This window comes from Nocardia sp. NPDC019395, assembly GCF_040632335.1.
Classification (GTDB): Bacteria; Actinomycetota; Actinomycetes; order Mycobacteriales; family Mycobacteriaceae; genus Nocardia.
In genome coordinates this window covers 115,344-173,014 of the sequence record NZ_JBEYBT010000003.1, presented here as the reverse complement: position 1 = coordinate 173,014, position 57,671 = coordinate 115,344, and the positions used below count along the sequence as shown (strand labels likewise).

Here is a 57,671-nt window from a genome sequence, read left to right as displayed (position 1 = left end):
CACCCGGTTGAAATAACCCGAGAAGCACGCACCCACGAAAACCCCGGCATCGGTACCACGCAGCGACACCGGATCGATCCCCGCGTCCTCCAGGGCCTCCCACGATGCCTCGAGCAACTGCCGCTGCTGCGGGTCCATGGCCGTCGCTTCCCGCGGGCCGATCCCGAAGAATCCCGCGTCGAAATCGGCCGCATCGTCGAGGAATCCGGCGCGGCGGGCGTATACGGTGCCGGGTTTGTCCGGATCATCGTCGAACAGCCGCTCCAGATCCCAGCCACGGTCCGATGGATACGCGCTGGTCGCGTCGCCCCCCGAGGCCACCAGCTCCCACAACTCGTCCGGCGATTTCACCCCGCCGGGGAACCGGCACCCCATGCCCACGATCGCGATCGGCTCATCCGCCGGTGCCCGACGTGCGGCCTTCTTGCCCGGCGCACCCGTCGTCTTCGGCTCGTGCTTCGACAGCACGAGTTTCGCCACCGCGGCGGGAGTCGGATGATCGAACACCAGGGTCGAGGGCAACCGCAACCCCATGACCTCGGCCAACCTGTTGCGGAACTCCACCGCGCCCAGCGAATCGAAACCGATCTCGTCGAACGGTTGATCGGGCCGGATATCGGCTGCCGAATCGTGTCCCAGCACGGCCGCGGCCTGTCCCAGCACCATCTCCAGCACCACATCGCCGCGCTGTGCCTGCGGCACCTGGGCCAACCGCTCACCCAGTGGACCCGCCGCGAAATTCGACTCGGGTCGCCTCGCGGCCGCCGGCTGACGCCGTACGAACCCGCTCAGCACCGCGGGGGTTCCCACGGGATCCGAGACGCGCCGCAACACAGTCGGGTCGAACCGCATCGGGGCCAGCAGCCCATCGTCACTCGCGACCGCGAGGGCGGCATCGAAAAGACGTATGCCGTCGGCATTCTCGAGTTGTCCGAGGCCCCACCGGCCCAACCTCGCCAACGCCGCGCCGTCTGCCTCTGCGGCCATCCCGCTGCCGGAGCTCCACGGTCCCCACGCCAGTGATACGGCGGGCAATCCCGCCGCTCGACGCGCGCGGACCAGACCATCCAGGAATCCGTTCGCCGCAGCGTAATTGGCCTGCCCCGCCGAGCCCAGCACTCCCGCGATCGAGGAGAACACCACGAATGCCGAAAGCTCACGGTCGCGCGTCCACTCGTCCAGATACCACGCACCGTCGATCTTCGGCGCCAGCACCCGATCCACCTGCTCCGCGGTCAGCGACGGGAGGGTGCCGTCGTCGACGACCCCCGCCATATGCACCACGGCGGTTACCCCACCCTGGGCGTTCAAGGCGTCCAACAGGTTTCGCACCGCGTCACGATCGGTGACATCGCAGGCCACGACGCGCGCATCGGCGCCGGACCGCGCCAATTCGGCGACCAACTCCTCCGCGCCCGGCGCCTGCGGGCCGCGCCTCGAGGTCAGCGCGAGCCTGCGCACACCGTGCTCGGCGACCAGGTGCCGGGCGAAGTCCGCGCCCAGACCGCCGGTACCACCGGTGATCAGCACCGTCCCCGCGCCCGACAACGGCGACACGGGGAGGTCTTCCGGAACATCGATGCCGGTTCGGGTCAGCCGCGGAACCAGAATCCCGTTGTCCCGCAGCGCGGCCTGCGACTCCCCCGAAGCCAGCACCGCGGCGATCCGATCGGCGTCCACCGCGTCGGCCGGATCTTCGTCGAGGAGTATGAAGCGGCCCGGATTCTCCGTCTGTGCGGTGCGGACCAAACCCCACACCGCCGCGGCTGCCACATCCACAACCGCATCCTCGCCGGATACAGCGGCGCCACCCGTAGTGACCACCACCAACGAGGAATCCGACAGGCGTTCTTCGGCGAGCCATGCCGCCAGCACTGCCAATGTGCTGTGCACCCTCGCCCGCACCACACCCGGATCGTCGACGGCCTCCCCGGTGCCCGCCGGACGCCAGACGACGACGTCCGGCATATGTTCCGCGGCAGCTATATCGGCAACGGACGGGTGTAATGTCGCGATCCCCGCCACCACCGTGTCCGCGAGGGCGGCCGGCGCCGGCGACGGGCCGATGATCGGAGCCGGGGCCGTGGGCTCCCAGCCCACCCGGTACAGACCAGCGTCCTGCTCCTCGGAGAGACCGCGCCGGAACTCCCCGACGTCATACGGACGCAGCAGCACCGAATCCACCGATACGATCGGCCTGCCCGCCGGATCGACCGCCGCGACCGACACCGTATCCGCGCCGGTCTTCTCCGAAATGATCCGCAGGGCCGTCACGTCCGCGGGCAGCGGCCGGTGCAAACGCGCACCGCCCCAACGGAACAGCAACCAGCCGGTATTCGGATCGGACTCGGTGAAACGGAAGATCGACTGTGCGAGTCCGGCATGCATCACCAGCTCCAACAACGCCGGATGGACTTCGTAACGACCGGATTCCGATACCGTCTCGGTATTCAGCACGGCCTCGGAATAGACGGTGTCACCACGCTGCCACACGGCGTCCACGCCGATGAACGCAGGACCGTATCGCAACCCGGTGTCTTCCGCGATCCGCTCGGCAAGTGTCACCCGGTCGACATCGACGAGTTCGGCATCGGCCGGTGGCCACGCCTGCTCACCGAGCCGGGATATCGAGTCCGAGTCACTATTCCATCGCGGCGCGAGAAAACCGGTGGCATTCCGCACCCATTCGGCTCCGAACCGCCTGCGGTGGAAGAATTCGAACGAACGCCGCCCGGACTCGTCCGCGGCCGCGACCAGGGCCTGCACTTCGATCTCGTCGTCACCGGGCCGGATCGGGGCCTGCACGATGATCTCCTCGACCACTTCGCAGTCGATGCGCGCGCCCGCGGCGAGCAGGAATTCGAGCAGCAACACGCCCGGAACCACCACGACACCGTGGGCCGTGTGATCGCTGATCCACGGATGGGTACGCACCGAGAACCGGCCGCTGAACAACCACTCGTCGGTCCCGGCCACGCCGACCACACCGGTCATGGTCGGATGATCCGCCGCCGACGGCGCATCAGCACTGGGCTGCCACCAGAACCTGCGACGCTGAAATCCGTAGGTCGGCAGAGCGACCCGCCGCACCGCTCGCCCCGTGAACAGCGATGCCCATTCCACCCGCACACCCGCGACGTGGACCTGTGCCAGTGCGGTGACGAATTGCGACACTTCATCGACGGATCGACGCGCTGCCGCCACGATCCGTGACACCGATTCGACCTCGATGTTGTCGGCCACGGTCGCACGCGTCATCGCCGCCAGCACCGCATCCGGGCCCACCTCCACGAATCGCCGCGCACCCGCCGAGACGAGCGTGTCCACTCCCGGAGCGAACCGCACACACCCCCGCACCTGCCGAACCCAATACTCCGGATCGGTCACCGCGTCCCCGGCGAGCTCTCCGGTTTCGTTCGACACGATCGCGATCCGCGGCGATCGGTATGCGATACTCGTTGCCACCAAACGGAAGTCGTCCAGCATCGGCTCCATCAGTGCCGAGTGGAAGGCGTGGGAAACGTCGAGCCGGCTGGTCCTGACGCCGGTACCCGACAACGCGGACTCGATTTCTTCGATCGCCTCCGACTCCCCGGACAACACCGCCGAGGAGGGGGCGTTCACGGCCGCGATCGAGACTCTTCCGTCGTGCTCGGCGATCAGTTCGGCGGCCCGCTCCTCCCCTACGGCGACAGCCAGCATCGCGCCACCCGCGGGCAACGCGCCCATCAACCGGCCGCGCGCGGCGACCAGGGCGCAGGCGTCCTCCAACGACCACACGCCGGCCACATACGCGGCAACCAGTTCACCGACGGAGTGCCCGAGCAGCACATCCGGGGCGATACCGAAGGATTCGAGCAGCCGGAACATCGCCACCTCGAAGGCGAACAACGCCGGCTGGGTGTATTCGGTGCGGGCCAGCACCTCGGCGGAGTCGCCGAACATCAGGTCTTTCAGCCGCCGCCCCGACGAGCGGTCGAACTGTGCGCACACCTCGTCCAACGCCGCCGCGAACACCGGAAAGGCCGCGTACAGGCTCTTGCCCATGCCCGCACGCTGAGCGCCCTGCCCGGTGAACAGGAACGCGGTGGTGCCCGCACCCGTGCGGCCTTCGATCGCGCCCGGTGACCCGGCCGCGATATCGGCCAGCCCGGTGAGCAGTTCGTCGCGGTCACGCCCCACCACCACACCGCGCCGGTCCCACAGCGCCCGGGAGGTCGCGAGGGAATGCGCCACATCCCACACATCCGCATCCGGATCGTCGAGCAACCACTGCCGCAGCCGGATCGCCTGGGTCCGCAGCGCCGCCTCGGATTTGGCCGAGATCATCAGCGCGACGAAATCCGACGCGACGGGCTCGGCCGCGACGACCTGCTCGGATTCGCCTGCCGACTCGGCGGCCTCCGGGTCGGCAGGGGCTTCCTCGAGAATCACGTGTGCGTTGGTGCCGCTGATTCCGAACGACGACACACCCGCACGCCGCACCTGACCACCCGCGGGCCACGACTCGGCCTCGGTCAGCAACCGCATCGTGCCCGTCGACCAATCCACGTGCGGCGTGGGCGCATCCACATGCAACGTCTTCGGCAGCACACCGTGGCGCATCGCCTCGACCATCTTGATCACACCGGCGACACCCGCGGCGGCATTGGTGTGACCGATATTCGACTTGAGCGAACCCAGCCGCAACGGCCCGCGCTCACCCCGCGCACCGTAGACCGACATCAGCGCACCCGCCTCGATCGGATCACCGAGCTTGGTGCCCGTCCCGTGCGCCTCCACCACGTCCACATCCGACGATGCGAGCCCCGCATTCGCCAGCGCCGCCGCGATCACCCGTTCCTGCGCCGGACCGTTCGGCGCGGTCAGTCCCTTGCTCGCACCGTCCTGGTTGATCGCCGTCCCGCGCACCAGGGCGAGCACGTCGTGTCCCAATCGCCGTGCGTCCGAGAGCCGTTCGACGACCAGGATCCCGAGCCCCTCGGACAGGCCGGTCCCGTCCGCGGCCGCCGCGAACGCCTTGCACCGCGCATCCGCCGACAATGCTTGCTGACGCGCGAAGCCGATCAGATGGGACGGGTCCGACATCACGGTCACACCACTCACCAGAGCCAGCGATGTCTCGCCTCGCCGCAGCGCCTGGCAGGCCAGATGCAACGCCACCAGCGACGACGAGCACGCGGTGTCCACGGACAACGTGGGGCCCTTGAATCCGAACTGGTAAGAGACCCGGCCGGACAGCACACAGCTCGACACGCCCAGAACGGCATGCCCTTCGGCCTCCGCCGTCAGCGCCGGGGAGCCGATACGAGGACCGTAGTTCTGGTGGAAGACACCCGCGAAGACGCCGGTATCGCTGCCTCGCAACGACTTCGGGTCGATTCCCGCATCCTCGAGGGCTTCCCAGGAAGCCTCCAGCATCAGGCGTTGTTGCGGATCCATCGACGCGGCCTCGCGCGGGCCGATTCCGAAGAAACCCGCATCGAATTCGGGCGCCGAATGGATGAACCCGCCCTCGCGCGTGTAAATCGTGCCGGGCACACCGGGATCGGGGTCGAAGAGCGTTTCCAGTTCCCACCCGCGGTCGACGGGAAAGCCGCCGACCGCATCGGCCCCGGAGGCCACCAAGTCCCACAACTGCGCTGGCGATTCCACCCCGCCGGGAAAGCGGCAGCTCATCCCGACGATCGCGATCGGCTCGCGCGCGCCCTCTTCCAATTCCTGGATGCGCTTGTTGGCGGTCCGCAGATCCCCGGTGACTTTGCGCAGATACCGGGTGAGCTTTTCCTCGTTGCTCATGAGCGACCGAACTCCTCATCAATCAGATCGAACAGCTCGTCGGGGGAATGCGTGGCGAGGTCGGCGTATTCGTCCTCATCGCCGCGCCACCTCCCGCCGAGGTGGGACCGAAGCTGGTCGCCGATACCGAGCAGCGCGGTGACCGTGGCATCGTCATCTCCCGCCCCGGCCAGGACCCGATCGACCATCGCCGCCAGATGGGCGATGTCGTCGGATGTGGTGCCCGCCGCCGCAGCCGGCGAGACGGCCACCGCCGGGGCCAATCGCTCGTACAGATAACCGGCCAGTTCGGGAGCGGTCGGGTAGTCGAAGACGAGCGTCACCGGAACCTGGAGGCCAGTGGCTTTCGACAGCCGGTTGCGTAGCTCCACACCCGACAGCGAGTCGAGACCGATCTCGTCGAATCCCTTGTCGGGCTCGATATCTCCGGCCGACGAGTAGCCCAGTACGGCCGCCACCTGTTCCAGAACGAAGTCCACGACGGCCTGCTCGCGTTCGGCTTCCGGTACCAGGCCCAGCTCGAACCCGCGCGAGCGCTTGTCGCTCTCCGTATTCCGCTCCGAGTGCCGCACCAGCCCTCGCAATATCGCGGGGACCGGGTCGGGCAGCGCGGTCCGGTCGAACCGCGCTGCGACCAGCGCGGACTCCTGATCCGCCAGTGCCGCGTCGAACAGCGCCAGACCGTCCCGTTCACCCAGCGCGACGATCCCCTCCCGCCGCAACCGGACCAGGTCGGCCTCGCCGAGTGCACCGGTCAGCCCGCTGCGCTGTTGCCACAGACCCCACGCCACCGACGTCGCGGGCAGACCGCTCAGATGCCGGTGGTGTGCCAGCGCGTCGAGGAAGACGTTGGCAGCGGCGTAATTCGCTTGTCCCCGAGTGCCGATCACGCCCGCGACCGAGGAGTAGAGCACGAACTGCGACAGATCCAGATCCCGGGTCGCCTCGTGCAGATTCCATGCCGCGTCGACCTTCGGGCGCAGCGTCGTCGCGAGCTGCTGCGGTGTCATATCGGCGAGCAGACTGTCGGCCAGCGCGCCCGCCGTGTGGACGACGCCGGTGAGCGGGTGCTCCGGTGCGATATTCGCCAGCAGTTTGTCGAGCGCCTCCCGATCGGCCACATCGCAGGCGACCACGTCCACCTGCGCGCCCAGCGCCGTCAATTCCTCCGTCAGGCCGGCGGCACCGTCGGCGGCGGGACCGCGCCTGCTCGCGAGCACCAGCCGCCGCACACCGTGCTCGACGACGAGATGGCGGGCCGCCATCGCGCCCAGAACACCGGTACCGCCGGTGATCAGCACCGTGCCGTCGGGGCGCAGCGGAGTCGGGATGGTGAGCACGTTGCGACCGATATGCTTGCCCTCGCCCACGAAACGGAACGCCTCCGGCGCCTGCCGCAGATCCCATCCGGTGATCGGAGGCGGTGCCAGCACCCCGGCGTCGAACAATACGACCAGGGCGCTCATGATCTCACGCAATCGATCGAGCCCGATCTCGTCGAGATGGAAGTAGCGGTAGTGCACGCCCGGATGCTGCTCGGCGACCTCACCGGGATCGCGCCGATCGGTGGCAACCATCTCGAGGAAGCGGCCACCGCGTGGCAGCAATCTCATCGAGGCGTCGACGAATTCGCCTTCCAGCGAATCGAGCACGATATCGGCACCGCGGCCACCGGTGACCTCGAGGAACTTCCGCTCGAAGTCGAGAGTGCGCGAGTCGCCGATGACCGCATTGTCGAACCCCATGCCGCGCAACACATCCCATTTGGAACGGTCGGCGGTGACCAGCAGCCGCAAGCCGAGATGACGCGCCAGTTGCACGGCGGCCGTGCCGACACCGCCGGTGGCGACATGCAGCAGCAACGTCTCCCCCGGGCGGGCGTCGGCGAGGTCCACGAGGCTGTAGTACGCGGTAATGAACACGACGGGCACGGCGGCCGCCTGCGCGAACGACCATCCCCGCGGGATCGGCGCCAGCCGCCTGCTGTCGGTCACGACGACCGAACCGATGCCCTCGATCATCCCGAAAACCCGGTCGCCGATGACGAATTCGGTGACATCCGGCGCCACCTCCAGCACCACGCCCGCCCCCTCCATGCCGATGGCGGCGTCGGGGTTCGGGTACATGCCCAACGTGATCAGTGCGTCCCGGAAGTTGACGCCCGTGGCGCGAAGGCCGAGGCGAACCTGACCGGGCCCGAGCTCCCGCACGGCGGCGGGGGTTTCGACCAGAGCGAAGTTGTCACCGGTCAAGGAGCCCTTGCCGAGCTGACGCAACGCCCACGCCGGGGCTCGCAGCACGTCACCGCCTACCACCGCGTCGCCGTGGTCGGATGTCAGCCGGGGCACATAGGGCACGCCGTCGCGCAGCGCGACCTGGGGCTCGTCCGCCAATGCCAGGGCCGTGGCAACGGCATCGCGACAGTCGTCCCAGCGGTCCACATCCACCACGGTGATCCGGTCGGGATGTTCGTTCTGTCCGCTGCGCACCAGGCCCCACGCCGCCGCGCCGACCAGGTCCACTGGCTCGCCCGCGGCCGTCGCGACCGCACCTTCGGTGACCACGACGATGCGCTGATCCTGGGCCAGCAGTTCCTTGCCGCGCGCCACTACCGCGGCCAGCCGGGTCTGCACCGCATCGGGCACGTCCGCCGCCGTGGTGCTGCTCACGAGACCATCGAGTCGAATCACGGTCGCGGGCCGGTCGCCGACGGTCACCGTCTCGCCGTCGCCGGTGCTCGCCCAGCGCGTGGCCGCGGCCACGTCGTCGGGATTCGGCGTGGGCAGCGGAACCCAGCGCAGACGGTAGGCACCCTCCGGCGCCGCCGCGCCCACCGCGCCGATCGAGATCGGACGCAGGGTCAGTGCCGCGATCTCGGCGATCGGCGCGTCCTGGGCGTCGGTGAGCGTGAGGGTGATTCGCTGGTCCTGCGGGTCGGTCCCGGCCGGCGCCACTCGGACCCGGGCCGACGCCGCCCCGGGCGCATCCACGGTGACGTTCTCCCACGAATAGGGGACGAGAATCTCGCCGGGCGCGGCGGGCCCGCTCATCCCACCGAGGCCGATCGTGTGCAGTGCCGCGTCCAGCAGTGCCGGATGCATCCCGAACCGGTCCGCCGACTGCGCCTGCTCCGGTAGGGCGACCTCCGCGAAGAGCTCGTCGCCACGGCGCCACAACGCGGTCAGGCCCTGGAACATCGGCCCGTAGTCGTAACCGCGCTCGGCCAGCTCGGCGTAGGCATCGCCGAGCTGCACCGGCAGCGCTCCGACGGGTGGCCAGCTCGCCGCATCGGCCCCGACCAGCTCGGGGGGCGAAAGCGGCGAGGCGACAACGGTTCCCGTGGCATGGCGGACCCACTCCGAACGCGGTGTGCTCGACGATCCCGGATCACCCTGGTCCGATTCGCCGTCGCTCTGCGGGCGCGAATACACCGAAACGGCTCGTGCCCCCGCATCATCGGGTGCGGCCGCCATCACTCGCAGTTCGACGGCGCCATCGACCGGTAGGACAAGCGGCGCGGCCACGACCAGCTCGGCCAGCCGGGGACATCCGGCCATCGTCCCGGCATGCAATGCCAACTCGACGAAGGCCGTACCCGGCAGCAGGGCCGCTCCGTTTATCGCGTGGTCGGCCAGCCACGGGTGATCCGCCAGCGACAGACGGCCGGTCAGCACCACCGCTTCGGAGTCCGGCATCCAGATGGCCGCACCCAGCAGCGGATGCTTCGCCTCGCCCAGCCCCGACTGACGCACATCCCGGGCGGTGCTCGGCTGCAACCAATACCGTTTGTGCTGGAAGGCGTACGTCGGCAGATCCACCCGGGCGACGGGGCGGGGCGTGCCGAGCGACCGTGTCTCGACCGGAGCCAACGCGTCGGCCGCCACATCGACGCCGACACAGTAGGCCTGCGCCAACGCGGTGGTGACCCGCAGCGGATCTCCCTGATCGCGCCTCAGTGTGCTCAGCACGGCCACCCGATCGGCCAGGCCCAGCTCTCCCGCCGTCGCCTCGATTCCCATCGTCAGCACCGGATGCGGGCTCACCTCGATGAAGGCATTCGTCCCCGCGCGCTGCAACGCCGCCACCGACTCCGCGAACCGGACCTGCTCCCGCAACCCCCGGTACCAATACCCGGCATCCAAGGTGGCCGTATCCACGTAATCGCCCGTGACCGTCGAGAAGAACGGCACCGAACCCGCCACCGGCACAATCGACTCCAGTTCCGCCAGCACCCGGTCCCGAACGGCCTCCACCGCCGCGGAATGCGAGGCGTAATCCACCGGAATCCGTTTGGCCCACACACCATCGGCCGCACACCCCGCCAGGAACTCCTCGAGGGCCGCCACTTCACCCGACACCACAATCTGGCCGGGACCGTTGACCGCCGCCACCGACAGCCGGCCCCCGAATTCCTCCAGCCGCTCGGCAACCACCTCGGCGGCCGCGCTCACCGAGGCCATCCCGCCGTGACCCGCGAGGTCTTGTGCCACGACGAGAGAACGCAGCGCGACGACTCGCGCGCCGTCCGACAGCGACAACCCACCCGCGACCACAGCCGCCGCGATCTCACCCTGCGAATGCCCCACCACCACCGACGGCTCCACACCCACCGCACGCCACACCCGCGCCAACGACACCATCACCGCGAACAACACCGGCTGAACAACATCCACCCGATCCAACGACACAGCCCCCGGCCCACCACGCAAAACCTCCGCCAAAGACCACTCCACAAACGGCGCCAACGCCGCCTCACACTCCGCCACCGACTCCGCGAACACCCCGTTCGCGGCCAACAACCCCGCCCCCATCCCCACCCACTGACTCCCCTGCCCCGGAAAAACAAACGCCACCCGACGCGGCACCACACGACCCGACACCACCTCGGCGGATCCGTCGAGCGACGGTGCCTCCGACTCGATCAATCCGGCCAGGCCCGCCGTCAATCCGGCGCGATCGCGCCCCACAACCGCGCCTCGCCACTCCAACTGCGACCGGTGACGCAGCAGCGAATGCGCCACATCCGCCGCGTCCGCGTCCGGGTGCGTGCGCGACCACCGCTCGAGCTGAACAGCCTGCTGCCGCAATGCCTCCGGACTCACCGCCGACAACATCCACGACATGGCGTCCGAATCGCCATGGCCCGAATCGTTCGCGGGAACCGGGGATTCGGCGCGTGATGGGTGCGGCGCCTCCTCCAGGATGGCGTGGGCGTTGGTGCCGCTGACACCGAACGAGGACACGCCCGCGCGACGAGCACGCCCGTTGCGCGGCCACGGCCGCGACTCGGTCAGCAACTCCACCTCGCCGGCCGACCAGTCCACCTTCGGGCTCGGCTCGTCCACGTGCAAGGTTTTCGGCAGCGTCTCGTGCCGCAACGACAGCACCATCTTCATGACACCGCCCACACCCGCCGCGGCCGTGGTGTGCCCGATATTCGACTTCAACGACCCGAGCCACAGCGGCCCACTCGATCGCCCTTGCCCGTAGGTTGCGATCAGGGCCTGCGCCTCGATCGGATCACCCAGCGGCGTTCCCGTCCCGTGTGCCTCCACCGCGTCGATATCGGCCGGATCCAGCCCCGCGTTCGCCAACGCCGTGGTGATCACCCGCTCCTGCGAGGGACCATTCGGTGCCGACAAACCGTTGCTCGCCCCGTCCTGGTTGATCGCGCTGCCCCGGACCACCGCCAGGACGGGGTGGCCCGCGCGTTGCGCGTCCGACAGGCGCTCGAGCACGAGCATGCCGACGCCCTCGGAGAATGCGGTGCCATCCGCCGTGGCCGCGAACGACTTGCAGCGCCCCTCGCGCGATATGCCGCGCTGCCGTGCGAAATCGATGGAGAGATAGGGATCGGCGTAGATGGTCGCCCCGCCGGTCAAGGCCAGCGAGGTCTCTCCCTGCCGCAGTGCCTGACAGGCCAGGTGCAAGGCGACCAGCGACGATGAGCACGCGGTGTCCACGGTGACCGAAGGTCCTTCGATACCGAAGACATACGACAGCCGTCCCGACGTCACACTGCCCTGCGTGCCGGTGAGCCGATGGCCCTCGAACTCGGGGGTGACCCGGTTGAAATAGCCCGAGTAGCACGCGCCCACGAACACCCCGGCATCGGTGCCGCGCAGAGCGACCGGGTCGATACCCGCGTTTTCCAATGCCTCCCACGATGATTCGAGCAAATGCCGCTGCTGCGGGTCCATCGCCGATGCTTCGCGCGGACTGATTCCGAAGAACCCGGCATCGAAATCACCGGCACCGTCGAGGAAGCCGGCGCGACGACTGTAGACGGTGCCCGGCTTGTCGGGGTCCTCGTCGAACAGACGCTCCAGATCCCAGCCGCGATCCGACGGATACTCACTGGTCGCGTCGATTCCCCCGGCGAGCAGGTCCCACAACTCGTCCGGCGACGTCACCCCGCCGGGGAACCGGCAGCCCATCCCCACGATGGCGATCGGCTCGTCGGTCCGGGTCCGGCGCGTCACCTTCTTGACCGGCTCGCTCACGGTCTTCGGCTCCACCTTCGACAGCACCAGCTTCGCCACCGCCCCGGGGGTCGGATAGTCGAACACCAGTGTCGACGGCAGCTGGATACCGGTGGCCTTGTTCAGCCGGTTCCGGAATTCCACCCCGCCCAGGGAATCGAAACCGATCTCGTCGAAGCGCCGGTCGGGCCGGATATCGGCCGCCGAATCATGTCCCAGCACCGCCGCGGCCTGCGCCAGCACCACCTCCGACACCACGTCGGCACGCCGGGCCTCGGGCACCTGGGCCAACCGCTCGGCCAGCGCCCCGGCCGCGGGTTTGCTCGCGGCCTTCGCCGGGCGGGCCGACCGCGGTACGAAACCGCGCAAGACGGCCGGAACCGCATCGAGATCCGACATGCGCCGCAATACGCTCGCGTCGAACCGGATCGCGGCCGGGCGCTCCTGCGAACCGGCGATCGCTTCGTCGAACAACCGCAGCCCCTCGGCATCACCGAGCCGGCCCAGTCCCAGCCGTTCCCACCGTGCCAGCGCGGTGCTGTCCAGTTCCCCGGTCATTCCGCTGCCGGAGTTCCACGGCCCCCATGCCAGCGACACCGCGGCCGATCCTGCCGCGCGGCGCCGCTGCACCACACCGTCCAGGAAACCGTTGGCCGCGGCGTAATTGCCCTGCCCGGCCGAACCCAGCACCCCTGCCATCGACGAGAAGACCACGAACGCCGATATGTCGCGGTCGCGAGTCAGCTCGTCCAGATACCACGCGCCGTCCACCTTCGGCGCCAGCACCCGGTCCACCTGTTCACTCGTCAGCGACTCCACGGTGCCGTCGTCGATAACACCCGCCGTATGCACCACAGCGGTCACACCACCGTCGGAATCCATGGCGTCCAACAGATCCCGCACCGCGTCACGGTCGCTGACATCACACGCGACCACCCGGACATCGGCGCCCGCCCGGCCCAGTTCCGCGGCGAGCTCGCGCGCCCCCGGCGCCTCGGGACCCCGCCGCGAGGACAGCACCAACCTGCGCACGCCGTATTCGGTGACCAGGTGCCGGGCGAACAGCGCACCGAGCCCACCGGTGCCACCGGTGATCAAGACCGCGCCGTCACCGAAAGCCGAAGCCGCGCCGGTGTCGCGCACCTCGCCGGTCTTCGGTGTCCGGGTCAGCCTGGGAACCAGAACTCCCGCACCCCGCACCGCGGCCTGCGGCTCACCCGAGGCCAGCACCGCCGCGATCCGATCGGCGTTCACCGGTTCGGCCGGATCCTCGTCCAGGAGAACGAACCGCCCCGGATTCTCCGACTGCGCACTGCGGACCAACCCCCACGCCGCGGCCGCCGACACATCCGGCACCTCGCCGGGCAGCCCCGCCCCACCGGTGGTGAGTACCACCATCCGGACATCGGACAGTCGCTCCTCGGCAAGCCACGATTTCACCGTCGCCAGCGTGCTGTGCACGGCGGCCCGCACCACTGCCGGATCATCCGCCGCCTGTCCCGGGACGCGCCACACCACGGCTTCCGGAAGCTGTTCCGCCGCAACGAGTTCGGCGACGGAATCGAACGCCGCGCCGATTCTCGGCAACTCCGAATCCGCGAGTACGGCCATCGACGGCGCCGGCGATCCGGCCGGCGCTGCCGTGATGGGCTCCCATTGCACCTGGTAGAGACCTGCCGCGTCGTCGGACAAACCGCGCCGGAATTCCTTGGCATCGTTGCGGCGCATCATGACGGCGTCGACCGACAGGATCGGGTTGCCGTTCATATCGACGGCCGCGACGGCGATGGTGTTCACGCCGGCCTTCACCGCGATGACCCGCAGCGCCGTCACCTTCGTGGGCACCGGCGCGTGAAAACGCGCACCGCCCCACTGGAACAGCAACCACCCGGAGTCCGGGTCGGGGTCCGCGGCACGAAATACCAAGCGGGACAGCCCGGCATGCACGACCAGCTCCATCAAGGCGGGATGCACACCGTGCCCGGACTCCGGTGCCGCGTCGGTGTCGAGCACGACCTCGGAGTAGACCGTGTCGCCACGCTGCCATACCACCGGCACACCGATGAACGCCGGACCGTACTCGAGTCCGGTGTCCTCGGTGATCTGCGCCGGAAGGGTCGATCGATCCACGTCCACGAGTTCGGCGTCGGCCGGCGGCCACTGCTGGTCTCGCAGCTGTGACACCAACGCCGAATCGACGGCCGGCTCCGCCGCGAACACACCGGTCGCATTGCGGACCCATCCCTCGTCGGAGGAATTCCGATAGAAGAATTCGAACGATCGCCGCCCGGACTCGTCGGCGGACTGCACCAGCACCTGGATATCGACCGGGTCCGCACCGGGCCGGATCGGCGCCTGCACCATGACTTCCTCGACCACCTCGCAGCCGATCCCGCGACCGGCGGCGAGCAGGAACTCGAGTAACAGCACGCCCGGCACCACCACTACGCCATAGGCCATGTGGTCGGCGATCCATGGGTGCGTACGCAACGAGAACCGGCCGGTGAACAACCATTCGCCGGTATCGGCGAGCTCGGTCACACCCGTCAGAATCGGATGACCTCCGGAATTGCCGGCGGCCGCGTCGACCGGCTGCAGCCAGTACCGCCGGTGCTGGAAGGCATAGCTGGGCAAGGAAACCCGCTGCGCACCGCGACCGGCCGACAGGGGGCGCAAGTCCACACTCACACCTGCCACATGGGCCTGTGCCAGCGCGGATACGAACTGGGTCGGCTCGTCGGCGGAACGCCGGGCCGCGGCGACGACCGTGGACGCCGCCTCCAGATCCGGGGTCTCGGCCAGGCACTGCCGGGTCATCGCGGACAACACGGCATCGGGCCCGATCTCCACGAACCGTCGCACCCCTGCCGCCACCGCGGTCTCGACACCCGGCGCGAACCGGACACAGCCACGCACCTGGTCGGCCCAATAATCCGGATCGGTCACCTCGGCGCCGGCCAGGACGCCCGACACATTCGACACGATCGGAACGGCCGGCGGGTGGTAGGTCAACCCTGCTGCCACACTGCGGAATTCGTCGAGCATCGGCTCGATCAATGCCGAGTGGAACGCATGACTGACCCGCAGCCGGGAGGTCTTGACTCCATCGCCGGCCAGCTTCTCCTCGATCTCGGCTACCGCCGGGGCCTCACCGGACAGGACCACCGACGACGGACCGTTCACCGCGCCCATCGATACCCGGCCCCGGAACTCGGTCAGCATCCCGGCCGCGCGCTCCTCGGATACCGCCACCGCGAGCATCGCCCCGCCCTCGGGCAGCGCGCCCATCAGCCGCCCGCGTGCCACCACCAGGGTGCACGCATCCGCCAGCGACCACACCCCCGACACACAGGCGGCGACCAACTCACCGATCGAATGGCCGATCAGCACATCCGGTGCCATACCGAAGGACTCCACCAACCGGAACAGCGCCACTTCGAAGGCGAACAGCGCGGGCTGCGTGAACTCCGTGCGGTCCAGCAGTGCCGCGTTCTCCTCATCGAACATCAGGTCTTTCAGCGACCGGCCGAGCAGCGGATCGATCTCGGTGCACACCTGATCCAATGCCGCCGCGAACACCGGAAACGCGCGATACAGCCGCGCGCCCATCCCGGCTCGCTGCGCACCCTGACCGGTGAACAGGAACGCCGTCTTCCCCGGGGTCACCTGCCCCTCGAGGACCGGCGATGCCGCCTCGCCCGAGGCAAGAGCGGCGAGGCCGGCCAGTACCTGTTCCCGGTCGTGGCCGATGACCGCACCACGCCGATCGAAATGTCCGCGGGCCGCGACCGAGGAATACGCGATATCTGCGATATCGACATCGGGCCGGTCGAGTATCCACTGCCGCAACCGATCCGCCTGTGCCCGCAGCGCCTCGTCGGATTTGGCCGACACCAGAACAGGAACCACATCGGTTGCCACCGGGGCGGCGGCTGCCGCCGGCGACGGTACGGCGGCCGGCGCTTCCTCGAGGATCACATGCGCGTTGGTGCCGCTGATCCCGAACGACGACACACCCGCACGCCGCACCCGATCGGTGACGGGCCAGGGCTCGGCCTCGGTCAGCAACCGCACCGACCCCGCCGACCAATCCACATGCGGTGTCGGAGCATCCACATGCAATGTCTTCGGCAGAGTTTCGTGCCGCAGGGCGGCCACCATCTTGATGACACCGCCGATACCGGCCGCGGCGACCGCGTGACCGATATTCGACTTCACCGACCCGATCCGCAACGGCTCCGGCCGGTCCTGGCCATAGGTGGCGATCAATGCCCGCGCCTCGATCGGATCACCCAATGCCGTTCCGGTGCCGTGCGCTTCGACGGCGTCCACATCCGCCGCCCGGAGCCCGGCATCGGCCAGCGCCTGCGCGATCACCCGCTCCTGCGATGGACCGTTCGGCGCGGTCAGGCCATTGCTCGCGCCGTCCTGATTGATCGCGCTGCCGCGCACCACCCCGAGAATGTCGTGCCCCAGCCGCTGTGCGTCCGACAGCCGCTCGACCACGAGCACCCCGACGCCCTCCGACCACGTCACCCCGTCGGCAGCGGCGGCGAACGCCTTGGATCGCCCGTCCGGCGCCAGCCCCCGCTGTCGCGCGAAATCCACGTACAGGCTCGGACTCGCCGACACGCTCACACCGCCCGCCAGCGCCAGCGACGCCTCCCCCTGACGCAGTGCCTGGCAGGCCAGATGCAACGCGACCAGCGACGACGAACACGCGGTATCGACCGTGACCGCCGGGCCCTCCAAGCCGAAAACATAAGAGACACGGCCGGATACCACACTGTGTGATGTCCCGGTCAACCGGAAAGCTTCGTATTCACCGACGACGCCGCGCGAATACCCCGACGAACAGGCGCCGACGTATACGCCGGTATCGGTGCCGCGCAGTGACGCGGGGTCGATGCCCGCATCCTCGAGAGCCTCCCAGGCGACCTCCAGCATCAGCCGCTGCTGCGGATCCATCGCCGCCGCCTCGCGCGGTCCCACGCCGAAGAAACCGGCATCGAAACCGCCCGCGTCATCGAGGAAGCCGCCCTCCCGGGTGTACACGGTTCCGGGCTGATCCGGGTCCGCATCGAACAGCCGTTCCAGGTCCCAGCCTCGATCCGACGGAAACGGCGTGATCACGTCCCGTCCCGCGGCGACGAGCTCCCAGAGATCCTCGGCTGATCCGACACCACCTGGGAATCGACAGCCGATACCGACAATGGCGATCGGCTCATCGGAGACGGCCCGGCGTGACACTCGCGGCAGATCGGGGTCGATCCCTTCCAGATGTGCGCGCACCAGCCGCGCCACCGCCCTCGGTGTCGGGTGGTCGAAGATCAGCGTCGCCGGCAGCGGCACACCGCTGGCCGATGCCAGGGTGCTGCGAAACTGTTGTCCGCTCACCGAATCGAACCCGGCGGCGGTGAACGGCAGATCGGGTGCGACGGCATCGGCCGAATCATGGCCGAGCACCGCGGCGGCTTGTTCGGCCACGACCTCGAGCACGAGAGCGTCGCGGTCACGCTCGGCCGCCGCGAACAACCGCGGCGCCAGCGGGCCCTCCACCACGGCCCGCCTGCTCCGGACCGGGGACTCGGTGGGCTGCGGAGCCGGAAGCGGCTCCACGTCATCCAGCGTCCAGCACTGCCGCCGCTGGAACGCGTACGTCGGCAGTTCCACCCGCTGTGCCGGCGGGGTCAACAGCTCCGGTGCCACATCGATACCCACGCAGTAGGCATGTGCCAAGGCCGCGGCGAACTGCTGCCGGCCGCCGTGGTCGCGCCGCAGCGTGCCGACGACCGCGACCCGATCCGCCATCCCCATCGAATCCGCCGTCAGTTCGATCGCCGCCGACACCACCGGATGCGGGCTCGTCTCCACGAACGCATTCGTCCCCGATTCGAGCAAAGTCTCGATCGCGGCGGCGAAGCGCACCTGCTCACGCAGCCCCCGGTACCAATACCCGGCATCCAGCTCGGCGGTATCCATGAAATCCCCGGTCACTGTCGAGATGAACGGCACCGAACCCGCTACCGGCACAATCGACTCCAGCTCCGCGAGCACCCGATCGCGAACGGCCTCCACCGCCGCGGAATGCGAGGCGTAATCCACCGGAATCCGTTTGGCCCACACACCATCGGCCGCACACCCCGCCAGAAACTCGTCGAGGGCCGCCACTTCACCCGATACCACAACCTGCCCGGGGCCATTGACCGCCGCCACCGACAGCCGGGCCCCGAAACCCGCCAGCCGCTCGGCAACCACCTCCGCCGTCGCACCGATCGACGCCATGCCACCCGAACCCGCCAGCACCTCGGCGACGGCGCGCGACCGCACTGCCACAATGCGCGCGCCATCCGACAGCGACAACCCACCCGCGACCACAGCCGCCGCGATCTCACCCTGCGAATGCCCCACCACCACCGACGGCTCCACACCCACCGCACGCCACACCCGCGCCAACGACACCATCACCGCGAACAACACCGGCTGAACAACATCCACCCGATCCAACGACACAGCCCCAGACCCACCACGCAAAACCTCGGCCAAAGACCAATCCACAAACGGCGCCAACGCCGCCTCACACTCCGCCACCGACTCCGCGAACACCCCACCCCCAGCCAACAACCCCGCACCCATCCCCACCCACTGACTCCCCTGCCCCGGAAAAACAAACGCCACCCGACGCGGCACCACACGCCCCGACACCACGGCAGCGTCGTCAGAGGTCTGCGCCGCCGGATCGGCCAGCGCGGCCAGCGCGGCACTCATCGCGTCGGCGTCGTACCCGATCACCGCGCCCCGCCAGTCCAGCGCCGTACGGGAACGGAGGAGCGAATACGCCATATCGGCGGCAGCATCGGCCGGATGTCCGGCCAGCCACTCTTGCAATCGAACAGCCTGCTGCCGCAGCGCTTCCGGGCTCCGCGCGGACAACATCCAGGTCACCGGGTGGTCGGCGGCGGCCACACGCGCATTACCCGCGACCGGCGCCGGCGCCTCCTCCAGAATCACATGTGCGTTCGTCCCACCCATTCCGAACGACGACACGCCCGCGCGGCGCTGTGTCGCGGACGGCCACTGCTCCGTCACGGTCTGCACCCGCAACCGCAGCGCTTCGAGCGGAATGCGCGGATTGGCGGTGTGAAAGTTCAAGCTGGGCGCCAGTTCCCGATGCCGCAGGCTCAGCACGGTCTTGATCAGGCCCGCGATGCCGGCGGCACCCTCCAGATGCCCGATATTCGTCTTGACCGAACCGACGGCCAGCGGCATGTTCTCGGACCGTCCCGCGCCATAGATCTCGCCGAGGGCCCGCGCTTCCACCGGATCGCCCGCGGGCGTGCCGGTTCCGTGCAGTTCCACATAATCCACCGACGCGGGTTCCACATCGGCGGCCGCCAGCGCGGCCCTGATCACCGCGGTCTGCGCGGACACGCTGGGCGCGCTCAGCACTTGACGCTCGTTGCCGCTGTTGAGAGCACTGCCGCGGATCACCGCGTAGATCCGGTCACCGTCGGCGATCGCGCGGGCCAAAGGCTTGAGTACGACGATCCCGCCGCCTTCGCCGCGAACCGTTCCGTCCGCACGTTCGTCGAAGGTGTAGCACCGTCCCGATGGTGAGTGCGCGCCGAACTGCTCGTAACGCTCACCGCCCAGCGGCGACAGGATGAGATTCAGCCCGCCCGCCAATGCCACATCACACTCGCCGCCGCGCAACGATTCACACGCCAGGTGCACCGCCACCAGCGACGAGGACTGCCCGCTGTCCACGACGATGCTCGGACCGGTGAATCCGTAGTAATTCGAAATCCGGTTGGCGGCGACTCCGCGCCCGATGCCCGATAGCGAATGCCGGCCGGGCTTACCCCGCGCCGCCTCGATTTCGGCGAAATCGGTTCCGGTGCTGCCCAGGAACACACCCGCGCGAGCACCGCCGCGGTCGCGGTAGCCCGCGTCCTCGAGGGCCTCCCAGCTCAGCTCGAGACCGAGCAGCTGCTGCGGATCGATCGCACGTGCCTCATTCGGCGCCACCCCGAAGAAGTCGGCGTCGAATTCCGATGCCGAAGCCAGGAATCCGGCCTTCTCCTCGATTCGGGGACGGTCTGCGGGAGCGGAGCCGATGGCCTCGCGCCCATCGCGCAGCAACCGCCAGAAGCTGTCGAGATCGGAAGCGCCCGGCATCCGGCACGACATTCCGACAATGGCGATCTCATTCGCGTCGACCATGGGTTCCTCTATCTCGCCTTATTCGATTTCAAGCAGGTGTTTTCGCGATCACGCGGCTATCGGTTGCTCACAACGTCGCTCGCAATCGAGTGGAGCCATTGCCGAATCCCCGCTGCCGCGGCCGGCGCCGCGTCTTCGATGAGGGAGAAATGGTCGGCGGCTATGTGGACCGTGTCGCCGCGGTGCTGCCAATCCGGCACCGGCGCAGCGATATCGACGCCCGGTAGTCCGACCGTGGCCCGCAGGTTCAGCGTCGGCGCGGCAATCGAACGCGTACCGCGCTCACCGAAGATCCGCACATAATTGCCCATGGCGACCAGTGCGTGGTCGTCGATATCGATCAGTTCGTGGCCGCGGTCGAGCACCAGGCCGAGCGCGCCCGCGAAAACGGTGCCGATGGGGTCCTCGCCGTCCGGCGAGTAGGTATCGAGCATCGCGACACCGACCGGGCCACGGCCGCGCTCGTCGAGCCGTTCGGCGAGCGCGTGCGCGACCGCGCCGCCGATCGAGTAGCCGACGAGTACGAACGGGTGTTCACCCGTGGCGTTTTCGGTGACAACGGCAAGGTGGTCGAGCAGCGCGTCCCAGGTGGGCGGCATCGGTTCACCGACCCGGGTCCCCGGCAGCCGCAACGCGGACACACCGAATTCGGCGCCGAGTTCGCGCGCCAATCGGCCGAACTGGTGCGGTCCGTTGCCGACCAGGAACGACGGAATGCAGATCAGGTTGGGCCCGGCTCCGGCGCGTGACAGCAGCATGGGCGCCGAGACGCCATTCGCTGGGACCGGCTCATCGAAAGCGACACCGAGCCTGGCGCTTTCGATCAACAGCGGCATCACCGCGGTCGCGTCCCCGCGCCGATGGGCCGCCATCACCAGTTCCGTCAACCTGCCACGTACTCCCGTCGCGGCGGGCGGCGTCTCGTGCTCAGCCTCGACAACCCCCATCCGCGACCGCAGCAGTTGCGCGATCGCGGCGGCGGTCGGATGCTCGAACACCAGCGTCGACGGCAGAGACAGACCGGTGACGGCAGCGAGCCTGTTGCGGAACTCGACGCCGCCCAGCGAGTCGAATCCGAGTTCGGCGAACGGCACATCCGCGGCCACTGCCGCGGCCGACTTGTGTCCGAGGACGACAGCGGCCAGCGAGCGTATCTCCTCGAGGATGACCTCGTAGTGATCGTCCTGCGGCAGCATCTCCAAACGCCGCGCCAGCGAGCCGCGTTCACTGCCCGGCTGCGCCGCCGCGGGCGCGCGCACGATCTCGCGCAGCACCGGCGGCAGCACACCGGAGCGAGCGAGCGATGCGAGTGCGTCCATATCCAGCGACGCCGTCATCAGCAGCGAGTGGCCGGTGGCCAGCGCCTTGTCGAACATCGCCAATCCGGGCTCGGGGGTGATGGGCATCAACCCGAGTCGGGTGCGGATACGGCGAGCTATGTCCTCGGTATCCTCCTGATCGAGCACGCCTGCCATGCCCAGCGTCCACAGCCCCCATGCCAGTGAATGCGCGGGCAGGCCGGCTTCCCGGCGACGATGCGCGAGTGCGTCGAGGAAACGGTTCGCGGCCGCGTAGTTGCCCTGACCCTGACCTCCGAGTAGCGGGGCGGAGGAGGAGAACAGCACGAACGCCGACAGGTCGTGATCCCGGGTGAGTTCGTGCAGATGCAGCGCCGCGTCGGCTTTCGGCCGCATGACGCGGTCGACCTGCTCGGTGGTCAGCGTTTCGACGGTGCCGTCGTCGAGTACGCCGGCCGTGTGGATCACGGCGGTCAGCGGGTGTTGCGCCGGGATGGTCCGCAGCAGATCTCGCAGTGCGTCTCGGTCGGCGACGTCGCAGGCGGCCACCCGTACCTGCGCGCCCGCGGCCTCGAGATCGCCGACCAGATCCGCGGTCCCCGGGGCATCCGGCCCCCGCCGGGAAACCAGCAGCAGTCTCCGAACGCCATATGCCGTGACCAGATGTCGCGCCGTCAGCGCACCGAGACCTCCGGTGCCGCCAGTGATCATCACCGTTCCGCCGCCGAACGAGACCGGTGCCGTATCCGGCGCGGCAGCCCGCACCAGCCTGGGTACCAGGAGCGCGTCACCCCGCACTGCCACCTGCGGCTCACCGAGATGCACAGCTCGCACGACCGTCCCAGATGTCACCATCGTGGCGGCGTCGTGGTCGATCTGCACGATCCGGCCGGGATGTTCCGACTGGGCACACCCGATCAGGCCGGATACCGCCGCCGCCGCGGGATCACACGATTCGCCCGGTATTTCCGCGGCGTTGTGGGTCACGACGACCAGGGTGGATTTCTCGGATCGTTCGTCGGCGATCCAATCCCGGACCATCGTCAGTGCCGCGTCGACTCGCCGACGGGCTACCTGGGCGGCATCGCCCGCCGCCGGGACGTCGTCACAGCGCCAGACGACGATATCGGGTACGGACCGCACTGCGAGCAGCGCGCCCAGATCCGTATGCGCCTCGGCGCCCGGCATCGTCGTGGATCCCAATACCGTCACAGCAGAACTGTTCACGGCAACCGGCGTGGGTGCCGGCGTCCAGCGGAGGGTGTAGAGCGGATGTGCGGCAGCGCGATCACGGTGCAGGGTGCGGGCATCGACCGGGCGCGCGACGAGGGCATCGACGGCCACTACGGGCAGACCGTGCGTGTCGGCGGCATCTACTCGGATGGTGTTGCCGGTGCGGGCGACACGCACCCGCAGGGCCGTGGCGCCATCGCGGTGGACGCGCACCCCGGCGAACGAGAACGGCAACGGCACCCGGCCGTCGCCGGTATCGGCGAGACGGTCGATCGCGGTGTGGAATGCGGCGTCCAGCAAGGCCGGATGTACCCGGAACCGCCGCGCGTCCGTGTTCTCGGGCAACGACAGCTCCGCGAACACCTCCGCACCACTCATCCACGCGGCGCGCACCCCCCGGAATGCCGGGCCGTACCCGAAACCCATGTTCGCCAAGCGCTCGTACAACCGCGCCGAGTCCACCGGTTCGGCTCCGGCGGGCGGCCACACCCACCCATCCCACACCGCATCCGCCGCGCCGAGCGCGGGCGCCAGCACCCCTGCCGCGTGCGAGACCCACTCCGCGTCGTCGGACTGCTCACCGGAAACCCGGGAGTGCACGGCGAACCGGCGCCTGCCCGCGCCATCGGCGGGCTCCACACCGAGCTGAATATCGACCGCGGTGTCGTCCGTCAGCAGCAGCGGCGCTTCCAGCAGCAGTTCCTCCACGAACTCGACGCCGAGCCGGGCGCCCGCGGTCAGCGCCAGTTCCACGAATCCGGTCCCGGGCAGCAACACCGAGCCGAAGACCGCGTGATCGGCGAGCCACGGGTGGGTCCGTAGCGACAGCCGTCCGGTGAACAGCCATTCGTCCCGGCCTGCCACGGAGACGACGCCGGTCAGGATCGGATGATCCGACGACACCACGGAGGCGTCGGTGGCGAGCGGCTCCAACCAGTACCACTCACGCTGAAATGCGTACGTGGGCAACGACACCCGATGCAGCGGACGGTTCGCGAAGATCGGCCGCCAATCCACCTCGGCGCCGCTGACGTGCAGCTGCCCCAGCATCGTCACACACTGCGTCACTTCGTCGACCGAACGCCGCGCCCCGGCGGCAACCATCGAGCCCGCCTCGACCTCCGGATATTCGGCCAGACACTGGCGAGTCATGGATGCCAGCACCGCATCGGGGCCCACCTCCACGAAGCGCCGCACGCCGCCCGCGACGAGGGCATCGACGCCGGGCGCGAATCGCACACAACCGCGGACCTGCGCCACCCAGTACTCCGGATCGGTCACCTCGGCGCCGACGATACCGCCGGAGATGTTCGACACCATCGGAACGGTCGGCAGTCGATACGTAAGCCCCGCTGCCACCGAACGGAATTCGTCGAGCATCGGCTCCATCAGCGCCGAATGGAAAGCGTGACCGACCCGCAATCGTGATGTCCGCACACCCGCGTCGGACAGCTCGCGCTCCGCCGCTTCGACGAGGTCGGCAGCGCCGGACAGCACGACCGACGAAGGTCCGTTCACAGCCGCGACCGATAACCGATCACCGTGTACCGCGACGAGTTCGAGTGCCTCCTTCTCGGTCAGGGCGGCCGCGAGCATCGCGCCGCCCGCCGGCAGCGCCCCCATCAAGCGGCCCCGCGCCGCCACCAGCGCACACGCGTCCGCCAGCGACCACACCCCCGCGAGGTAGGCGGCCGTCAGCTCGCCGATCGAATGTCCGGCCAGCACATCCGCGGTCACGCCGAACGCCGCCGTCAACCGGAACAACGCCACCTCGAACGCGAACAGCGCGGGCTGCGTCCACTCCGTGCGATCCAGTGCGACATCGGCCGCGCCTATCCCCGGCGGCCGTATCGCAGCGCTGCCGGAGAACATCACCTCCCGCAACGACCCGCCCAGATGAGGATCGAACTGGGCGCAGACCTCGTCCAGCGCCGTCGCGAAATCCGGGAAGGCCGCATAGAGCTCCGCCCCCATCCCCACCCGCTGAGCTCCCTGCCCTGTGAACAGGAACGCCGTACCACCCGAGACGGACACGGCGGCCGCCGAGGACCCTGACGCCAGATCCGCCAATTCCGACGCCAGCTGTGCACGATCGCGCCCCACCACCACGGCGCGCCGATCCCATTGCGTCCTGTGCTCGACCAGCGACGACGCCACACTCCACAGGTCCGCATCCGGATTGTCGAGCAGCCACTGCCGCAACCGGCCGGCCTGGGCGCGCAGCGCCGCATCGGACTTCGCAGATACCAGTAACGGCAGCACATCCGTCGCGGCGGCGGGGCCCGCGGTGGTCTCCTCGGGCGGCGACGGGACGGACGCGGGCGCTTCCTCCAGAATCAAATGAGCGTTGGTGCCACTGATCCCGAACGAGGACACCCCGGCCCGCCGCACCCGCTCACCCGCGAGCCAGGGCTCCTCCTCGGTCAGCAATCGCACCGACCCCGCCGACCAATCCACATGCGGCGACGGCTCATCCACGTGCAGCGTTCTCGGCAGCATCCCGTGCCGCAACGCCTGCACCACCTTGATCACCCCACCCACACCCGCGGCCGCTTGCGAATGCCCGATATTCGACTTCAGCGATCCGAGCCGCAACGGTGTGCCGCGACGCTGCCCGTATGCGGAGATCAACGCCTGTGACTCGATCGGATCGCCCAGAGGTGTCCCGGTGCCGTGCGCCTCCACCACATCCACATCCGCCGGCTCGAGTCCGGCGGCCGCCAGCGCCGACGCGATGACCCGCTCCTGTGACGGACCGTTCGGCGCGGTCAAACCATTGCTCGCACCATCCTGATTCACCGCCGAGCCGCGAACGACGGCCAGAATTTCGTGCCCCGAGCGCCGCGCGTCCGACAACCGCTCCAGCACCAGCACGCCGACCCCCTCGGACCAGCCCACCCCGTCCGCGCCGGCCGAGAACGACTTGCACCGCCCGTCACGCGACAAACCCCGTTGCCGCGAGAACTCCACGAACAGCGACGGTGTCGACATCACGGTCACACCGCCGGCCAGGACCAGTGACGTCTCCCGGCGTCGCAGTGCCTGGGCGGCCAGATGAATCGCCACCAGCGAGGACGAGCACGCCGTGTCGACCGTCAGCGCCGCGCCTTCCAGTCCCAGCGTGTACGCCACCCGCCCCGACACCACGCTGCTCACCGATCCGGTGCCCGCGTGTCCCTCCGCGGCCGGGCCGGCGGCCTTGGCCGTGTGCTCGTAGTCGGTGTACATCACTCCGGCGATCACGCCGGTGTCGCTGCCCCGCAGCGAGGTGGGGTCGATACCGGCGCCTTCCAGGGCTTCCCACGAGGCCTCCAGAAACAACCGCTGCTGCGGATCCATCGCCGCCGCCTCACGGGGACCGATACCGAAGAACCCCGCATCGAAATCACCGGCGCCGGAGAGAAAACCGCCCTCGCGCGTATACACCTTTCCGAACCGGTCCGGATCGGGATCGAACAACCCCGCCACATCCCAGCCCCGGTCGGCCGGGAATTCGCCGATCGCGTCCGAGCCGGAGGCGACCAGATCCCACAGTTGCTCCGGCGACTCCACACCGCCCGGATACCGGCAGCTCATGCCCACGATCGCGATGGGCTCGACGCTCTGCTCCCGCAGCCGGGCGAGCTCCTCGCGACTCGACATGAGCTCCACGGTGACCTTTTTGAGGTACTCCAACATCCGTTCGGACGAGTCACCAGTGTTCGTGTCCACGTTCACATCCAGGGGTAGATCGAGGTTGCCGATGACGCCGGAACGATTCCGGCGTCGTCGGCCAGGGGATACCGCCGCCGTCCTCGAGCTTCGAGTGGCGCGGTGGTGATTCGGCGGATCGGCGGCAGACGGCCGGTCCGGCTAGATCCGGCGGTCGTGGTCGCCCTCGGCAACAACGAGCGAAGCGGAGCAACGGGAGCGCACGCGGTCCGCACGCAGTATCGGTCTGCGTCCGAGCGCCCGGACAACGGTGCCCGGCTCTTCCATGACGTGCGAACGTTCACCGAGGCCGATCGACACGGACTGGACTTTTGCTGCTTCCCCGGCACACAGTCCCGGCATCCCTATGTCCCTCATCGACATACCTCTCACGCTTCCGACGCCAGTCGACTCACAGCGATGTCGCCGACTGCCATCGTTCATACCCTTTTGGCATCGCCGCTCCGGCCGATCAATCGGCCGTCAATTCGAAGCGCCATTCAGCAGAAATCAGCCACGCACCGCGATACGAGCCGAGTATCAGGCGTTCCCAACATTGGGAATATAGGCTCCTGCTTCCATACCTGCCGGTTCCCGACCGACACCCCGACAACCGCCTGTAACACGGGCACGAACCGATCAGCAAGTCCGCTGACGAGCGGCTTCCCGGTTCGCGTCGGACACCCCCGCCGCAGGAACAGCGGATGTCGAAACGCCCGGATGCGGCCCCGCCGGACGCTGGGCCCATGCGTTCCGATACCGCCCGCATGGCGGCCGGAACACTTTTTCCGGCGGCTGCGGAAATATGCTCAGAATATACAAAGATCAGGAATTCTCGTCACTTCCGGTACACATACGATCGAGGACGAAAACAGCTGAGCGCGACGGACATTACCGATGTCGAGTCACGCCCGGAAAAGGTTTCACAATGACGACACTCACATCCCAGGATACTTCCTGGGAGCTCCGCGATCTCCGGGGCCGACTTCCTGCGTATGGTCCTGTGGATACTGCAGTTCTGGCGATCGAACTCCGTCCGGCGCCCCGGTCCCGAGCGCAACGGACAGCCGATCAGAACTTGATGCGCTGCAGCAGGGCCGGAATCTTCGATGCCGACATGAGGGCCTTGAACTGCCAGCTGTCGTCGCGCGGGAGGATCCCGCCGCGCTGGGTGACGTCGAAGGCGTCGTAGAGGGTTTCGCCTTCCTCCATCAGACCGTCGGCGTTGAAGTGGTAACGGTCGACCGCCGGGCACTGGATGAAACGGCCGGTCCCGTACAGCACGGGCGCGCTGTCGTCGTAGGGGTAGAGACGCAGCGGCCCGTCCCAGTGGCCGCTGCCGATGTAGCGGATGACGATCCGGACCTTTTCGTCGGGCATGACGTCGAGATAGACCTGGTCGGGCAGCGGATCGTAGCGCCAGTCCGGGATCGCGTCGAAGAAGGCGAAGTTGTATTTCACGAATTCGTCGATGCCGACGATGGTGCGGCCGAAGGTGGTGACGTCGGTATAGCGGACATCCGGCGCGTACAGCTCGTCGTTGATGCTCATATCGCGCGCCAGGAAACTCCACCAGTACTTCTTCGCCCACTCCATCAGCCAGGACAGGTCGAGGCCGAGTTTGCCGTAGTACTCCAGCTTCCGGTCGAACTGTACGAACCACTCCTCGGTGGTGGCCTGCAGTTCCGGCTCCGGGATCACGCGGATCGGCACGGCGCGATTCCCGTCCAGGAACTCGGGGGCGGGCCGGGCGAGACGGGGCCGGCGGAGAGCTTGCTGGAACTTTTCCTCACTGAACACGGCATCGCCCTTTCGGCGAGCGCGGACTCGGCCGCACCCGATCTTCAACGTGAATCGTATGATTCATGTTGAATCACCTGATGTCAATGAAGGGACCGGCCGGTGCGAGGATGAATCGATGAGCGCACCCAAGCTGTGGCGCGGCCGGACGCTGGACGACAGATCCGCGGAGCGCCGCGAACAACTCGTGGACGTCGGGTTCGACCTGCTCGGCACCGACGGGGCGGTCGCCGTCACCATGCGGGCCGTGACCCGCCTCGCGAATCTCAGCCCCCGCTACTTCTACGAGAGTTTCGGGGACCGCCACGCGCTGATCATCGCCGTCTACGACCGCCTCGAAACCGAACTCCTGACCCGGCTGAGCGCGGCCGCGCCCGATCCCGACCCCAACATCACCATCCGTTCGGCACTGGAGATCTGCGCCGCCTACTTCGAGGAGGACCCCCGCCGCGCCCGGGTCCTGCTCCGCGAACCCCTCACCGACGACGCGCTGCGCCGGCACAGCGCCGGCCGCCTGCCGATTTTCCTCCGCACGGTCGTCCCGGCCCTCGGTGACCAGATCGCGGCACTGCTACCCGACAGCGAGGAAACCCTCGCGATCACCGGCACAGCTCTCAGCGGCGCGCTGGTCGCGCTCTACCTGGACTGGATCGACGGACAACTCCGGGTACCTCGGAACCGGCTCGTCGACGCGGGTACCGAAATCGTGCTGTCACTCACGCGAACCCGTACCTGACCGCTCTCCCAACAGCAACGACCGCCGAATGGATTTCCCGCCGGAGCCCCCTTCGTCCGAACCTGATTCCCGCCGCTGTATCCGAACCACTTGGCATTCACCCGGTATGCGCCCCAACGGAAAACACCGACTGGGCAACTCGGAACCCGACATCGTCGAGCCGTAACGTCGGATGGCTACGCCGGCGCACCGACGCCCGACAGCTCCAGTGTTCGTCGAACCAGCCGCCGCCGCGCAGTACCCGGTAGTCACCGTAAACAGCGGGATCGTAGATATCCCAGCACCACTCCCAGACATTGCCGAGCATGTCGTACAGTCCCCACCCATTGGGCCGCTTCCCGCCGACGGTGTGCACGCGATTCGCCGAATTTCCCCGATACCAGGCGATCTCGTCGAGGTCTCCGTAACGTGGCCCCTCCGTTCCGGCGCGGCAGGCAAACTCCCACTCGGCCTCGGTGGGCAGGCGGTATCCGCCGGCGGCCGCGATCGTCTCCGTTGTTTCGCCCGCCCAGCGGTATACCGGTGTCAGGCCCGCCCACTCGGACAAGCGGTTACAGAACCGCACCGCGTCGTCCCACGACACGCTGTCCATCGGTAACGCTGCCCCGGGTTCTCCCCCACCATCGGTTCCGGCAATGGCCGCGTACTGCTCTCGGGTCACCGGCGTCTCCGCGATCCGGTATGCCGCCAACTCGACCGACCAGGTGCTTTCCGTCCGGCGATCCGACAACTCGACGCGCCCGGGCCGGACGTCGACCAGCTGAATCCCGATATTCACCCGCTGTGTCTACCAGCATCGGCAGCTCGGCTGATATGTGGCCGGGCATTCGGCGTCAGTAGGCAGCGGTAAATCGTATGCCGCGGTGAGCGGGTCTTTCGGCTTCGTCGAGCAGGACCACCGCGAGGTCTTCGTATGACAGTGCCGATACCCCCAGCCGATCGGTTACCAGCGTGTCCCGGCCCAGGCGATAGCGTCCGGTACGGACGCCGGCGTGCAGTTGTGCGGGTGGGCTGAGGTAGGTCCAGTCGCGATGTGCGGCGGCACGGCACACCTCGAGCTGGTCCGCGCAGGCGCGGGCGATATGCAACAGGGATTCGGGGAATCCCGGCTCGTCCATCACCGTCACCCCGCCGGCGCCGGGCACGGTCAGTGTCGCCGCGCCGCCCACGAGCAATAGCCGGGTCCCGGTGCGCGCTGTCCCGGTCATCAGATTCGCGGTGGTGGTGATCAGCTCGCCCTCGCGTCCGGCGGCCGGCCGGGTCGCGCTGATCACTAGATCCTGTCCGCCGGTGAGGTCTACGACATCCTCGAGGTCGGCCGCATCACCGATCCGGACCTCCGCGTCACCGGGGATCTCGCCTGCCCGGGCGGGGCTACGGAGAACCGCGGTGACGTGGTGGCCGCGGTCCAGGGCTTCGGTGACCGTCCGGCTACCGACCTGCCCGGATGCTCCGAAAATGGTGATACGCATGGGTTTTCTCTCTCCGGAATCGATTGCGTTTCGCATACTGTTGAGGGCGGAAGGCCCGCGGCCGGTACTCACGGCCGGCGGCGTGACGAGCGGGCGGATAGGGCGAGTGCGCGTTCCACGGCCCACAGCAGCAGGGTGGCCGAAGCCAGCGCACCCCCGGCCACGCTGACACCGAGCCATCCGTTCCATGCCCACGCGAGTGCCGTGAGCGCCGATCCGGCCGCGCTACCGAGGAAGAACGCTGTCATGAACGCCGAGTTCAGCCGGTTGCGGAGTTCGGGGGCGAGCGCGTAGAGCAGGTTCTGGTTGCTGTTGAGCAGCGACTGCTGAGCCACGGTCAGGGCGATCGCTCCGGCGATCAGGGCGAACAGCGAGGTTCCCCCGGCGCCGAGCGCGACCCAGGCCACCACCAGCAGCGCCGCGCCCACTCCGGCGACCCGGTGCGCATATCCGCGGTCGGCCAGGCGTCCGGCAATCGGTGTCGCGACAGTCCCGACTATCCCCACCAGCCCGAACAGCCCGATCGTCGCCTCCGACCACTGGTAATGGGAGCCGACCAGCAGGAAGGTCACTCCGGTCCAGAACATGTTGAAGGAGGCCATGGACAATGCGCCCAGAGCCGCCCGCGCACGTAACACCGGTTGCGTGCGGAAGAGTCCGGCAGTCGATCGGAGCAATGCACGATAGGGCATCCCCACCGGCGTATGCAGGGTGGGTAGTGCCCGCCACAGCGCGACGGCGACCACGGCCAGTACGGCCGCTCCGAACCAGTACACGGTGCGCCAGCCACCGAATTCACTCAACTGACCCGCGACGGCCCGGGCCAGCAGGCCACCGATCAGCACACCGCTCATCACCGTGCCGACCACCCGTCCCCGGCGCTCCGGACTACTCAGCGCGACGGCGAAAATCACCAGCACCTGTGCCGCGACCGACGTGAAAGCGGCCAGCGCGGTCGCGCCGAGGAGAACGGCGCCGCTGCCGGCGGTACCGGCGATCAGCAGGAAGACGGCGGTGGCACCGAACATTGTCACCGCGAGCCGCCGCCGCTCGAACAGATCGGCCAAGGGCAGCAACAGCATCAGTCCCAGCGCGTAACCCGCTTGAGCGGCGGTGACGATGAATGCCGCGGTACCGGTGCTCAGGCCCAGGTCGTGGCGGATCAGGTCCAGCAGCGGTTGAGCGAAGTAATTACCCGCCACGATCAAGCCGGTCGAAACGGACATCAGCAGCAGGAGCCCGCGCGGCATCCCCGGGCCGTATTCGGAGGTTCTCTCGCGGTGGAGCGGCCGGGCCGCTGTCGTCACTGTCATGCATTCAACCCTGAGCCGCCGGGATCAATGAGTCCAACACATGTTTGTCAGCTTAACGATCGTGATTCACGATAGATGGATGGAACTGCAGCAGATGCGGTACGTCATCGCCGTGGCGGAGACGAAGAACTTCACCCGCGCCGCCCAGCGATGCCTCGTGGTGCAGTCCGCACTCAGCCACCAGATTGCCCGGCTGGAAAAGGAACTCGGCGCGAAACTCTTCGAACGAACGAGCCGCCGGGTCGAACTCACCCCCGCCGGCGCGGCGTTCCTCCCCGCCGCCCGGCAGGCGCTCGAAGCCGCGGAACGAGCGCGCGCCGAAGTCACCGCCGCGGCCGGCGAGATCCGCGGCCGCCTCGCGATCGGCGCGATTCCCACCGTGGGCGCGATCGATCTGCTGGGCACGCTACGGGATTTCCGGACTCGCCATCCGCGGGTCCAGATCAGCTTGCAGGTGGGCATGAGCGGTCATCTCGTGGACGATGTCCGGCACGGCACGCTGGATATCGCTTTCCTCGGCCTACCTGCCGATACCGAACCGAGTGGTGTTACGGCCGTGGAGCTCGGCCGCGGTGAACTGGTCGCCCTGGTGTCCCCCGCTCACCCCCTGGCGGGCGAACACGAGGTGGAACCGGCCCGGCTGGGCGAGGAGCTGTTCGTCGATTTCCCCGCGGGCTCGGCCGGGCGAGCCCAGACCGATCAGGCGTTCACGGCCGCCGGAGTACCGCGCGAGGTGGCTTTCGAAGTGGTCGCGGTGGACTATTTCGTCAAATTGATCCGGCAGAACCTGTGTATCGGCCTGCTGCCGGCCTCCATTGTCGCGGCATATCCCGACCTTCGGGTCGTCACCCTGCGCAATCCGCCACGGCGGGTGGAGTACGTGGTGTGGGGTCCGCGAAAACCCGGACCGGCCGCCGCGGCCTACCTGTCCGCCCTGGGGGTCCTCAGCGCGAAAGCACGGCCACCAGGAAATTCGAATCGTCGGTGAACGGCCGCAGATCCCAGGTCGACAGCAGCAGGTCCGGGTGCAGGCCCTGATCGGTGGCGTCGGCGCGGAACTCGGCGAACTCGTAACCACGATCGGCACCGAAGCCGATGACCACGCGGCCGTCCGCCGCGAGATGCCGCCGGAACGCCGCGAGTACGGCCGTTCGAGTGGCCGGCGCGAGGAAGGTCATCACATTGCCGGCACAGACGATGACATCGAAATCGGCCTCGACGCCGCGCGCCGGTAGATCCAGTTGAGCGAGATCCCCCACCAGCCACGTCGGGCCCGGATAATCCGCTTCCGCCGCGGCGATCAGCACCGGGTCCACATCGACCCCGACCACCGCATGCCCGGAATTGTGCAGAAACCCGCCCAGGCGACCGGCCCCGCAGCCCGCGTCGAGTACCCGGCCCCGCCGGCCGAGCATCGCATCGATCAACCGCGCCTCCCCGAAGATGTCCTGGCCCTCCGCGGCGAGATCGCGGAACCGCTGCACATACCACTGCGAATGCGCCGGATCCGCGGCGACGAGCTCCTCCCATTTGCTCGGAACCCGCCCTTCGGGGGTGTGGGCGTTCATCCGGCTCCTCCTCGGCTCGGCCCTGCATGACTGTCACCAAACCGTACGTCTCCCGATACAGCCGCCGCGGCCGGGCGACCCCGGACGGATATCGGTATCCGCCGATCCCGCGGCCGCCGAATGTGGTGAACAGACCCGGCGGCCGGTACGGCAGGCGGGTCATCGGGACGTGCCGCTGGGTCGCTCAACCCAGGTGTTTGCGCAGAACTTCGAGGTGGGTCGGCTTGGCGTCGTCCAGTCGCGTCCGGCCCGCCGGGGTCAGTTTCAGGAAGTTGGCACGCCGGTCGAAATCGCAGGCTGCCCGTTCCACCAGACCGGCCTTCTCCAAACGGGTCACGGTGCGCGACAGCGCGCTCTGACTCAGGTACATCTCGGTCTCGATATCCTTCATCTTGACCTTCTCCTGCTGTTCCAGGCCGCACCGTCCGCCGAGGACCTGCAGGAGTTCGAATTCGCTGAGCCCGAGCTCGTGCCGCGCCTGCAGAGCGCTCTCCAGTTCACAGGATGTGCCGTGGTAGAGGCGGAGAGTTTCGGACCACTTCGCGCAGACATCGTTGTCGGAGTCGTGGTACATGACCCGAGATTATCATGTCAAGTCATTATATGCTCACGCATTACATGCGTTGACATTTAATGCTCGTGCATTTAAGTTTGCCGTCGTGACCATGACTGCCAGCACCTCGCAGATCTCCACCCCGGCCGCCGCCCCGACCGCCGGCCGCTGGGGACCCAAACTGTGGGCCATCCTGTTCGTCGCCGGCCTGGCGATGTTCCTCGACGCCCTCGACGTCTCCATGGTCGGCGTGGCCCTCCCGTCCATCGGCAACGAACTGGGCCTGGACACCTCCGCACTGCAGTGGATCGTGAACGGCTACATCCTCGGCTACGGCGGCCTGCTACTTCTCGGTGGACGAGCCGCCGACCTACTCGGACGCCGGCAGGTCTTCCTGACCGCCCTGGTGGTCTTCGGTATCGCCTCACTGATCGGCGGCCTCGTCGACGCCGGCTGGCTGCTGATCGCGACCCGGATCGTGAAGGGCGTGGCCGCCGCGTTCACCGCTCCGGCCGCCCTCTCGATCATCACCACCACATTCAAGGAGGGCCCCGACCGCAACCGCGCCCTGTCGATCTTCGCCGTCTTCGGCGCCACCGGATACGCGTCCGGTCTCATCGTGTCCGGCCTGCTCACCGGCATCGACTGGCGGCTGACCTTCTACCTGCCCGTGGTCGTTGTCGCCGCGGTCGTTTTCGCCGCCTACATCGTGGTTCCGCGCAATACCGAAAAAGAAGAAGGCCGTATCGATTTCACCGGCGCGGCGCTGCTCACCGGCGGCACGCTCGCCGCGATCTACACCATCGTCACCGCACCGGAGACCGGTTTCACCGCGACCGTTATCGCGACCACCATCCTGGCCGTCGGACTGCTCGCCACATTCTTCGTGGTCGAGAACCGGGTGAGTCACCCGCTGGTGCGGCTGAGCATCTTCCGGGTGAAGTCGATCGTGCGCGCGAATCTGGCCGCCCTGGCCATCTTCGGCTCGTATCTCAGTTTCCAGACCATCGTCTCGCTGTACCTGCAGAACACCCTGCACTGGGAGCCGCTGCAGATGGCCTTGGCCATGGCGCCGACCGGCATCATCGTGGCGATCCTGTCACCGGTCGCCGGGAAGCTCATCGACCGCTTCGGCACCACACCGATGATCCTCGCGGCTCTCACGTCGTTCGTAGCCGGCTACGTCTGGTTCCTGACCCGCGGCGGCAGCCCCGACCCGGCCTATGCCGTCGACTACCTGCCCGCGTTCCTGCTACTCGGACTCGGCTTCGCCCTGGGCTTCTCGGCCGTGATGGTGCAGGCCACCGAAGGTATCGCCGACCATGAACAGGGCCTGGCCTCGGGCCTCGTGCAGACCTCGTTCCAGATCGGCGGCGCGGTGGTGCTCGCCATCGCGACCGGACTGATCAGCGGCGCAACCACCGACGGTATCGCCGGTTACCGGCCCGGCCTCTACCTGGTCGCCGCGGTCGCGGCGATCGGCCTGACAGCTTCCGCCGCGGCGCTCCTGGGCCGCAGGCAGCCCATCGCCGAAATCGCGTAATCGATATCCGCGCTGTGGGGTCGCCGCACCGGCGACCCCACAGCCAGGATTTCCGCGCCGCTGCGGCGTATTCGGGGTCTACAGCTCGAAGGTCCGCGCTACCGCGGTGACGTCGCCGTCCTCGCGGACCGAGGCGATGGTGTCCGGTGGGCGCGGCCGGAATCCGGGTGCGTTCGCGATGTCGTGGGTTTCGTCGATCACCGTGACACGTATCCGGTCCGCGCCGGGTGTGCGGACCGTCAGGTCGACACCCTCCGGCGGAAGATCGCGGAACCGGATCTCACCCGGCCAGGTATTCGGCCGGGTGCCCGTGACGGGCACCGTGACCGGTTCGGCGCCGGGCGCTTTCGCGGTGGCGAGGTCGATCGGCTGATCGATACGCAGGATCAGCGACGTCGCCGAGCGCGCGGAGGACACGTGCATTGTCACGGTATCCCCGTTGCGGTGGCGGACCTCGAGTCGTGGACCTTCCACGTCGATCGGTTCGGCCGGCCCTGTCCACAGTGGACCTCGTGCGTAGCCGGGCGGAAGTCCGGAGGTATCGCGACCTGTGACGTACCCGCCGGTCCAGTCGGTGGGGTCCCGCTCCGCGCTCACCCAGTGCGCCCGGCCGGTGCCGGTGTCGAGCACATAAGCGAGGTGACTGCGCTGCGGACGCGTCGGCCCGGTCGAATCGGCCACCAGACCGGCGGCCACCGAAACGAACCCCACCACCGCCAGGACCGCGGGCGCCGCCCACAACTTCCCGGGCCGGACCTCGGGCGCCGGCAGCAGCATTTCGACCGCGGGAAGCAGCATGAGACCGAGTACGGCCAGGCAGACCGCGCCGGCGCCGCCGTATGCCAGGCCGACAGCGTCGAATATTCCGCGGGCCAGAACCGGGAAGAACACAGCGGATACCGCGAGACCCAGTACCAACGCGATAACGGGCCACCCGGCCCAGCGCACCGGCATCGACGCCAGCAAGAAACCGGCCGCGGCACACACTGCCGGCAGCGTGAACAGAAAAGCCGCGCCGGGCGCTACCGCCGCGCACACCACGCCCAGGGCGGCCGGCCAGACCAGCGCCCCGATCGCGAGCGCGGCCGGCCCCAGCCGGCGACGCAGCAGCAGGTACCAGACCAGCAACGCGACCCCGGCCGCGGCCGCGAGGGCGGCCTCGTAGCACTCCGGGCGATACAGCAGACCGTTCATCAGCTGGTATCTCGGCCGCAGCGCCACCAGCAGCCACCACAGCGCCTGCCCGAGGCCGATCGACGCACCCAGCGGGATCGCCGCCGATACCGCCGCCAGCATGATCCGCCGGGCATCGGCCGACTCCCGGCGCCGCGCGAGTACGGCCAGCGCCGCCACGAGCGCCACCGCCAGGATCGCGAGCGGCCAGACCAGCGCGTTCGGGTAGCGGACGGAGATCGGGCCGAGCCGGAAGTAGGTGGCGTCCCGATCGGTTCGCAGGGCCAGCAGATCGGCCGCGCCGAGCGCCCGGGTGAGCGCCAGCATGTTCTCGCCGTGGTGTTGCAAACTGCGCGGGTCCAGGTTGGCGAGGGAATCACCGGCCGTGTGGTAGTACGCCGGCTGTTCGATGTAGGCGAAGTTCAGTCCGGTGAATCCTGCCGCCGCGAACTCGCTGAAGTCGGTGTCGTTCGGCAGATTCCGGTAGATCTCGGCCATCGACGAATCGCCCCTGGGGTCCGGCACCGCGTCGGCGAAAAGGGCCGCCAGCTCCGCATTGCCGCGGGATGTCTCGAACATCAGCGAAGGCCCGCTGACCCCACGGGCCTCCCAATTGAGTACGACACCGCCCGCACGCCCCAGCGGATGCTCCCGGGCGAAGGCCTCCGCACCCAGTAACCCGTCCTCCTCCCCGTCGGTGAACAGCAGCACCAAGTTGTTGCGTAACCCGCCGTCCCGGCTGATCTGCCGTCCGACCTCCAGCATCGCCGCGACCGCCGCCCCGTCGTCGGACGCTCCCGGCCCGGTCGCGACCGAATCGTAGTGCGCGGCGAGCAGCACGGTCCCGGTGGCGTCCCGCCCGGGAAGGGTCGCGATCACGTTGTCCACCCGGCCGAAGGTCGCCAGCCCCGGCCCCGCCCCCGCCCCGACGGCGTGCTGGATCTCCACCCCGAAACCCGCCGCCCGCAGCTGGTCCTGGATATAGCCCGCGGTCCGCTCGCTCGCCGCACTGCCCATCGGGCGCGGTTCCGTAGCGAATCGGTCCAGGTGGGCGCGGCCGCGTTCGGCACTGAACTGTCCCGGCACCGACGCGGGAACCGGCTCCCGGTCGTTACCTTCCGCTTGCACCGCCAGTCCCGCCACACCCGCGAGAATCAGCAGCACCACCGCGCCCAGTGCTCGATGGCGCGGGTCGATCAGTTTTCGGATCACTCCCCGACGTTAGAGGGGTTGCGCTCCGGTGGCCCGGCGCGGCGCGCACGAGGTTTCCGAGATCACAGCAGCAGCGCCCAGACCCCCACGCCGGCGAGAACAGCGAGATAGCCGAGCACCAGCCGGGTATCGCGTAACCAGCACCGGCTGCGCCACAAGCCGCGCCGCCGGGCGCGCCAGTATCCGGCGAAACCCACTACCGCGAACGCGGTCAGCGCTATCGGCCCCAGCGCCCAGGTCAGCAGGGCCACCGTCGCGTAGATACACAGGTTGAGCGGATCGGGTGGGTGTTGCCGTGCCACGGCCTCCGCGTAGTACACACCGCGCTGCTCGGGCGCGTCGCCGGTCACGGCACCGTCACCGGTAGCAGGGCCCGGCCGGCCGGGGCCGCCGCGGAGAGCCGCTGCCGGGACAGCGCCGGCCACGCCTGCACCGCGCAGAAGGGCGCGCACTGATCGGCGTCGCCGCGGGTGCCCACGTGCACACAGCACTGGGTGAGCCGCTCCTCGATCATGGTCGACATATCCATGAACGGTTTCACGGTGATCCGCACGACCCGCTCGCCCAGCAGTTTCCGCAGCCGGGATCGCCGGCCGGGCAGCGCCGAGGACGCCAGCGTCAGCAGGGTCGACATTCCCAGATCGCAGTTCTCGCAGATACTGCTCCAGACCTGCCCGATATCGGGATGCGACAGCGATGACTGTTCCGACAGCAATCCCAGTAGCGATTCGCGCACCGCGATCCGCAGTTCGGCGGGTAATTCCTGATCGGCTATCCGGTTCGCCACCAGCCCGAGCCGTTCCTTCAGCCGGTCGTGCCCGATCAGGCTCACCAGCGATCGCCATTCCCCGCTGTCGTCGCGCAGCAGATAGCCGACCGAACAGCAGTGCGGATGCGAGCACGGCAGGGCGGTGAGGTCACGCCAGGTCACCAGGCCGCCTGTCTGCGCGGCGAACCGGTCCAGCACCCCGGTGTGGGTGAGCCGCCGCATCGGGTCGATGGCACCGGACCGCCCGGACCCGAATTGCGGCTGGATCGACACCCCGCCGACGAACGGCGTATCCAGCGCGGTGCGCACCACCGCGCCGATCTCGTCGTCGTTCACCCCGAGCGCCGCGGTCATCACCAGCGTGGTGAAGATCCCGTGCTCCGAGAGCCGCCGGAGTGCTTCGTCTTTCAGCACCCGCAGATCGCCCCCGCGATGATGTTTCGACGCCTCCGCGGTGACCCCGTCGAACTGGAGATACACCTCCACCCGTTCCCGGTACCGCGCCAGCAGCCGCACCAGCTCCTCGTCGCGGGCAATACGAATGCCGTTGGTGTTGACCAGGATCCGGGTCACCGGACGCGCGGTGAGCTCCGCCAGCAACCGTGCCAGTTCGGGATACAGTGTCGGCTCGCCGCCACTGAGCATCAGGACATCCAGTTTGCCGTTCTCCCGCGCCAGCCGCTGGTCCACATTCGCCAGAACATCCTCTATTGCCACCACTCCGTGGAGATCGGGCGCGGAATCGGCGAAACAGGTGGGACAGCGCAGGTTACAGCTGTCCAGGAGATCTTCCAGCAGGATGCAGGTGTGCTGGGTCTGCATTTCGGGCAGCCCGCGCAGATACGCCGCCGGCACGGGATCGAAATTCCCGGCGACGTCGGGCAGGTGGGCCTTCGTCGGCGCCGTCCACTCTTCGAGGTAGGCCAGGATCTCCGGATTCTCGTCGTAGAGCGTGCGCACCATCCCGTGCGACGGGCAACCACGTTCGAGATAGACCCGCCCGTCCCGCTCGGCCAGCCATCCCGACAGCCGTCCCACCTCCGTCAATGCCCGCTCGGGATTCTCCTCGTGGCACAGCGGGCAGAAAGCGTTCACGTAGCGCAGGATTCGGTCGCCCCGCAACGGCATCCCGGTCGTCATCACAGTGCCCCGGACAATGCCGGCACCTCGGCGGCGCTGTACATCGACGGGTTCACTCCGGTGCAGAAACCGGCGGTGCAGATCGTCACCAGGGCCCAGCCGATCATCAGCCCCATCCCCATCCCTTTGCCGGCCGGTGTCCGGCGCAGGATCAGCGCCGTCCCGCCCCCGAACGCGGCCAAGACGCCGATCACCGCCGAAACCCCGACGGCGATATCGGTCGTCCGATCCGAGCTCTCGACGACCGAGAGGAACACGAAGAACCCGACCGATCCGATGACCGCGATGGACAGGCATGCTCCGACCACCGCGTACCCGGCGATCGCCAGACCCGAACCGCGCCGTGGAGGCGGCGGACCACCCGGCGACCCGGGCGGCAGAGGCGGAGGCGGAGGCGGTGGATAGTTCACAGCGCAACCTTTCGTCGAAGAACACCGTCGTAATGCCCACGCCGGTAACCGATCCTCAGCCGCACCACGACCAGTATCAACCCCGGGAGCAGAAACCACTGCGGCCGAGTCAGGTCCAACCACACGGTCTCGTTCGCCCGGGTGAACTCGACCAGGAACCGGAACACCGCATACGCGCTCACATACAGCGTGAACAGTTCCCCGGGCGCGGTGATCCGGTCCCGCGCCCACCGCAACCACAGAAAAGCGGCCAGCTGGAACACGATTTCGTAGACGAAACTCGGATGCATCGCCGACCCACTCGCACACCCGGGACATTCCGGTACCGTCCCCGGCGCGTGCACTCCCCACGGCAACCCGGTCTCCCGCCCCGGCGCCTCGGTGAGATGACACCCGATCCGCCCGACCGCCATCCCCAGCGCCACCGCCGGCGCGAACAGATCCCCGGTCCGCTCCCGGTACCCGATGATCCGCTTCGCCACCAGCACCCCGGCGTACGCGCCCAGCAGCCCACCGAGCACACTCCGCGCCCCGAACATCCAGCTCTCCAGGGGGTCGAGGGTTTCGGCGAGACTCGACAACCGCATCCCGATCGCCCCACCGACCAGCGCCCCCGTCACCGCGACCAGAGATTCCTCCCGCAGCGCGTCCCGCCGCCGGCATTCCAGCACGAAAACGACAGCCGCCACCGCGACCCCCAGCGCGACGAAGAACCCGTGAGTGGGGATCCCCGGAATCAGGTGCGGAACCATATCGGGAGCCTATCGGCGGACCCGAGGCCGGAGATGAGTGAAACTACCTGCCGCCGAGTGCCGAACCACCACGCCGGCCCGCAGCCTTCACACCCATTCCGACCACGGGCCCGGCGAACTCATACGTGGTGCGATATCAGAACTGACATCATGGGGCCATGAACGAGCAGGGAGAACCGGTTCTGTACGCCATCGTCACCGGATCACCGGCGGCACAGGAGGTCGGCAAACTGGTCGACCTTGCGCAGGAGAACGGCTGGGACGTCTGCGTCGTCGCCTCCCCGGACGGCCTGCGCTTCATCGATGCCGAATCGCTTGCCACCCGGACCGGGCACCCGGTACGCAGCCGGTACAAAGACCCGGGCGCACCAGATGTGCTCCCACCCGCCGACGCCCTGATCGCCGCCCCGATCACCTGCAACTCGCTGGCGAAATGGGCCGCGGGTATCTCGGACACGCTCCCCCTCGGGCTGCTGGTCGAGGCGGTAGGCAAGGGCCTGCCGGTGGTGGCCGTGCCCTACTCCAACCGCGCCCAGATCAGCTTTCCCGCCGTACAGGAGGCGATGCGCAAACTATCCGGCTGGGGTGTCACGGTGCTCGCCGGAGCCGGGGTCTACCCACAGCACGAACCCGGGATGGGTGAACGCTACTGGGACCTGTTCCCCTGGGAAAATGCCTGGCACGCACTGCTCGACCATCCCGCACTCACGGCCGGCGGTTCCTGACCGACTGTCCCCCGTGACCAGCGCTGCCTTGTAGTACGCGTCGGCCTTGTAACCCTGCACGAGGCCGTCACAATCATGCCGATGGTGACGGGATGTACCGGGCCGGCGGCGATATCCGCGTGGCCAGCGCGGCCACCGCCGCCACGCCCGCCGATCCCCACAGCAGAACGGACAGCCCGGCGCCGTCGAGGATCACTCCTCCCAGGAACGATCCCAGCGCGATACTTCCGGTGAAAGCACCGACATACAGTCCGGAAACGGCTTCCCGCCGCTCCGGTGCGGCCTGCACGGCCCAGAGCTGGCTGCAGACCGACACACCTCCGTACGACAGTCCCCACAGCACCAGCACCCCGGCGGCGCCGAGCACGGTGGTACCCAGCAATGGCATAACGATCAGCGCGGCAGCTATTCCGGTGGCCAGGACGAGCAGCGTCGACCGAACCCATCGTGTGGCTGCCGCGCCCGCGGCGAAATTCGCGACGATCCCGCAGAACCCGTAGAGAAGAAGCAGTAACGAGATACCGAGGCCGTGGACACCCGATAGCGCCTCCAATGCGGGCCGCACATAGGTGTAGGCGGCGAAATGTGCTGTCACCACGAGAGTTACCGCGACCAGACCCCTGCGCACCGCCGGAATCGCGAGGAGCGAGCCGAAGCTCGCGGTGGCGCCCACTTCGGTGTGTGCGGGCAATGCCGGCAGCAGTACTGCCATCCCCGCGGCAAGTACAAGAGCCGCCAGGGCGACTGCACCGAAGGCACTGCGCCATCCCGCGATATCGCCGAGCACGGTTCCCAGCGGCACACCCAGGACGGAGGCCACCGCGACACCGCTGACCACCGCCGACACCGCGAAGCCCGCGCGGCGAGCGCTCACCAGCCGGGTGACGAGGGCAACCGCCAGCGCCCACACGGTGGCCATGGCCATTCCGACCACGGCCCGGCCGAGCGCGAGCACCACGAATCCCTGTGCGACCGCGGTGATCAGGTTCCCCGCCGCAAGCAGGACCGCGGCTCCCACCAGGACCCGGCGACGGTCGAGTACTCCGATCACCCGAGGGACCAAGGGGGCCACCAGCGCGGCCACGACACCGGTAACGGCCAGACTGAACCCCGCGGTACCCGCGGAGATGCCCAGCCCTTCGGACATCGGGGTGAGAATGCCGACCGGCAGCATCTCCGCCGTGACGACGAGAAAGGTGGACAGCGCCAGCACGGCGATCGAAGACCAGCGTTCGGCGGGTTCGGCCGCGGACACCCGCGATTCACTCACAAGGGACATGACTCCAGTCAAGGATGCGTGGTATCGCGGAACAACGGTGATCAGCTCATTGTTCGATCAGCTGAACTGATCGATCACTCCGACCCGGAAGGAGCGGCATGCCGGACCTTCCCGTCCGCGAGCTGGAGTGCCTGCTGATACTGGCCGAGGAGCTACATTTCGGCCGGACAGCGCAGCGCCTGCGGGTATCGCAGAGCCGGGTGAGCCAGCTCGTCGCCGCGCTGGAACGCACCATCGGCACCCAACTCGTGCACCGCACGAGCCGCCGCGTGACCCTCACCGATTTCGGCGCCGGCTTCGTGGATCGAGTGCGGCCCGCGTACACCGAACTGGCCGACGTGGTGGGCGGTGCGCGGCAGGAAGCCCGGCACGAGAGTCCCGCCCCGATCCGTCTCGGCTTCCAGGGCATCGCCTACGAGACCGTCACCTGGACCCTCACCCGATTCGCTCGCGAGAACCCCGACGTGGCCTTGTCGCTGCAGGAAATCCCGCTCGGCGACCCCTTCGGCGCACTACTGGACGGCCGAATCGATGCCGCCGTCGCACTACTACCGGTACGGGAGCCGGAGCTCTCGGTCGGTTACGTGTTCCCGCCCGCCCCGCGAATGCTGGCCGTAGGACACGGCCACCCGCTGGCGACGACCGAACACATCGACGCCGAAACCCTGGCCACCGTGGACCTCGTCTCGGTGGACGGACCCGCACCGGACTATTGGCGTGATGTGCACTTCCCCCGCTTCACCCCGCACGGCAAACCGATCGCGGCCACGATCCGGGTAGCGACGCTGCAAGAGGGTATGACCCTCGCCGCCACCGGCCAATACGCGATGCTGACCTGCCGCCCGGTGGCAGAGCGCAACCAGCGCGCCGACCTGCGCTTCGTGCGCGTCACCGGATTCGACGAAGAGTCACGAATGGCATTGCTCTGGCGCTCCACCCACCGCCGCCCGCAACTGACGAAACTCGCGGCCTTACTCGGCGAACTCCCCGGCACCACCCAGGCCGACCCGTTCACCACTCCGAGGTCACCGGCGCGGCTACCGGCGGTTTCCTGACGATGTCCGGACCGCCGCCGACCGAGGCGACGCCCTCCCGGCCATACGAGTCGGGGAATCATCGACCATGCCATGACCTCGTAATATGAGGCGAGGTTGCTAACGCAGGCCGCTTTACTCGAGAACCCGGAGCGCTCCGTCATGAAGTACACCGTCTCGATCGAGATCGCCCTGCCGCGGGAGAAAGTGGCACAGCTGCTCGCCGACCCCGCACACCTGCCGAAGTGGCTGCGGGGCCTGGTGCTGCACGAGCCGCTGAGTGGGGTGCACGGGCAGGTCGGCACCACATCGCGGGTCGTGCTGCAGACGGGAAAGCAGAAAATGGAGGGCACCGAGACCGTCACGCGCCGGGAACCGGCAGACCTGCGCGAGATCCCGAAAGGCAGCGTCGTCCACTTCGACCGCGAGATCGTCGGCGGGGGCATGTGGAGCGCCGCGCGCGAGCGGCTGACCGAAGCCGGCCCGGAGACGACGCTCTGGGAGAGCGAGAACGAATACCGGTTCGACGGCTTGCTGATGAAGCTGGTGGGGCTCCTGATGCCCGGCGCCTTCCGCAAGCAGTCGCTGCAGCACATGCAGGACTTCAAAGCGTTCGCCGAGCAGGGAAAGGATGTCCGCGAAGCGAACGACTGATCTACGACCAGCGCCCGTCTCCCGCCCAACTGGATCCGCCACGCATCGCGCGGATACCGCTCACCGACCGACTGCGATGGCTCCCGCCACAGCTTCCGCTGTCCGGCGGGCGCTGCTCCGGATGCCCGGAGAGCAGCTGCCGGGTGAGGCCTTCCAGTTCGGCCGGCACCCCATCCATCGGTTCCAACGCGAACGGCCGCGAGCCAGTGAGCAGTTTGTAGAGCAGACCTCGGCCAGGTAGTGGGCCGAGAAATAGTCGCCGCGATTGACGAGAGAATCGAGCCTCATCGCGCTGCCTCCTGCTCCGGAACGGGTACGACGGCACCCGACGAGTATCACATACGCGTGATAATATGTCTCCATGCTGTTCGAGATCATCGCCGAGCCCGAAGTGGTGGAGTTCTTGCATCGCTTGAACGCCACCGACCGCGCTCGCGCTGACTTCGCGGCATCACTGCTGGCGGAATACGGCCCCACCCTGTCCGAGCCGTACTGCAAGCATCTCGGCGATGGTGTCCGTGAGCTTCGTTTCACGATCTCCACCTCAGCGGCCGTCCGGATTACCTACTGGTTCCCCGGTGGGCCACTGGTCATCATGTTGACCGTGTTCACCAAGTCGCAGCAGCGGGAGTCCCGGGAGGTGGAACGGGCCAAGCATGCGAAAAAGGTGTGCGATACCGAACACGACAGGACCTTTCACAACGTGTTCACGCTGTGACGAGCACCGAACCATGAGGAGATCATCATGAGCATCAGCCAAGAGGAATTCGACCGGCGCAGCGCGGAGGTGCGCGCGACACCGGAGTACCAGGAGGCGTACCGGAGCGCCCAAATTGCCTACGAACTGGGCAAAAAGGTTCGTGAGGCGCGCGAAGCGCGGGGGTGGACGCAGGCCGAACTGGCCCGGCGGGCAGGTATGAAGCAGCACGCTGTCAGCCGATTCGAGGCCGGCGATGTGGTCCCGACGCTGACGACGCTGGATCGCATTGCCTCCGCTCTCGAATCGCATCTGACCATCGATTTCGCCGCATAGCGTCACAGGGCGGTGAGGTCGCCGGTTCGGCCGGTATTGGTCGTTCACTTCGACCGCGAGATCGTCGGCGGGGGCATGTGGAGCGCCGCGCGCGAACGGCTGACCGAAGCCGGTCCGGACACAACGCTCTGGGAGAGCGAGAACGAATACCGGTTCGACGGCTTGCTGATGAAGCTGGTGGGGCTCCTGATGCCCGGTATGTTCCGCAAGCAGTCGCTGCAGCATATGCAGGACTTCAAGGCGTTCGCCGAACAGGGAAAAGACGTCCGCGAAGCGAAGGACTGATCCACGATCAGCGCTCGTCTCCCGAAGAGTGGGGAGCAGCCCACGTGACAGCGGCCCAGGATCCTGATTGGCAAGTAGCGAGTGTTTCAGGACAGTGCCTACCAGAGGCACAATGCCTGACCGCCGACGGCGAGCAGTGGCCAGACGAACAGCGGAAATCTACCGCGCGTGCGGCGACGAGCGAGCGCGGCGAGGACAAGACTCGTCACTACGGCCGCCACCGGAATGACCACCGCGCCCAGCAGTAGGAGTTCCTGATCGGCGGCGGCGCCCTCTTCGTCGCATCGATCGGCCGACCACCGCACGACGGCGCGGAGAAGGTTCCACTCCAGGCCAGGTACCAGAGGAACCCGAACCCGTTGAGCAGCGCGAGTCCGCAGACCCCGACCCACAGCACAACGGCCGCCACGATATCGGCGACGCGATGACCGGTATTGCGGATCGACTCCCCGAACCGGCCCGGTTCCGGTGGCATCGGTGCGATGCGATCGTCCACCCGATCCCCCTGTCGTCTCGGCCGGTGCCGATCGTAACCCCGTCCCCCGCCCGCCAACGGGGAGCCCGAATCCATTCAAGATGCGGAACTCATTCGAGTATGCGTATTGTGATGCGAATTTATCTGCATCACAGGGGAAGAGGGGGATTCGATGTCCGTCGAGAAAACTGCCCGCCGCCTACCGGTCGTGGCCGCGCTGATCTCCGGCCTTGCGGTCGTGGCGGTGTCGACCACTGTCGGCGCGGGAACTGCTCAGGCGGTACCGGCCGGACACGCTTTCTGCACTGCGGCCCCGGTGGGCAGCAAACTCGATATCGACTGTACGAACACCGATGTCGGCGCAGCCACCGCAGGGGTCATTGGCTTGTGCACCAACCTGCGCATTCTGTATCGAGCCGGGGAGCGGATCCGCCCCGAATCGACGGTCGAATGGAGCGAGGACTGCGGTCCGGGTGCCCACCCGATCCTGTGGCAGGCGAGCGCCGAAACCGACTACCAACGGAGTATGCGCGCCGAGTGACGCGGCTCGGCCCGGGTGACGATCGACGCGCGGAATGCGCATTCAGTGAAGGAACCCGTCAGCGGGCGAGCACGGACACTGTTCCGTCGCCGTTGACCACGTAGATGATGTGCGCGACCGGGTCGACCGCAATCAGGCCCAGTGCATGACCGACCGGCAGTGTGGCAACGACGGTGCTGGTGGCGCGGGAATCGTCCTAACTCCGCGGCTCGCAATGCCGCCCCGACGCGAGTACGACAGGGGACCAGCCTCAGCGGTCTGACGAACACTATCGGGACGTCCTCCTCCAGCAGTTCGATAACGCCCTGGACACACCAGTAGCAGAGAGGAACCGGCGAACGATAACGTTCGGATGTCGGGTTGTTGTTGGAGGGTTTGAATGAAGAACCACTCGGGTAAGGGCGGCGACCCTGCGGATCGGGGAGCCCGGCTCTTCGAATTCCTGGCGCGTGCGCAGAGCATCGGCGCGCGGCGGGTCACGAATCTCGAAGCTTACCGACGCGACGGTACCGTCATCTGGCTCGGTGAGGTACCCGAACACCCGGCCGTCGTCTATCGCCCCGAGGTCGAGGCCGGCCCATTCTTGAGCGTGGGGAAAGTGGTTGTCACGCCACCTCCGGAACCTAACGAGAACGTCCGTCCCTGGTTGTTTTCGTCTACGTTCGACGATTGCGCGGTACCGCCCGAGATCAGGGAGCTGCGGACGGTCTTCGACGACGACGGAGAGGAAAGCGAACTCTGCCTTTCCGGCGATCCCGAGCTGACCGAGCAGGTCGACGCCTGGCTAGCCGAGTGGCGGCTGTGGTCGGCATCCGCCCGCCAGGACGTCGAGGCGTTGCGGCTGTACCGGGATGTGTACGACATGTACACCCAACTGGGTGCCGCGTCCGAAACGCTGGAGGCGGTTGTGGGTCTGGGCTTGCTGGACTGGCACCGTCAGGGCGGGGAGATTCGCCGACACCTGCTCACGATGGGAGTCATGGTCGAGTTCGATACCCGGACAGGGGCGGTCACCGTCTCCCGCGAGCGTGGGATTTACTGCCTTGCAGTCGAACTGGCGGATATCCTCGATATCTCCGAGCTCGGGGCGGCCCAGGATCTGAGGGCTGCCGAAGAACTAGCGCGCGGGGGTATCGACCCCTTCGATCGTGACGACGTCGGAGAGCTCGTACGCATGCTGATCAACTGTGTGCATCCACAAGCGCTCTATACCGAAGACCCTGAGATAACTCCGCGCGGAACGTTTCCGGTGGCCTCTTTCTCCCCGGCATTGATTCTGCGCCGTCGCGGAAAACGCGGGCTGGTCAAAGCCCTGGAAGGGATCGCCACACGGATCCGCGACACCGGTGACCTGCCTGCGGGAATCCACAACCTGGTGGACCCCGGCGCCGAGCGCGATACCACACCGGACTTGTCCGAGGGAGCGATCGTCCGCCACGGACGGGACAGCTTCCTCCCGCTACCCCTCAACGAAGTCCAGTTGCGAATTCTGGACAATGTGGACGCGAATGCACACACGATCGTGCAGGGACCACCGGGCACCGGCAAGACCCATACCGCCGCGGCACTGATCACCCATCTACTGGCCCAGGGCAAACGGGTACTGGTCACGGCCCATACCGACCGTGCCCTGGTGGAGGTGCGCGACAAGATCCCCGCGGAGATCAGACCGCTGTGTGTTTCGGTTGTCGGTACCTCACGTGACGACTTCGCCGATCTCCAGGTGGCGGTCAACGGTATTTCGCAGGCGGCGGACGATCACGATCCGGATCATGCGGGCACCGAGATCGCTGCGGCCCAGCGCCGGGTCACGATGTTGTGTGCGCGGCGCACAGCAGTCCTGGACAAACTGGTCCGGCTCCGCGAACAAGAGGTCCTCGTGCACGAGGTGCGGGGCTACAGTGGCACGCTGACCGAGCTCGTCCTGCGGCACCGTGAGCAGCTACCGGTCCACGGTTGGATCGCCGGCCTGGCACGGCCGGATATCGCCGACTCGCTGCTGATCTCCGGTGCCGAGGCCGCCGAGTGGCGGGACCTGCTACTCGACGAAGCGCTGCGCGATCCGGAGGCTGCGCACACCGATGATCTGACCGCGGCGGATCTCCCCCGTCCCGCAGATTTCGGACGATGGTGTGAAATCGAGGCCGCTGCCGCCGCTCGGGCACGTTCGTTCGATTCGTTCCGGCATACCGAGCTGAAGAAGCAGTTCCAGCGGCTCTCGGGCGAACAACGCGTCATTGTCCGGTCGGCTCTGCATCAGGTGCAGACCGTGGCGAGCGGATTGGCCAACAGGCACGAGCAGTGGATTATCGACGCGGTCCGCGATATCCGGTCAGGCCGCGGCGCCGAATGGCACACCCGTGCCGCGAAAATCGCTGACCTCATCACCGAGATTGCCGAAATCGAGCGGAATCTGGGCCATACCGAGGTCACGACGACCAGTGCCGATCTCGGGATACTCGCTACCATCGCGAGCAATCTGCAGGAGCACATCGCGGCCAAGGGCCCGATCAAGGTCGGCGTCGACGGCGCACCGAAAAACGGTTTCATGACGCCGAAGGTGATCAAGGACGCAGCTCCTCTGTTCGAGAATGTCAAGGTCGACCGGAGGATCCCGACCACACCGGAGCATCTCGAGAAGATCATTCATTTCGAGCGAGCCACCAGATTGCTCGATCTTCTCGACAAACAATGGCCGGAGAGTACAGAGGTTTCGCGCGAGGACACGGTGGGCGAACGGCTCGAGTGGCACCGCACCGAACATCAGCAACTGCGCCGAGTGCTCGACTTCGCCGCACAGCTGGCGCAGGTCGCGGACACCCTGCAGAGTCTCGGCCTTCCCGCGCCGGATTGGGCTGCGGAGCATGAGCTCCAGCGGTTCCTGAAGACCATCGAATCACTTGCAGCCGAGGAAAGCTGGCGTGACGCGAGCGCACCCATTCACGGACTCGAATCCCGGGTCGGCGACGAATGCGATCGAAACCCGGACGCCGTCAGCCCGATGGCACTGCGGACTGCCGTCCGGCGACGCGACGCCGCCGGTTACTCGAAGGCGTATCACAGGCTGGTCCACCTGCACGAATTGCGTCACAGGTTGCGCCGCCGCCGGCAACTGGCCGAACAGATGGCCGAGTTCCCGGGATTGCGCGACGCCATCCTCGAACAGCTCGAGGATCCGCACTGGCCGCAACGATTGGAACAGCTGGCCCAGGCATGGGACTGGGCGATCCTCGACCGCTGGCTCGCGGACAGCTCCGGCGAATACCTCAACGAACTGTGCCGCGAACTCGACGCGATCGAAGATGCGCTGCGCGGAGAGGCCACCCTCCTGGCCCGGACCCGGGCGTGGAACCGGGCCGTGGCCTCGGACCGTCTCACCGCTAGTCGGAAGACATATCTGCGCCAATATGCGCAGCTGAGCAAGCGCCTCGGAAAAGGCACCGGTAAATATGCCGATGACCAGCGGGCCGGCATCCGCAAAGCGCTGGAACGGTGCCGGTCGGCCGTCCCGGTGTGGATCATGCCGATCTATCGCGTGGTCGAGCAGTTCGATATCGAGCAGGACATGTTCGATGTAGTCGTTGTCGACGAAGCGTCCCAGGCCGGGCTGGAGTCGGTATTCCTTCAGTACCTCGCGCCGCGGATAGTCGTGATCGGTGACGACAAGCAGGTTTCCCCGGCAGGCGTCGGTATCGACCAGTCGGAAATGCGCGGCCTCGCCGAACAGTATCTCGGCGACGACGAACTCAAGGATTCCTGGGTTGATACGAAGCGGAGCCTTTTCGACGAGGCCGTTATGAGGTTCCAGTCCCGCTTGACCCTCATCGAGCATCGGCGGTGTGTTCCGGAGATCATCGGGTTCTCCAACAAGATCGCCTACGAGCCCGACAACGTCCGCTTGGTTCCGGTGCGCCTGCTCGGCAGCGACCGGCTCCCACCCATCAGGACCGTCCTGGTAACCGACGGTCGCTCGACCGAGAGCAATATCAACGACGCGGAAGCAGAGCTCATCGTTGCCAGAATCGAGGAATGCCTGGCGGACCCTCGGTACGACAACATGACCTTCGGCGTGATTTCGCTGCTGGGCACGCGACAGGCCAAGCACATCTGGCAGAAGCTGGTGCGGCGCATCGAACCGGACGAACTGAACCGTCGCCAGTTGCGGTGTGGCGACGCTGCCGATTTCCAGGGCGCCGAGCGCAACGTGGTCTTCCTCTCCATGGTCAAGTCCGGTGACCGGCTCACGGCGCAGACCCGGGACGACACGCTGCAGCGCTACAACGTCGCCGTCTCGCGAGCCCGGGATCAGGTCTGGCTGTTCCATTCGGTCACCCTCGACCAGTTGACGAATCCAGAGGACCTCCGTTTCCGTTTGCTCGAGTACTGCCTCGAGGCGCAGCGCGGGTCGGCGGTGGCCGAGGCCGCCCCAGAGCCGGTACCCGAGGATGTGCTCGTCGCACCGTTCGAATCCCTCTTCGAACAACGCGTTTTCAACCGGATAGTGGCGCGCGGATACCGGGTGGAACCGCATTTCGATGCCACCGGCTACGACATCGACCTGGTAGTTATCGGGCGCAAGACCATGGTCGCCATCCAGTGCGACGGCGACCAGTGGCAGGGCACCGAGGAATTTCACCGCGATCTCGCCCGCCAGCGCGACCTCGAACGCTGCGATTGGCCGTTTCATCGGATACGGCAGTCCGCTTTCACCGCCGACCCCGAGCGCTGTCTGCAGCCCCTGTGGCAGCTACTCGAAGATGTCGGGCTGGAAGCCGACGGCGAACTTCCGGCACCGGAGGCTGGACCGCTGACTGCCTCGGCAGCCGAGCTGAGCGGGCCGGCCCCGGCCGATGTCGTTATCGATGCGGATCCCGAATCCATTTCCGCCACCTTGGCGCAAATGGAGGCAGAGTTCGCCGGGACGATCGCCGACGAACCGTATCCGGAGCCGGTGCTACCCGATCCGGTCGTTCCCGCGGTAACGGCGGACGCCGGAGAGAGTCTCGGTCCGAATGATGTGAGCGCGGCGGTCGCCGTCGATATTGCCGTTGTGGAGACCTCGGACATCGACGATTCGGCTCTCCGGCCGGCCGTCACCGTCGGTACGGGGACCGCCCTCGTCACCAGCCCACTCCCGCCGCGAGACCAGCGGACAGTAGCGCCCTACGAGGTGTTCCGGGCGGTGCTGAGCAGCCCGTCGACGGCCCCGGACCGGACCATCCTCGAGAGCCTGGTCGCAATCGTCGCGACCGAGGGTCCGGTTACGGAGTCACGGTTACGCTCCGTGTACACGCGTTCGGCGCACACCCGGCAGACCCCGCGTATCCGCGCCAAACTCGACAAGGCCCTCGACGCCGCGGTCCGCAGCGGCACGCTGCGCGTCGACAATCCGCTCGACCTTCCCGATCCCACCTACCGCACCTACCGGACCCCGGACCAGCCGTTGTCGCGCTGGCGCCTGCTCGGCCCGCGGGGTATCGATCAGGTTCCGGTGCAGGAACTCGCGGAGATCATGGCCAATTGTTCGCGTGAGCACGGCTGGGACGATCCGGAACGCCTGATGCGCGCGACTCTCGAGGCGCTGGATCAATCCCTGCTCACCGACAAGGCCGTGGCAGCCCTCGCTCTGGTCCTGCCATGGGCGAAGCTCATCGCCGACGACGACACCTGAACCGGTTCACCGGCCCGCAGTCCGAACGAGTTCCAGCACGGTGACACCTCGCAGCATCGCGAGAATTTGAATCAGTCGTGGCAGTGGGATCCGGACCGGTCCGAGTTTCTGGACCAGCTCCGTGAACTCCCACAGCGGGTCCGGTGAGCGAACGGCCCATTCGATCACCGCGTCGAGGGCATAGCGCCGGTCCCGCAGCAGGCCACCGCATTCGGTGCCGAGCAGCACCATATCGCCGGAATCGGGCGTGGCTTGCCCCGCGATACCATGGCGGCGGGTGGCGGCCAGCGCGCGTGACCGAATCGCCTGCATGTTCCCGACTCCCAGCGCGTCACCGATTTCCCGAAGGGTGGCCACGCCGTCCAATCCGGTAAGGGCCGCCTTGATTTCCGCGGAACTCGAGGCGCTGCTTATCGACACTGCCGGCAAACGAGACCCGTCGCGCACAGCCGACCCAGCAGCATCCTCGAGTTCCTCGGCAGAAACTGAACCTCCGGCCTGGGTGTACTCGGCACCGGTATTCGACGTCTCCGTTGCACTGTCAGCATCGACCGAGGCACGCGCGGTGTCGTCGGCAGCACCACCGGAAGGCACCTTCACAGTATCTGCGGCGACGGCACCATCAGTCCGGATATTCGGCTCGGCGAACACCGGGCGTGCCGGCTGCCTGGGTGGTGGTGGCAGAAACACCGGTTTCGCGCTTCCCGCAGGTTCGGGGAGAGCCGAATCCACGGTTATCGCACTGAACAGTGGTCCTGCTGTCTCGGTACCCGGAGCCGTCACATCTCCCGCGCCATCGCTCGACAGGCTTGTCCCCTCCTGCGGCTGCGGCGGGGTCTGAGCCGGTGGCGGCACGGGCACTGCGATGGATCGCCGCATGGCGGCTGGTGAGGGCCCCGCCGACGACAACCACTTGCGCAGCGTCGGAGCAAGTTCTTCCGCGACCACCTGTCGGGTCTCGGTGGCGATACCGGTGAGTTCGCCCAGAAAGGTGTCGTGAGCTCCGGTTGCCGGATCCTCCGGGGTCCCCCGCACGAAGGTCAGGACGAATACCGCGGTGCGGCCGTCGGCTTTCGGACGGATGACCCGTCCCATCCGCTGGATCATCTGCCGGCGAGTCCGGCTCGCCGCCAGCACAATACCCAGTTGCGCGTCGGGAACGTCCACGCCTTCGTCCAGTACGCGCGGCGCGGCCAGTGCCCGCAACCGCTGCGCACGGAACTCGGTCATGATCTCCTCGCGCTCGGCGGGCCGCAGACCGCTGCGCAGCACACCGGTGGGCACTCCGGATTCGCTGAAGACCTGGGCGACTTGTCCCGCAGTCGCCGAGCGCTCGGTGAACACGATGGACTGGGTCCGGCCGAGAACCGGCGCCGGCAGTTCTCGCATCAGGTCGAGTTTGGCCCGGCATTCGGCGAGTACCGCACGACGCTCGTCGAAATTCTTCAAGTACTTGTTGGCGTGCCGCGCCGCACTACCGCGGTCCTTCGCGAGTTGTTGTACGTACGCCATGAATTCGCCGAACGGCTCTTCCGGCGCACCGTAGGTGTCGACGAGTGTGGTGCGTTCCCGGCGGACCAGATCGTCGGCCAGCTCGAACCGGGCACGCTCTCGGGGCGAGAAGTCCACCCCGACGAGAGCCACCTTCACCGGCGCGAGAATCCCGTCGGCCTGCGCCCGCAGATAGTTGCACCCCGCCACCAGATGCTCGAAATAGGGCAGCAACGTCTGTTCGACCGCGTCGTCGGACCGTTCCAGCGTGGCGGTCAACCCGAGCCGCCACTCGAAATCGCCGGTCAGGGCCTTGGCATAGGAATTGGCTCCGTATCGATGGACCTCATCGGCGATCAGCAGGGCATTGCCGGGTTCGAAGCCGAGACCGAAACGTTTGGTGCCGGCCGCGGTCTGCACCGTCACGACCAGAATGTCCCATCGCCCCGCGCCCGGATCCGCGGTGCCACCACCCATTCGTTCGATACGCGCCGACGGCAGCGCCTCCCGCAACGCGCGGTACCACTGACTCTGCAGATCCACTCCGGGTACCAGCACGACGGCCTGACGGCGTTGTCGCAACGCGTGCGCCGCGGCCCACAAACCGACCGCGGTCTTGCCCGACCCCGTAACGGCCTCCACGACACTGCGGTGCCCGTTTCGGGTCCAGTTGACCAGCGCCTCCCGCTGCCACGCTCGCAGCGGCGGACCCGAGTACTCGATCGACGGTTCGGGGTGGGCCGACGAACCGGACTCCTGCTCGGCTCCGGCGCCGCCTGCGGCCGGGTCCACCGACTCGCCGGGCGTGGTGATCTCCCATGATTCGACCGTTGCGGTCGCGTCTTCGCGGATCGCCCAGATCGGGGGTTGCTCGGGCCCGAGGATCTCGAAGACCGTGCGCTGGGAATAGAGCACGCTGTTGACCAGCCGTGGGGAGATCTCCTCACTTCCGATCCGCGCACTGATCTGCCTCGCCGAGAGATAGGGTTCCGCCAGCAGTACTGACCCGATACGCCGCACTAAGTCATCCCGCACGAGATCACCCTTCCCACACCGACGCGCTCGGCATCAAGATCACCACGACCGGCACGAACCGCCGGAGACGCTGCTCAGTGCATCGAAATCCCCCCGCGAGCAGTTACGCCGACACAACTTGGATGTCAGCTATGGCCGCGGGCGGCTCGATGATCTGCATATCCTCGCGACGCCTACAGCATCCGGGGTATCGCGCCCATGTACAGATGAACGGGGTCGGCGAACATATCGTCGCCCACCCATCCCGGTAACGGAGGGAGGTCCCTACACCACGGAACGAGCAGGTTATGAACGCTGCGACTGTCCGGAGGGCGGTGCTCCGGACGTGCGGAGAGCAGCTGCCGGGTGAGGCCTTCCAGTTCAGCCGGCACCCCATCCATCGGTTCGAGCGCACCCTCCTGCTTTCGTTCCAGGTCTGCGAGTTGGTTGCCCGATGCGAACGGCCGCGAGCCGGTGAGCAGTTCGTAGAGCAGACAACCGATCGAGTAGAGGTCACCCGCTGGAGTCGCGGGGGCGCCTTCGAGCACTTCCGGTGGCATGTAATAGAGCGATCCCGGGAAGTCGCCGAGTTCGGTGATCGTCGAGTAGTCACCAGGCAGCAGAGACGCCGCCGCCCCGAAGTCGATGACCTTGATCAAGCCGCTGGGTGCCAGGACCAGATTTCCCGGTTTCAAGTCCCGGTGCACCAACTGCACCTGGTGCGCGGCGCTCAGCACCGCGCATACCTGCGCAGCGATACATGCCGCCCAGGAAGCCGGTAGCGCGCCGCGCTCACCGAGCAGCAAGTCGACGCTGTCACCCTCCACCAGCTCCATTGCCAGGTACAGCTCGTGGCTGCCGCCGAAATCGTAGACGGCCGGCACTCCGGGATGACGTAGGCGTGCGGTTATCCGGGCCTCCCGGTGGAATCGCCGGCGTGCTTCGGTATCGGCCGCGGAGTCGCGGGAGACCAATTTGACCGCGACCGTGCGGTTGAGGCGCAGATCGGTGGCGGTCCACACCTCCCCCATGCCGCCGCGACCGATAGCGGACGTGATCCGGTAGCGGTCGGCGATCACTGTCACGGTAGGAACCTGCTCTTCTTGCCGTGCCAGGTGATCAGCACGGTGTCGCGGGCGCGGGTGGTGGCCACGAACAGCAGGGACCGGGCGCGTTTGAGCTCCGACCGATATCGCACCGGATCGGCATGCTTCATTTCGAGTACGCGTTTGGCGGGCACGAGACTGTCGGCCACGCCTGCCAAAATCATGCGCTGATATTCGAGACCCTTGAACCTGTGCATGGTGCCCACGTGCACCGAGGCGTCGATCTCACGCGGACCGTCAGGGCCGATAACGGTGGCATGGATATCGTCACGTCCCAGTCGTTTCACCACCTCGCCGACCATCCACCGCTCCGGCACCGCGACCGCGACCGAGCTGGTGGGCCAGGCCTCGATCACCTCGGTGAGTCCGTCGAGTTCAGCTTCCCAGGTCGGGTGGTGCCGCAGCACCGGATTCCCGCCGCGGAGCACGGAGCGGAACCCAGTGAGGTCGTCGCTGCCTTCGTCGAGATCGTCCCAGTCCTCCTCGCCGAGCAGTGCGGAAGCGAGCCCGAGGATTTCGTGGGTGGTGCGGTAGCTCAAGGTGAGCTTGGCCGAGCGTCCGCGGATGTTGACGCCCAGCTGTCCGAGCGAGACATACTGACCGTAGAGCCGCTGGTGCGTGTCACCGGCGATGAAGAGATCATTGGTGCCTTCGGCGACCATCGCGCGCAGCAGGCGCCAATGCGTGGGGTCGAGGTCCTGGGCCTCGTCGACCACGATATGCCGATAACGCCGGGGAGCGCCGCTATCGCTTTGCACTCGGTCGCTTTCCAGCTGGGCAGCTCGTTCGGAAACCTGCCGGAAGGTCCACATATTCTTTGCGTCGAGCCGCTGCACATACAGCTCGACCAGCCGCCAGATCGCCGCGCGTGCGTCCCGGCCGATGCGCCGTCCACGGCCCGAGCGGCGGGCTTTGAAATACGCGGCGCGGGTGGTGACACCTTGCCCGAGGATCACTTCGGTCCATTCGTCGTGCAGGAATTCGGCATCCCATTCGGCGGTGCCGTCCTCGAGGAGCAGTTCCCGCCATTCCTCGACTGCCTTCGCGTCCGGAATCGCGCTGCGCCTGGCCCCACCGGAAGCCTCCGAGACGACCTGCCCGGCGAGCTTGTCGACAGAAATTATGGCGACCCGGTCCAGAACCTCTGGTCCCGCGAGATCGATGAGCCGCTGGCGCAGGTCGGCGGCAAGGTTGGTG

General features: G+C 67.6%; 30 protein-coding genes (2 of these 30 cut by a window edge). 11 read left to right on the top strand and 19 right to left on the bottom strand.

Annotated elements, in window-relative coordinates:
* The 4 genes from ABZ827_RS11805 to ABZ827_RS11790 all read right to left on the bottom strand — a co-directional run.
* Nucleotides 1-5,799 carry the 5' portion of an SDR family NAD(P)-dependent oxidoreductase gene (locus ABZ827_RS11805; RefSeq protein WP_357236132.1) on the bottom strand. The gene continues 5,070 nt to the left of window position 1, outside the view, so only the first 5,799 of its 10,869 coding nucleotides appear in the window; the start codon lies at nt 5,797-5,799; its stop codon lies beyond the left edge, outside the window.
* A complete protein-coding gene (locus tag ABZ827_RS11800) occupies nt 5,796-20,504 on the bottom strand; it encodes an SDR family NAD(P)-dependent oxidoreductase (RefSeq protein WP_357236131.1) in 14,709 nt (4,902 codons plus the stop codon). Before ABZ827_RS11800 ends, ABZ827_RS11805 begins: the two co-directional genes overlap by 4 nt.
* A gap of 56 nt (nt 20,505-20,560) precedes the next feature.
* A complete protein-coding gene (locus ABZ827_RS11795) occupies nt 20,561-26,746 on the bottom strand; it encodes a type I polyketide synthase (RefSeq protein WP_357236130.1) in 6,186 nt (2,061 codons plus the stop codon).
* 1,050 nt (nt 26,747-27,796) lie between these two features.
* Complete coding sequence (locus ABZ827_RS11790; RefSeq protein ID WP_357236129.1) at nt 27,797-28,525, bottom strand: nuclear transport factor 2 family protein; 729 nt, start codon at nt 28,523-28,525, stop codon at nt 27,797-27,799.
* A gap of 118 nt (nt 28,526-28,643) precedes the next feature.
* Here ABZ827_RS11790 and ABZ827_RS11785 point away from each other — a divergent pair, with 118 nt between their 5' ends.
* Nucleotides 28,644-29,261: a TetR/AcrR family transcriptional regulator gene (locus tag ABZ827_RS11785; protein ID WP_357236127.1), complete on the top strand. Its 618-nt coding sequence runs from the start codon at nt 28,644-28,646 to the stop codon at nt 29,259-29,261.
* 97 nt (nt 29,262-29,358) lie between these two features.
* Here ABZ827_RS11785 and ABZ827_RS11780 read toward each other — a convergent pair whose 3' ends face one another.
* The 3 genes from ABZ827_RS11780 to ABZ827_RS11770 form a co-directional block, all read right to left on the bottom strand.
* The gene (locus ABZ827_RS11780) at nt 29,359-30,021 is read right to left on the bottom strand and encodes an SUMF1/EgtB/PvdO family nonheme iron enzyme (RefSeq protein WP_357236623.1); all 663 of its coding nucleotides are present in this window, start codon (nt 30,019-30,021) and stop codon (nt 29,359-29,361) included.
* 73 nt (nt 30,022-30,094) lie between these two features.
* The gene (locus ABZ827_RS11775) at nt 30,095-30,733 is read right to left on the bottom strand and encodes an NAD(P)H-binding protein (RefSeq protein ID WP_357236125.1); all 639 of its coding nucleotides are present in this window, start codon (nt 30,731-30,733) and stop codon (nt 30,095-30,097) included.
* Between the two features lie 68 nt (nt 30,734-30,801).
* On the bottom strand, nt 30,802-32,046 hold the full coding sequence (locus ABZ827_RS11770; RefSeq protein ID WP_357236124.1) for an MFS transporter: 1,245 nt from the start codon (nt 32,044-32,046) through the stop codon (nt 30,802-30,804).
* Between the two features lie 79 nt (nt 32,047-32,125).
* Here ABZ827_RS11770 and ABZ827_RS11765 point away from each other — a divergent pair, with 79 nt between their 5' ends.
* Complete coding sequence (locus tag ABZ827_RS11765) at nt 32,126-33,034, top strand: LysR family transcriptional regulator (RefSeq protein WP_357236123.1); 909 nt, start codon at nt 32,126-32,128, stop codon at nt 33,032-33,034.
* Here the strand turns inward: ABZ827_RS11765 and ABZ827_RS11760 are convergent.
* A complete protein-coding gene (locus ABZ827_RS11760; RefSeq protein ID WP_357236122.1) occupies nt 32,991-33,614 on the bottom strand; it encodes a class I SAM-dependent methyltransferase in 624 nt (207 codons plus the stop codon). The two genes, ABZ827_RS11765 and ABZ827_RS11760, sit on opposite strands and share 44 nt — an antisense overlap.
* Before the next feature lie 184 nt (nt 33,615-33,798).
* On the bottom strand, nt 33,799-34,188 hold the full coding sequence (locus ABZ827_RS11755) for a MarR family transcriptional regulator (RefSeq protein WP_357236120.1): 390 nt from the start codon (nt 34,186-34,188) through the stop codon (nt 33,799-33,801).
* Between the two features lie 91 nt (nt 34,189-34,279).
* On the opposite strand from ABZ827_RS11755, the gene ABZ827_RS11750 reads away from it, so the two are divergent.
* Entirely contained in the window at nt 34,280-35,710 is a 1,431-nt protein-coding gene (locus ABZ827_RS11750; RefSeq protein WP_357236621.1) for an MFS transporter, read from the top strand.
* Nucleotides 35,711-35,788: 78 nt separating this feature from the next.
* Here ABZ827_RS11750 and ABZ827_RS11745 read toward each other — a convergent pair whose 3' ends face one another.
* The 5 genes from ABZ827_RS11745 to ABZ827_RS11725 all read right to left on the bottom strand — a co-directional run bounded on the left by ABZ827_RS11745 (nt 35,789) and on the right by ABZ827_RS11725 (nt 41,166).
* Nucleotides 35,789-38,095: a M20/M25/M40 family metallo-hydrolase gene (locus ABZ827_RS11745; protein WP_357236119.1), complete on the bottom strand. Its 2,307-nt coding sequence runs from the start codon at nt 38,093-38,095 to the stop codon at nt 35,789-35,791.
* A 62-nt stretch (nt 38,096-38,157) separates the two neighbouring features.
* A complete protein-coding gene (locus ABZ827_RS11740; protein ID WP_357236117.1) occupies nt 38,158-38,445 on the bottom strand; it encodes a hypothetical protein in 288 nt (95 codons plus the stop codon).
* Nucleotides 38,442-40,004: a radical SAM protein gene (locus ABZ827_RS11735; RefSeq protein WP_357236115.1), complete on the bottom strand. Its 1,563-nt coding sequence runs from the start codon at nt 40,002-40,004 to the stop codon at nt 38,442-38,444. Before ABZ827_RS11735 ends, ABZ827_RS11740 begins: the two co-directional genes overlap by 4 nt.
* Nucleotides 40,004-40,414 (bottom strand): hypothetical protein, encoded by a 411-nt coding sequence (locus ABZ827_RS11730; protein ID WP_357236113.1) that lies wholly within the window; start codon nt 40,412-40,414, stop codon nt 40,004-40,006. The genes ABZ827_RS11735 and ABZ827_RS11730 overlap by 1 nt, the downstream gene beginning before the upstream one ends.
* Nucleotides 40,411-41,166: a prolipoprotein diacylglyceryl transferase family protein gene (locus ABZ827_RS11725; protein ID WP_357236111.1), complete on the bottom strand. Its 756-nt coding sequence runs from the start codon at nt 41,164-41,166 to the stop codon at nt 40,411-40,413. Before ABZ827_RS11725 ends, ABZ827_RS11730 begins: the two co-directional genes overlap by 4 nt.
* Nucleotides 41,167-41,324: 158 nt before the next feature.
* Between ABZ827_RS11725 and ABZ827_RS11720 the strand changes: the two genes are divergently transcribed.
* Nucleotides 41,325-41,891 carry a flavoprotein gene (locus ABZ827_RS11720; protein WP_357236110.1) on the top strand — a complete coding sequence of 189 codons (567 nt, stop codon included), beginning with the start codon at nt 41,325-41,327 and terminating at the stop codon, nt 41,889-41,891.
* Between the two features lie 73 nt (nt 41,892-41,964).
* Here ABZ827_RS11720 and ABZ827_RS11715 read toward each other — a convergent pair whose 3' ends face one another.
* On the bottom strand, nt 41,965-43,170 hold the full coding sequence (locus ABZ827_RS11715; RefSeq protein WP_357236109.1) for an MFS transporter: 1,206 nt from the start codon (nt 43,168-43,170) through the stop codon (nt 41,965-41,967).
* 98 nt (nt 43,171-43,268) lie between these two features.
* Here ABZ827_RS11715 and ABZ827_RS11710 point away from each other — a divergent pair, with 98 nt between their 5' ends.
* From ABZ827_RS11710 to ABZ827_RS11690, 5 genes are all read left to right on the top strand, one after another.
* Nucleotides 43,269-44,225 (top strand): LysR family transcriptional regulator, encoded by a 957-nt coding sequence (locus ABZ827_RS11710; RefSeq protein ID WP_357236107.1) that lies wholly within the window; start codon nt 43,269-43,271, stop codon nt 44,223-44,225.
* Between the two features lie 141 nt (nt 44,226-44,366).
* Entirely contained in the window at nt 44,367-44,858 is a 492-nt protein-coding gene (locus ABZ827_RS11705; protein WP_357236106.1) for an SRPBCC family protein, read from the top strand.
* 361 nt (nt 44,859-45,219) lie between these two features.
* Nucleotides 45,220-45,576, top strand: a complete 357-nt coding sequence (locus ABZ827_RS11700; protein WP_357236104.1) for a type II toxin-antitoxin system RelE/ParE family toxin — start codon at nt 45,220-45,222, stop codon at nt 45,574-45,576.
* Between the two features lie 27 nt (nt 45,577-45,603).
* Nucleotides 45,604-45,891, top strand: coding sequence for a helix-turn-helix transcriptional regulator (locus tag ABZ827_RS11695; protein ID WP_051158315.1), 288 nt, complete (start codon nt 45,604-45,606; stop codon nt 45,889-45,891).
* A gap of 12 nt (nt 45,892-45,903) precedes the next feature.
* Nucleotides 45,904-46,176, top strand: coding sequence for an SRPBCC family protein (locus ABZ827_RS11690; protein ID WP_357236102.1), 273 nt, complete (start codon nt 45,904-45,906; stop codon nt 46,174-46,176).
* A 208-nt stretch (nt 46,177-46,384) separates the two neighbouring features.
* Here the strand turns inward: ABZ827_RS11690 and ABZ827_RS11685 are convergent, their stop codons facing one another.
* On the bottom strand, nt 46,385-46,672 hold the full coding sequence (locus ABZ827_RS11685) for a hypothetical protein (RefSeq protein ID WP_357236100.1): 288 nt from the start codon (nt 46,670-46,672) through the stop codon (nt 46,385-46,387).
* Nucleotides 46,673-46,823: 151 nt separating this feature from the next.
* On the opposite strand from ABZ827_RS11685, the gene ABZ827_RS11680 reads away from it, so the two are divergent.
* Both ABZ827_RS11680 and ABZ827_RS11675 read left to right on the top strand, forming a co-directional pair.
* Nucleotides 46,824-47,192 (top strand): hypothetical protein, encoded by a 369-nt coding sequence (locus tag ABZ827_RS11680; protein ID WP_357236098.1) that lies wholly within the window; start codon nt 46,824-46,826, stop codon nt 47,190-47,192.
* Between the two features lie 379 nt (nt 47,193-47,571).
* A complete protein-coding gene (locus tag ABZ827_RS11675; protein WP_357236096.1) occupies nt 47,572-52,863 on the top strand; it encodes an AAA domain-containing protein in 5,292 nt (1,763 codons plus the stop codon).
* Between the two features lie 6 nt (nt 52,864-52,869).
* On the opposite strand, the gene ABZ827_RS11670 is transcribed toward ABZ827_RS11675, so the two are convergent.
* From ABZ827_RS11670 to ABZ827_RS11660, 3 genes are all read right to left on the bottom strand, one after another.
* A complete protein-coding gene (locus ABZ827_RS11670; protein WP_357236094.1) occupies nt 52,870-55,389 on the bottom strand; it encodes a DEAD/DEAH box helicase in 2,520 nt (839 codons plus the stop codon).
* A gap of 173 nt (nt 55,390-55,562) precedes the next feature.
* Nucleotides 55,563-56,453 carry a serine/threonine-protein kinase gene (locus tag ABZ827_RS11665; RefSeq protein ID WP_357236092.1) on the bottom strand — a complete coding sequence of 297 codons (891 nt, stop codon included), beginning with the start codon at nt 56,451-56,453 and terminating at the stop codon, nt 55,563-55,565.
* Nucleotides 56,450-57,671 carry the 3' portion of a UvrD-helicase domain-containing protein gene (locus ABZ827_RS11660; RefSeq protein ID WP_357236090.1) on the bottom strand. Its footprint extends 881 nt past the window's final position, so the window shows 1,222 of its 2,103 coding nt (coding positions 882-2,103); its start codon lies off the right edge, out of view — the gene reads right to left on this strand; it ends in the stop codon at nt 56,450-56,452. The genes ABZ827_RS11665 and ABZ827_RS11660 overlap by 4 nt, the downstream gene beginning before the upstream one ends.

Bases quoted from the DNA above. Each gene is read 5' to 3' on its own strand.
- ABZ827_RS11800 (WP_357236131.1), bottom strand. From the start codon at position 20,504: ATGGTCGACGCGAATGAGATCGCCATTGTCGGAATGTCGTGCCGGATG.
- ABZ827_RS11785 (WP_357236127.1), top strand. From the start codon at position 28,644: ATGAGCGCACCCAAGCTGTGGCGCGGCCGGACGCTGGACGACAGATCC.
- ABZ827_RS11775 (WP_357236125.1), bottom strand. From the start codon at position 30,733: ATGCGTATCACCATTTTCGGAGCATCCGGGCAGGTCGGTAGCCGGACG.
- ABZ827_RS11770 (WP_357236124.1), bottom strand. From the start codon at position 32,046: ATGACAGTGACGACAGCGGCCCGGCCGCTCCACCGCGAGAGAACCTCC.
- ABZ827_RS11765 (WP_357236123.1), top strand. From the start codon at position 32,126: ATGGAACTGCAGCAGATGCGGTACGTCATCGCCGTGGCGGAGACGAAG.
- ABZ827_RS11760 (WP_357236122.1), bottom strand. From the start codon at position 33,614: ATGAACGCCCACACCCCCGAAGGGCGGGTTCCGAGCAAATGGGAGGAG.
- ABZ827_RS11755 (WP_357236120.1), bottom strand. From the start codon at position 34,188: ATGTACCACGACTCCGACAACGATGTCTGCGCGAAGTGGTCCGAAACT.
- ABZ827_RS11750 (WP_357236621.1), top strand. From the start codon at position 34,280: ATGACTGCCAGCACCTCGCAGATCTCCACCCCGGCCGCCGCCCCGACC.
- ABZ827_RS11735 (WP_357236115.1), bottom strand. From the start codon at position 40,004: ATGACGACCGGGATGCCGTTGCGGGGCGACCGAATCCTGCGCTACGTG.
- ABZ827_RS11725 (WP_357236111.1), bottom strand. From the start codon at position 41,166: ATGGTTCCGCACCTGATTCCGGGGATCCCCACTCACGGGTTCTTCGTC.
- ABZ827_RS11720 (WP_357236110.1), top strand. From the start codon at position 41,325: ATGAACGAGCAGGGAGAACCGGTTCTGTACGCCATCGTCACCGGATCA.
- ABZ827_RS11715 (WP_357236109.1), bottom strand. From the start codon at position 43,170: ATGTCCCTTGTGAGTGAATCGCGGGTGTCCGCGGCCGAACCCGCCGAA.
- ABZ827_RS11710 (WP_357236107.1), top strand. From the start codon at position 43,269: ATGCCGGACCTTCCCGTCCGCGAGCTGGAGTGCCTGCTGATACTGGCC.
- ABZ827_RS11705 (WP_357236106.1), top strand. From the start codon at position 44,367: ATGAAGTACACCGTCTCGATCGAGATCGCCCTGCCGCGGGAGAAAGTG.
- ABZ827_RS11700 (WP_357236104.1), top strand. From the start codon at position 45,220: ATGCTGTTCGAGATCATCGCCGAGCCCGAAGTGGTGGAGTTCTTGCAT.
- ABZ827_RS11695 (WP_051158315.1), top strand. From the start codon at position 45,604: ATGAGCATCAGCCAAGAGGAATTCGACCGGCGCAGCGCGGAGGTGCGC.
- ABZ827_RS11680 (WP_357236098.1), top strand. From the start codon at position 46,824: ATGTCCGTCGAGAAAACTGCCCGCCGCCTACCGGTCGTGGCCGCGCTG.
- ABZ827_RS11675 (WP_357236096.1), top strand. From the start codon at position 47,572: ATGAAGAACCACTCGGGTAAGGGCGGCGACCCTGCGGATCGGGGAGCC.